Raw genomic sequence first — 54,059 nt, forward strand, 5'->3', positions numbered from 1 at the left:
TTTTCACATGGGCGGGCGTGGTAGAGGCCGAAGGACCTCCTGGCTTGGCGTAAGGCGGCGAAATGATCGCCCGGTTGGTCCGCATCTACGCAGATCGCGGGATATGCGGCTTCAGGCACAGCTGACAGCGCTGTTGCTTGCGCTGGAGGGTGGCCTGGTGGTGGTGCCGGTTGCGGCGTCTGCTGAGGGCGGAATGCGCGCTGCTACGAACTGTGAGGTGCGGCTGCTCGCCGGTCTGGGTGGCCGGGGCAGCAACGCGATCGCGGCGAGCAGCAACGGCCTGGTGATCGGCATCGCCGACACTGCCACAGGCGGATCCGCGCCGCTGCTCTGGAGGGACAGCCGGCCGACGCCGCTGACGATCCCGCTCCAGGCCGCGGCCCCCACCTCGGTGAACCGGGCCGGAGTCGTCGTCGGCACGGGGTATGACGCCACCCATGAGGTGCTCGTGGGCTGGTGGTGGCAGAACGGGCGGTATCACCGGCTCCCCGTTGGCCCAGGCGACATTGCGCTCCCGTCGATGGTGTCGGACAGCGGCGTCGTTGTCGGTGCCCTGATCGCCGACGAGGAGCACTCCGACGGGCCGGGCGCCGACGAGGACGAACGACCCGCTGTCTGGTCCACCGTGACCGCGGCACCCCGCGAACTCAGGCTGCCCCCCGGTGCGCGGAGCGGCCATGCGTTCGCGATCGGTCCGGACGGCACGATCGGCGGGGTGGCCCTCGCCGACGGCGGTACGCCTGTCCTGTGGGCGCCAACCGGCACACCGAGGACCCTGCCGACCCTCGGCGGGCGAGGCGGCGTGGTGCTGGCGATCGGCTCCGACGGGCAAGCACTCGGCCAGAGTGCCGTGCCCGGTGGAACCCACGCGGTCCACTGGGACGCCTCCGGCCTCATCGCAGACCTGGGCACAGCGGCCGCCGGCCCCACCTCGAGCGCGCAGGCAGGCATCGCGGGGATCGCCGTCGGAACCGGCAGCACGCCGGGGTTCCGCGCCTCGCGACCACAGGCTGTGATGTGGGTCGGCAACAGCGCCCGGATCCTGCCACCGGGTTCGGAAGGCCAGTTCGCCGGAGTGTCCGGGACGGCGAGCTCTGTGTCACAGCAGGGCGGGACCACCATTGTCGTCGGGTTCTCCGCGGCAGCCAACGGGCTGCGCCGCGCGACCGAATGGAGCTGTCGATGAACGGCCGCCGGCGCGCGCGCCACCCACTGCGCCCGGTGCTGGCCCTTCTGTTCGGGGGAGCACTCGTTCTCGCGAATGTCTACTTTCTCGCCACCTCGCGGGAGAACCAGGCCACCGCCGCATTTTCGGTGAGCCTGGGGTTCGCCGGCGACACCGGCGGCAACACGGTCACCGGCAAGGTGATCGACGCAGCAAGAAACGCGGGGACTGCGGCGATGTTCAACCTCGGCGACATGTCCTACTCCCAGATCACCCCGGAGGCGTCCTGGTGCTCGTTTGTCTCGCAGCACGCCGGGACCATGCCCTATGGGCTTGTGTCCGGGAACCATGAGGACAACGGACCTGACGGGGTGTGGTCGAACTTCGCCGCGTGCCTGCCGGACAAGTTCGGCTCCACAGGAGACTACGGCCAGCAGTTCTACACGGACTTCCCCGCCAGCAGCCCGCTGGTCCGGGTGATCATGGTGTCCCCGAAGCTGACCTTCAGCGGTACGACCAAGGACTGGTCCTACAAGGCCGGCACACAGGGCTACACGTTCGTGTCGTCGGCGATCGACGCGGCCCGGGCTGCCGGCATCCCGTTCGTCGTCGTCGGGATGCACATGTACTGCCTGTCGATGGTCAACTACCCCTGCGCCGCCAGCCCTGACCTGATGAATCTGCTGGTGGCCAAGAAGGTGGACCTCTACCTGCAGGCACACGACCACGCGTACGCGCGCAGCTACCCGCTCACGCTCCAAGGCACTTGCACGGCCATCTCCGTCAGCAGCTTTAACCCCGACTGTGTCGCCGACACGAACCCCACCGGCGAATTCACCGCCGGCACCGGGACGATCCTGGCCACCGTGGGTTCGGGCGGCAGGTCGCTCAACAGCGAGAGCAACACGACGACGGCGCCGTACTTCCAGCGGTTCATGGGCAGCAACAACAACCCGACGTACGGCTTCTTGAAGGTGTCGGTGACCGACACGACGCTGACCGGTCAGTTCGTCGGCGCCTCGGGCGGGACCTTCACCGACAGTTTCACGCTCACCCGGACGGCACCTTCACCGACGCCGACACCAACGCCGACGCCGACACCAACGCCGACGCCGACGGCGACGCCGACACCGACGCCGACACCAACGCCCACGCCGACGCCGACGGCGACGCCGACGCCGATACCGACCTCTGTCAGGTCGTCGGCAGCCGGATCTGGCGAGCTGACCTCTTCGGGCTCGTACACGCCGACCTTGCCAGCAGGCTGGCAGCCCGGCGACGTAGTCTTCCTGTTCTCACAGGTGACCGTGGCTGGGTCTGCGAACGCCACGGCTCCCACGGGATGGACGCGGGCAATCGCCGACTTCACCAGCGCCGGATCCACCTCGGCGCACCAGGCGGTCTGGTATCGGGTGATGCAGTCCGGCGACACCGCGCCTAGTGTGCCCGAACCCGCGTCCCGGTATGCCTGGGTGACGGTTGCCGTGCAGGGCGCCAGCGCCACCACACCGCTGGACGTTGCGCCCGCCAATGACCCCAACGCCGGGGTGTCCTACCCGGATGTCCGGGCCCCCTCGATCACGCCAGTGACGTCGGGGGCGTTATTGTTGACCGCACACGGCGTGAGGAACGGCACCAACTCGGCGACCACGACATTCACGCCCCCGCCGGGGACGGCGGAGGCCGGCGACGTAACGTCGAGCGTTGCGTCCAAGTCGAACGCGGCCATCGAAGTCGGCTTCCTCTCGCTGGCCGATACGTCCGCCACCGGCACGAAGACCGCGACCGCAGCCTCGAGCTCCGGCACGAGCATCAATCAGTGCGGCTCGGCGATCATCGTGCGCCCTGCCTCGCCCTGACCGGTACGGCGCAAGCCGGCGGCAGCACCGCCGTCGGAAGCAGGGTAGTCTGCAGGCGTAGAAATGGTGTGGTACCCACGCCTGTGAGGACGGTGGCCACAGGGTTGCTTGGCACGGTCCCGTGATGCGCGTGCGGTCTCCCGGCTTCGATAGTGCCCCAGGGCGTGGGGCGGCTTATCGGTGGCTCTAACTACGGTGGGGGACGCGTACCTGCGTCCGTGCCCGACCCCGACGTTGGAACGAAGTTCCAGTCGAAAGACCCGTTGTCCCGGAGTGTCAAACGAAGGTACCCGTGAGTGTCGCTGAACCGCTTCTCGATGTACGGGGGATTGCTGGTGAAGGAGCGGAGGCCGATACCTCCCGTCGAAACCTGGAACGCTGTCATCCCGTCGCTGACGCACTGGTCAGCGTTGTTCACCGGACATGACCGTTCGTAGTTGTGTTGCGATCCTGACAGGGTCAGACGGACCCGGTGCTTCCACATCACATCGATCCACGGCTTGTGGTCAGCGGCCCGCATATGTCCTTTCGTGTTCGACGTGAAGTACGGTTCGTGGTACACGACTGCCAGGTGCTTACCCGCAGCCTCTGCAGCAGCGAGGTCGTTGTCCAGCCACGTCGTCAACACCCGGGCCTGGGTGGGATTGTACCGCCAGAGCGCGGACGACAGGAACGCGAAGTGCCAGTTCCCGAAGTCCTTCGAGTACGGTTCCCCGTTCTCGATGAACCCACGCTCCTGGTTGATCGCAGCCTTCGCCGGGGACCCCGGGCATTGGCCATCCATGAAGTTGTCGAGGTCTTCGTTGCGGCCGGGTTTCCAGTCGTGGTTGGGGGCTGACACCCAGTACAACTTGGGCATCGTGCCACCCCACAGCGGCGTCCAGTAGTTCACGTAGTCAGCGCAGTATGCGGTGTCGTACTGGAAGTCCCCGAGCCCTAAGAACGCGTCGATCTCGTTGTTCTGCACGAGCCGGGTGATGGCCGCAGCGTTCCGACCGGACGGGCTATCAGGGGCATAGTTCTTGACGCCGTTCATGTCACCGACAGCGACGATCCGAACATCATTCCCACGGCCGATAACGAGGGACGCGGCAAAAAGGGCAGTGGCGCCCAAAATGAGAGCGGACGCTCCAGCGATAACACGACTGCGGCGCATGGAGGGCGCCTCCCTTCGTGGGAGAGCGGGGTGTGCTACTTCCAGGCAAATCGGGGGCCACCCGGTATGTCTGCTTTCGAGTGTAGGACAACCCCGGGACGATCACAGGGCATCATGGTTCTCGTCGTCCCTGCCACGAAGGCCCGGAGTGCCGGCACGGCGTGCCGGGAAGCCAAGTAAGAGAACGTCCGCTGCGGACGCGGCACTTCTGAACGGAAGTCAGCCACCCGGGGCCGAGAGCGGAGCGCCCCCGCAGAGCAGGCCGGTGGCGCGTGGGCCATGGGGCGGGCAGTATGGGGGAATGAACGTCCCCGACGCGGACGGTCCGGCGCACGATGGCCCCAATAGGGCCCGCCTGCACCCGTGGGGCCGTTATGTGGCTTTGGGTGATTCGTTCACGGAGGGGGTCGGAGACCCGGAACCCCGCAGACCGGGGGGCCTGCGGGGTTGGGCGGACCGGGTCGCGGAAGAGCTGAGCGCCGGTCACCAAGGTTTCGCCTACGCGAACCTGGCGGTCCGTGGACGGCTGCTCCCGCAGATCCTGGATGAACAGGTCGGGCCGGCACTGGACCTGCGGCCGGACCTGATCACTCTCAATGCCGGGGGCAATGACCTGATTTTCCGCCGAAGCGATCCCGACAAACTCGCCGAGCGGATGGACGCCGGCGTGGAATTGCTGGCCTCTACCGGCGCAACGGTTGTGTTGTTCGCCGGCCCGGACTGGGGCGCAACCCCGCTGCTGGGCCGGGTCCGCGGGAAGGTAGCGATCTTCAATGAGAACCTGCGCGCCATCGCGGCACGCCACGATGCAGTGATCGCCGATCTCTGGGCGCTGCGGGAACTCACCCACCCGCTCATGTGGGATCCGGACCGTTTGCATTTCTCTCCGTTGGGCCAGCACACCATCGCGATCATGGTGCTGGAAACCCTGAATGTCCCCCACACCCTGGAACCCTTGGCGCCCAAAGAGTTGCCCGAACTCAGCTGGCGCGAGGCGAGAGCCGATGACATCACCTGGGCGCGTGACTACCTGGTCCCTTGGGTCCTTCAACATCTCAGACGGATCTCCGACGATGAGCGGCACGCCAAACGGCCGAAGCCGGGCCCGGTGTTCGGGGCCCCGATGCCACCCGGAACCTTCGTTGGACAGGACCCCCGGAACTAGTGGTCAGACCGCAACAGACCCGGCATATCAGCTGTCTGTATTGCTGGTGAGGCTTGCGGGGCCGGGCTGCTGATTTCCTGCGCTGTCGAACGGCGACGACGAAGCAGGCAGCCCAGTCGATCATCGCCTCGCGGCTCGCCTCGCTGTGCGGCGAGGCGGGAAGCTCACGGCGTCGCCGGCCTCCTGGACCTCGATGACGTTGTGGTGGCCCACGCGTTGCCTGCGATTGAGAAGAAACATCCAGGAGACGGCGGCAAGGCCGCAGGCGGCAATGAGTGCGACGCCGGCAGGGCCAAGCCCCACAGCGTAGGCAGAGAGGCCGCCAACCCCGGCGGCTGCGGGAAGGGTCAGGACCCAGCCAAGAGCGATGCGTGCGGCGGTGCCCCAGCGGATCGAGGTGCCGTGGCGTCCGAGCCCTGAGCCGATGACCGAGCCGCTGGTAACCTGCGTTGTCGAGAGCGCGAAGCCGAGGTGCGAAGAGGCGAGGATGGCCGCTGCGGTGCTTGATTCGGATGAGAAGCCCTGCGCGGGGCGCACCTCAGTCAGGCCGGTGCCAAGAGTGCGGATGATGCGCCAGCCGCCCGCGTAGGTGCCGAGCCCGATCGCGGCTGCGCACGCGACGATGACCCACATCTGGGGTCCGGTCCCGACGGCCTGCTGGCCGCCTGCGATCAGTACCAAGGTGATGATGCCCATGGTCTTTTGCGCGTCGTTCGTGCCGTGCGAGAGTGCGACAAGGCTCGATGTGAAGATCTGGCCGATCCGGAAGCCAGCGCGGCTATGGTGGAGCTTTTCCCTCGCCTCCGCATCGCGCCTCGTCGTCACGGCGTAAGCGATGCGCGTACAGATCCAAGCGGAGGTGCCGGCGATGAGCGGGGCGGCGACGGCGGGAACGATGACTTTGGAGAAGACCGTTGTGAAGTCCACCGAGTACAGGCCGATGCCTACGACGGCGGCGCCGATCAGGCCGCCGAAAAGCGCATGTGACGAACTCGAGGGGAGACCGCGGAGCCAGGTGAACATGTTCCAGACGACGGCGCCGACGAGGCCCGCGAAAATGAGCTCGGGGGTGATGTGCACGCCTGCCGTTCCTTCGCGGATAATTCCGCCGGAGACGGTCTTGGCGACCTCGTTTGACAAGAAGGCGCCTACGAGATTCAGCACCGCCGCGAGGGCAACAGCCCTCCGGGGTTTGATCGCGCCGGTCGCGATAGGGGTAGCCATGGCATTTGCCGTGTCGTGGAAGCCGTTGGTGAAGTCAAAGAAGAGCGCGAGCGCGATCACCAATGTGATCATGAGGGTGATGCCCACCGGGTCCTCCACAGTCCGATTTGAATCAAAATAGGGCTACGTCGGGGTTGGGCATAGGGCTGAAAGTCCCGGAGGAAGCGCTGAGAAGAGGCCGTTTGGCCCCTATGTTCTGTCGGCTTGGGCAAGGCGCTGGATCTGAGGATCGTCGAGGCGATTCATGTTGTGAGGTTGTTGATCATGGTTTCCAAAGTTCGGATGGTCCGCTCGTACTCACCGTTCTCAAGCCCTTGAGTGCTGATGTCGCGCACTCCGTTCACGTCATTGAGCGCCTTACGGTACTCAGTGCGCCCTGCGTCCGTGAGCCGGTAGACGCCGCCCTTCTCTGCGACGAGCCCGCCGCTTAGAAGCTGCTCGAGCGACGCCTCCGAAGGCTCGCGGGAGGATGTTTCCTGGTTTGGAGCGGTAGCTACGTCCAGCTGGTTGATCGTGCTCTGGGTCTCGGCGAGCACGTTGAGCAGTTGCCATTGCCTGCGGCTGAGCCGATGGTTCGCAAGGGCGTCTGTGAACCGCTCCTCAAGCAGCCGGTCGAGAGTCCTGAGCAGATAGGCAATCGGCTGGGTGGTGTCGGGCATGGTGACCTCCTGTCGCGCGGGCACCCCGTCCGTTCCGTCGACGGGGCACGGTGGCTGCGCAGATTGTTGGTGATTCCAAGGATGCGCCGAGATTACGGCCGGGGCGGGCGGAGCGTAAGGGTCTAAGGGCCCCGACCTTGTCATGGTTGTCGCTGCTGCCGCGGAACCCCTTCGGGCCGTTGCCCGACGTGTCCCGGCAGGGGAGGGATGGGTGACCTTTGGCCCTTCCCGCCCCGTTTCGCGCCAGGCAGGCTTTAAGCAGGACGACAGACAAGACGGACGGCATGCTCCGCCAGTGGACAAAGCTCTCACCTAGTGGGCGTTGATTGTTCGGAGGGACCATGAAGCGAATAGGAACGCCTGGGATCCTTGACACTCAGGGAACCGGTGGTCACCGCATCGAAGCGACGGCGGCATTGCGTCGGCAATCCACGCTGGATGACGCGGGAGACCCTGGCGCACGGGTGCAAGGAGTAGCCAGCGCATCCTTGGCTTTGTCAGCCGCGATCGGGCCCACTGATTCCACGGATGATTCATGTTCGACATGCGTTCAGGATCTATGGCCTGATTGCATCGACTGAGGGCCTCTAGGGGCTCCGGAACGATTCGGTGCTGAATACTTCGGCTAGAAACCTGTCGGTTCGGTCTCGAGTTCGGGCTCCCCGGGCAGGTATTCGGGATGGAGGGGGTGCAGGGCGACCGTCCGGGGAAACCAAAGCAGCGCATCGTAGCGCTGCCTGAGTTCCGTGGGAACGTAGTTTCCGCCTTCCCGCTCCGGGTTGTAGACCACGCCGATTGCCCGGTGTCCGAGCCAAACGTCAGGCCATTCGCCCGGCCGGGATGCCCCGAACAGCAAGGACGAGGGGGCGTCCAGCGCCTGGTTGAGCAAGTATTCATGGCTGCCGGCCTGGGCAGGTGGAAGCAGCATGGTCTTTCCGGGCCGCCCCCAGGCCTCGGCCGCCATAACCGTCCCGGCGAACGTGGCGAAACCCACCAGGAATACGGTCCCGGGATGGCGTTGGCGCATCAGCTGCCCGATGTTGACCATTCCGGCGTGTTCCATGTCGGTGGCCCGTGCGTCGCCGACATGCGTATTGTGCGCCCAGATCAATCCCTTGGAATGGTGACCATGGCGGTCCGCGATGCGATCGATGGTGTCGCTCATGTGCTGGTCGCGGATGTTCCATGACTGCCGGTCGCCCCGGACCATGATGCGGTAATAGCGTTCGGCGTTGGCTGCGATGATGGCGTTCTGTGCGACGTCGAAGGCTGCCGGATCGTCCTGCATCTTCGCGAAGGTCTGCCTTCGCACCTCGGCAAGGAGCGCGAGCACGTCCGCTTCGCATGACTGAGGTACCAGGCGGGTGTTCCATGCGTACCTTTGCGGGTCTTCGCCGAAAGGCGCGAAGCATTGCCACGCGCGCAACGCCGCCGGAACGGCTTCCCTGGCGTTGGCGTGGAGCCAGGCAAAGATCACGCGCAGCGAGTCCCACAGAGAGTAGACATCAAGGCCGTAGAAGCCCGTCCGTTGGCCTTCGGGCAGGGCCAGGTTCCATTGGCGCAGCCACTCCAGGAATCCGGCAACTTCGACGTTGGCCCACATCCAGGTCGGCCAGCGGGAGAAGCCTGCAAGCAATTCCCTCGCATCGAGTTCCTGATCCGCTTGGCCCCGCACCCAACGGTTGATCCGCCAACAGTCGGGCCAGTCGCCTTCGACCCCGATCCAGGTGAATCCGTGTTCCTCGATGAGCCGGCGACTGAGCAGCGCCCGCCAGCGGTAGAACTCATGGCTGCCGTGCGACGCTTCACCCAGGCACACGAATCGCGCGGCAGCGGCTGAACGGACAACGTCGTCGAGGTCGTACGGGCCGAGGAGCGGCCGGGCCATGTCCCGGATCCTGACGGGCTCCGCCCCGGTCACTGTGCGGCCCTGTCTTCCCCGGAAGCGAGCAGGTAATGCCTGAACCAGGCCGCGGCCAGCCGGGCGGCCTGGGCAAGGGTCCCGGGCTCAACAAACAGGTGGCTCGCACCCGCCACCGTTTCGAGCTTGACCGGTGCGTGCATGAGCGCCATTGCTTGGCGGTTGAGCGCAAGAACCTCGGTATCGGCGCTGCCGACAATCAGCAGGGTCGGGGCACGAACCGCACCCAACCGCGCCGCTGCGAGATCCGGACGGCCTCCGCGTGAAACGACGGCGGCTATTTCGTCCCCAAGACCAGCGGCCGCCCAGAGTGCTGCGCCCGCGCCCGTACTCGCACCGAAAAAGCCGATCCGGCATGATGATGTGTCGTCTCTTCCGCCCAGCCACCGGGTTGCCGCTGTCAAACGGGCGGCGAGCAGCTCGATGTCAAAGACGTTCTTCCGATCGAATTCTTCACGGGGCGTCAGCAGGTCGAGAAGGACCGTGCCAAGGCCGGCATCCTGGAGGATCGAGGCAACAAAGCGGTTTCGGGGACTGTGGCGGCCGCTTCCGCTGCCGTGGGCGAAGATGACAATGCCGCGGCACTGGGCCGGCAGGTGCAGTGTGCCCTGGAGCCGCACCGGCCCGTCCGGGATCTCGATCTCCTCCTCGATGCTGCCACCGTTTCCTGCGGTGTCTCCCACACCCGGGCGGAGCAGCCAGCGGTCGGCGGCGTCAAGCAGGTGTTCGACTTCTTCGTCCTCGGTAGGGGTGAAATCGCGGTAGTAGTAGCCGACGGCCTGGAAATCCCGGGGCGATTGCAGGCAAACAACCTCATCCGGTCCATCAAGCCCGGCCAACACTCCAGCCGCCGCGACGGGTACGGCCAGGACCACTTCCGCGGCCCCCAGTTTCCTGGCCACCTGGCATGCGACGCGGGCCGTCGATCCGGTTGCTATGCCGTCGTCCACGATCACCGCCGTCCGCCCGCGCAGGTCCTTGCGCGGCCGACCGCGGCGGTATCGGAGTACACGCGCTTCAAGGACGCGCCGTTCCCTCTTTTCCACGGCTTCCAGTTCCTCATCGCCCACCCCGGACAATGCGAGGACGGGGGAATCGAGTACCCGCGAATTACCTTCGCCGATGGCACCCATGGCAACTTCCGGTTGGAAAGGCACCCCGAGCTTCCGCACCACTATCACGTCCAGCGGAGCCCTGAGGGCCCGCGCGACCTCGAAGGCCACCGGGACGCCGCCCCTGGGGAGGCCCAGCACGATGACGTTGCGTCCGTGCAAGCCTGCCAATTTCCGCGCCAGGCGCCGTCCCGCGTCTGCGCGGTCCTGGAATTCAAACATAACAACCACCTGACCCTGTTGTGGGAACGGGGCCCGGGAACTTCCCTGAAACCCTGCGTCCTGCCCGGTCATGGAAAACCACGGCCTCTGCTTCAGTCATGTCCGCTGCCCTCCGCGTGTTCAAGCTGTCGGCCTTTTACCGGCCAACAAGGGCGTCGAGAGTAGTGAAGCCGTAACCCGCGGCACGGATGAGGTCGATGACCCTGGGAAGGGCGTCGGCGTCAAGGGTGCTGCCGTCGTCGGGGTTGGAACCGATATGCATCAGGACGATCTCCCCGGGCTGGAGGGCTGCCATGACACGGTCGGCGACAACCCGGGTGCTGATGCCCCCGCTCGTGCCCTTCCAACCCAAGGTGTCCACGGACCAGCGCACGGCGACGTAGCCGAGGTCGTTGACGGCGGCGATGGTGCGGGCGTCGTGTTCCCCATAGGGAAAACGGAACAGCGGCCGCGGGTCGGCGCCGGCAGCGCGGAGGACTTGTTCGGCGCCCAGCACCTGCTGGGCGATCAGTCCTGCGGAGAGCCCGGTGAAGCCTGGATGGGTCATGGAGTGGTTGGCCACCCGATGGCCGGCGGCGGTGATCTGCCGGACGCCGCCCGGGTTGTTCACGGCCCAGTTCCCGGTGAGGAAGAACGTTCCCCTGACGCCTTTGGTGGAGAGGGCGGACAGGATCTTCGGCAGTCCTGCTGAGTTTGCGCCGGCGTCGAAGGTGAGGGCGACGACGCGTCCGGCGCCCGGGATCGAAGTGACGTCCTCGCCACGGAGTGCCGACGGAAAAGGCGGGGGAGTGACTGGAGGCGTGCGCACCGGCGTGGGCGGCACGGTCACCGGCGGCACGACCGGTGTTTGTCCGTCTTCCGGCGTTTCCGTCCCGGCCGGCGACGGCGGCATGGTGGGCGGGGACGACGAAGACGGCGGAGCGGTGGGCGGGAGCGACGAAGGCGCCGGCGTGGTGGCCGGGGTGGTCGCGGGTGTCGTTGTCATGCTGGATGCGGCGCCCGCGCTGGTCGCCGGCGAGGGACTTGACGACGGCGGAGTGTCGCCTTGCAGTGACAGGACCACTGCCACGGGGACGGCGAGCGCCAGCAGGGCGAGTACGAGGACGACGGGGAGTACCCGCCGTCGTGCGCCGCGGACGGGCAGGGACATTGCGGCCTCCCTTCCTTGTCCTCCGCTTTCGTGCCGGGTCTCCGTCATTCCCCGGGACCGGAGCCCCGGCTCCGGTCCGGAGTCATGTACTTCTCCGTCTTGAGGTGATCGTAGGAGCCGGGAACAGGAACCGACAGGGCATAAAGGCCCAAGGGCTGGCCCGGCACCCGGGCATAATGGCACTGGCTCCGCCGGGCGGCTCTTGATAGGACGGAGTCATGCCCGGTTCGCCAACAGCTGCCGCAGCAAGGCCGCGCTTCGACGCCGTGATCTTCGACCTGGACGGCGTAGTAACGAACACCTCGGTCGTCCACGAGGCCGCGTGGAAGGACACCTTCGACCGTGTCCTTGCGGATGAACGGGTTCCTGGCTCTGCCGATACGAGCCCGTTCAAGGAAGAAGACTACCTGGATTACGTGGACGGGCGCCCGCGGACGGCTGGTGTTTCGGCGTTCCTGGCGGCCCGGGGAATCGAACTTCCGCCCGGCGATGAGCGGGACCCTTCCGGGGCATGGACAATCTGTGGGATCGCCGCTCTGAAGAACGAGCTCTTCATGATGCGGCTGCAGCGTGACGGTGTCCAGGCCTTCGCTGGGACGGTGGAATTCCTGCGTCGCATGCGTGCTTCCCGGGTGGCGGTCGCGCTGGCCACGTCGAGCCGGAACGCCCCCGCAGTGTTGGCAGCAGCCGGGCTCTCTGCGGAATTCGATGCCATCGTGGACGGTTCTGCGGCGGCGGACCTCCATTTGGCCGGCAAACCGGCCCCTGACCTGTTCCTTGAGGTGGCCCGTTGGCTGGGTGTCAGCCCGGTTCGCACCGTCATCGTCGAAGATGCCGTAAGCGGAATCCAGGCCGGCCGCAGGGGAGGCTTCGGACTCGTGGTGGGTATCGATCGCGTGGGCCGCAGGACTGAACTGGAAGCCGCGGGGGCGGACATCGTCCTGAAGGACGTCAGCGAGCTCGATCTTGGCCTCATCGAAACAGACCCCTGGATGCTCGTCTACGAAGGACAGGACCGTGCCCATGAGGGCCACCGGGAAGCTCTGACCACTCTGGGCAACGGCTACATGGGGGTGCGGGGAGCGGCGGTGGAATGCCCGGCCGGCTGGCGGGGATACGGCAACGGATACCCGGGCATGTACCTGGCCGGTGTCTTCAACCGGGTTCCGGCCGTCATTGAAGGCCGGAAATTTCAGGAAGAGCACATGGTTAATGCCCCGAACTGCCTCCCTGTGGACTTCCGGCTGCGCGGGAAGCGATGGTGGTCGGACGGCGGCTTCACCGTGCGCAAGGAGCGGCGGACCCTGGACCTCCGGCGCGCAGTACTGCGTCGGGAGGTCCTTCTGGAAGCAGACGGGAAGCTGCTGGAAGTAGACGAGGTCCGCTTCGTTTCCGCGGACTCCCCGCACCTCATGGCGATGCAGTTCACGCTGACGGCGCGCGGCTGGAACGGCGAGCTCCTCTGCCGGGGCGGCATTGATGCCGGGGTCGCGAACGCGAACACCGCTGAGCCGGCCCCGGGAGGCCGGTATCATCTGCGCGACCTGACGGAACCGGAGCAAGGGAGCGTTCTTGTTGTTGAAGCCGAGACCCTTCAGAGCAAGGTGCGCATCGCAGCCGCGTGCACCATGCGCGTTGAGGGGCAGGAAGTCAGGCTGAAGCACGGGCGGATCGGCGCTTTCCATTACCGTACGTTCCGCATCGTGCTGGCCGCCGGAGAAAGCGTCCGCATCGCCAAGACCGTGGCCGTGGCAACATCGCGTGATCGCGCCATCGCTTCGCCCCGGACCGCGGTGCTGGACCTCCTCGGATCTCCGGCGATCGGATTTGCCGGTCTCCTCGCCGCGCACGAGGCCGCATGGGGGCGGGCACTTGCTCCGTTCAGGATCCGCACGGACGCCTCGGCCCAGGTCCGGCTTGTCCTGAACCTGCACATCTTCCATCTCTTGCAGACACTTACCCGTCACACAGCCGAGCTGGATGCCGGGGTTCCCGCACGTGGCTTGCACGGCGAGGGCTACCGGGGCCATGTGTTCTGGGACGAACTGTTTGTCCTCCCGCTGCTCACAAGCCGGGTGCCGGACGTTGCACGGGGATTGCTCGACTACCGATGGCGGCGCCTGCCGGCCGCCCGCCGGGCCGCCGCGGAAAGGGGGCTCATGGGAGCGATGTTTCCCTGGCAGAGCGGAAGCGACGGCCGGGAGGAAACACCCGACTGGTTGTACAGCATCAGCTCGGGGCACTGGATTCCCGACTACTCCCACCTGCAACGGCACGTGGGTTTGGCCGTGGCGTTCAATGCATGGCAGTACTACGAGGCAACCCAGGATGCCGACTGGTTATTGACGAAGGGCGCCGACCTGATCATCGAAGTCGCCCGGTTCTTCGCTTCCAAGGCAGAGCATGATCAGGCGCAGGACCGTTTCCACCTGCGCGGCGTCGTCGGACCGGACGAATACCATACGGGCAGCCCGGACGATCCCTCGTCCGGGCTCGACGACAATGCGTACACCAACATCATGACCGCCTGGGTCTGCGATCGTGCAGCCCGGATGGTATCGGTCATCGGAAAGCACGACGCCGAAGAGCTGTCCCGGCGCCTGCAGCTTACGGACGCCGAGCTGGGGAGGTGGGAACACATTGCCCGCCGTATTTTCGTGCCGTTTCATGCGGACGGCGTCATCAGCCAGTTCGAAGGCTACGAGCGGCTCAAGGAACTGGATTGGCAACGTTACCGCCAACGGTACGGGAACATCGAGAGGCTCGATCTGATCCTCGAAGCGGAAGGTGACGGCGCCAATTCCTACCGCCTCGCCAAGCAGGCCGACGTGCTCATGCTGCCCTACCTGCTGGGGCAGGAGGATCTGCTGTCCATCCTCGAACGCCTCGGATACACGGTCAGCCAAGAGCAACTGGCACGGACCGCTGAGTTCTACCTCGCCCGCACGTCCCACGGATCCACCTTGAGCAGGGTGGTGCACGCATCCGCATTGGCAGCCGTGGACCCTGAGAGAGCATGGGGCACCTTCCGCGACGTCCTCGACGCCGACCTGGACGATACGCAGCACGGAACAACCCGCGCGGGAATCCACCTTGGCGCCATGGCCGGTTCCATCGATCTGCTCCAGCGCAGCTTCGCAGGCCTTCGGATGGGCGAGGGGGTCCTCAGCTTCAATCCCCGGTTCCCCTCGGGGCTGCGCGCCTTGGGTTTCCAACTCCGCTACCGCGGCCATGCGCTGCAGGTGGATTTCGACAGTGGGCGCCTGCGGATCGAGTCCGCTCCCGGAAGGGCCGCCCCGGTACAGGTCCGTGTCGGTGGCCGGGAGGTCCCCCTGGCTGCCGGGGAAAGACTCGAGTTCAGTTTGCGGCACCTCGACGAAACGCCGGCAGCCGCTGGCTGAAACGGCCGGGGGCCGGGACAGCTTATGAGGGCGTGTGCGTCATGAGGGCATGCGCGCGAAGACCCGGCAGACTGCGAGGCTGAACCACAGCCGAAGGTCGTGGAACCTGTCCCTGAGCAGATGGCCGGCAAAGAGCCCGCTGGGTTCCTGGTGTCCGGAAAGCCAGTCCCGCGCGAGGTCGGTTTTCTCTGTGTTGACGTCGGGCCGGACGATGCTGATGGCGTCGAGGGCGGAGACGAGGTCGGTCATCCAGAAAGGGAAGCTGAATTCGGTCCAGTCGGCGATCCGCCCTTTGTCCGGGTAGACGTCCGGTTCGAAGAACCTGTCGGCCAGCAGTGCCGCTGCCTTCCTTGCGGAAGGGTCCGCGCGATGGCCGGGGTGGGCTGCATAGGCCCTGAGCACAACCCCCGTGATGAGGTGGGAAAAAGGACGTGCCGGATCAGCGGGTATCGTGTGCATCTCGTCGAGGGCGTCGAGGTTCCGCCCCTGTGTGCGCAGAGGGAGGGCCCAGCCGCCGTCGTGCTGGCGGGAGGCTTCGAACCAACTGAACGCGAGGTCCACGCGCGGGTCGTGCGTGAACCCGGCCTTGGCCAGAAGCCCGATAAGGCCCGCAGTGTAGTTGGGGGAGTACTGGTTACCGTAGATCCCCCGAAGGTCTCCTTCCGGCGATTGATGGGAAAAGACGTATTCGGCGGCCGCGGCGAGTGCCGGGTGCCCGCTGGTAAGCCCGAACATCTCCACCAGGAACCCCAGCTGCCGGTACGTCTCGAGTAAGTCATAGTCGGTCCGGGCCCGGGGCCGCCTGCCCGGGTAGGCCCAGGACCCGTCCGCTGCCTGACGCCGCAGGATCCGGCGCGGGACCGCAAGGTCCCAGAGGGCTTCCCCGGGTGGAGCGACGGAGCCCGGGACCAGCTCCCGGGCCACCCAGTAACGCACGGCCGGATGCCCGCTCGCCAGCAGCGGGGCAAGCGGGTCGAAGCGGAGGAGGTCAATCCATGCCATGAATACCTCGATCTCCGTCCGGCTGACCTGATCTCCGTCCAGCGGTGCCCAAATCAGCCGGGAAAGGCAGGCAGCCCGGAGGAAGCGCCGTGCGATGGCTGAGCGCTGGGACTACGGCCCTTCGCCGAGCACGGTGAGCCGTTCCCGGTATTCCTCCGCAGTAAGCTCACCCCTGGCGAAGCGTTCATCGAGGATCTGCCGGGCCCGGCTTCTTCGCTCCGCCTGGACATCCGGCCCCCGGCGCCGCTCTGTTCCGTAGCCGCCATCGCCGAGCATACGGATCATGAAGAAGACCAGAAACGAGATTCCGACGAGGGTGAGGGCTCCCCAAAGCCACATCCAGCCCATGTCCATTCCGTAGCCCCACATCATGGCCGGCACCTTCCATCTCTCTGCTGGCTGTGCTTCGAGCCTTCCTCGGGGACAGCAGGCCCGCCAGAGTCCAAGGGCCCGGGCCGGTGCCGGCTAGGCACGGTCCTGCCAAAGCCCGATCACATTGCCTTCGCTGTCCCTGAAGTACGCGTTCCAGCCAGTGCCCGGGACCTCCATCTTGGCCCGGACCGTTTCACCACCCAGGAGACTGATTTGCTCCAAGGCACGGTCGATGTCTTCGACGTCGATGGTGACTACGGGCGCTTTGAGCATTTCTCCGCGGCGGAAGATTCCGCCGTTGATGGAGTGCCCGCCCGCCCCCTCACCGGCGTTGCCCGGTTCGGACGTGTCGGCGAGGCTGTACTCCATCCCGGGCAACACCTGGAACCTCCAGCCGAAGGCTGCGCCGTAGAAGTTGCGCGCACGCTCTTCGTCGTCCGCGGGAATCTCGAAATGGACCACTCCACCCATCGTTGTTACCTCCGGTTTCTTGCGTCCGGCGCCGCAACCCGGCGCCGGGATGGTTGCGCATTCATGATGGCTCTGACAAGGGAATGACTTCCAGGCGGGTTTCCGGGCCGGTGCCGGGGCCGACAACCAGGAGCACATGTCGCGCCGTGACGCCGGACAGGGCCCGGGCTACCCGTTCGGCCAGCTCGGCGGCCGGCCCTGTTTCGGACGGTGCCTCCGAACCGCCGTCTGCCCTCTTCCATACAGTCACCTTGGCACCGGATGCCTTGGCGATGATGCGGGGCAACCCACCCGGTTCACCGGTGACAAGGGTTATATGGCTGATCCGCGGAATGTCGGGCGTCAGGGCGCGTTCGCGCCGCCAGAGCGCAAAGTGGTATCCGGCAACAAGGCCGGCTGCGGCCAGGAGCCCGATCGGTGCGCGCACACGGTCCACCAGGCTTCCTCCGGACGCATCGCCCAGAAGGAATTCGAAAAGCCTGTATCCAATGACCAGGAGCGCGGCAATCGAAACGGCGGCACTGATGCCGAAAAACACGATGAGGTATGCACGCCGGGCGGAACCGGCGGCGTCAACGGACCGCGGGCGGTCCAGGGGACGCCAGCTTTGCCACCAGACCGGAAACCCGACCAGCAGGGAGCTGAGCCCGCCAAGGAGCAGAGTGCGCGTACCATCCCCGGCCAACGGCGAGACCAAGCCGGCCAGCAGCGCATTGACGATCACACCGAGGCCGGATGCCGCAGCCGCCAGCGCGATTCCCGATGTCACCAACGCGGCGGCCCGCCTGCCCGCAAGGGAACGGCGCCTCCCGGCGACACGGTGATACCGCCAGACCAAGGCACCCGCCAAGGCAGCACCCATCGCCGGGGCGAGCGGCGCCAGTAACTCCGCCTGGGGATCGTTCCGGTCGAATGCCAGCCTCAAGAGGACAAAAGCCGAAATACCCGCCCCGCCCAAGGCGGCGATCCCCGGGATGAAGATCCCGCTTCCGAGGAGGACAACGTCCGCCAAGGTTGTCCGCAGCCTGCGGGTGCCGCCGCGGTACCAATGGAGCCACCAGACGAGGCCTCCTCCGGCGCTCCATGCCAGGGACCGAAGCACTGACTGCCACCAGGGATCCACATCCGGGACCAGGCTGGTGAAGCCCCGGATGGCAACGTCGAACAGCCCGCCCAAGGCAGCGGCCGCTGCAAACATTCCGAGCAGCAGGCCGTATGCCGAGCCTAATATCCCCGGAACGTCCGCCAGCCGGAGCGGACCCTTGAGCGGATGCTTCCACATCAAACGGTGGCAGAACCAGATGGCAGCCCAGACAAGTCCTACGGACAGCGGCGATTGCCATTGCGGTTCAGGGCGCCCGATGAAGGAAGTGGCCGCTGCGAGCAACGCCGAGGTGGAGACAAGCAGTGAGACCACATAGACAACCGTCACGTACAGGCCCCACGCAACGGAGGCGCGTTCCGCGCCGACGTCGAGCTTCCGCCAGACAATGCTCCACAAAAGGACCGTGAGAGGGGCCCCGAACAAGGTGAACGCAAGCGCCCTGGCAAGTCCGGCGACGTCGTCGGAAACAAGCGCGGTGCCCAGGCCGAACAGCCGCTCCAGGAGGGCCGTGAGACCGCTTGCGCTCACCAGCAACAGCGAGAAGAGCAGTACGAAGAGGATCAGCCGACGCAGTACCGGATGGGCGGGCTGTATCCGGGCAACGTTTGCCGTGGCGGGGGTGCTCATGGCCGGACTCTCGTTCCGGCGCAATCCATGAGCTGCGCGGGCACCGTGTCCAGCAGCCAGCGGCCGTTGACTTTGACCAAGGAAAAGGTGCCTTCGACCGAATACTCCGACGGTCCGAATGGTCCGCTGTCCCCGGCCGAACTGACGATTGACACGGTGACTGTCGCCGAGCCGGAGCGTTCCGTGTCGGAGACAAGGACAATCCGGCTCACCGTTGGTACTCCGACGTATTCCGTGCAGCGCTGGCGGGCCGCATCGGTGAGGAAGGAGTTGGCAAGGGCGGTGTCGCGGTCGATGACAGCGCTGCTGTACCGTTGGACGACTCCCGTGGGTGTCGATTCATCCAACAGTTCCGGTTGTCCGCGGAAGAGTACGACCGCAAGCGCGGCCACGACCAGCAGGCCAATGGCCGTCGCGATGGCGATAAGGAGCCGGTCCGGTCTGGAGGCCGCAGCATTCATGCCGCAAGTATGAACCCGTCCCGGCCTGTTGTATGGGGTCTTCCGGCCCTGTTCCGTCCGGCAATCCCGTTCCGTCCGGCAATCTCAGGAGGCGGCGTTGTACGCGTCGCGAAGCCATCCGGCCACCTCGGGGTCAACCATGGACGGATGGTGAAGCTCAAGGTGGTGCATCCATACTCCTGGGGCTGGCTGTACGGTCTCCTTGAACCGCGGTGAATCGAGTTGGCGGGGGAGCGCCAGCGACAGAACCGCCGGGACGTCCGATTTCACGTACTGACCAGGCCGCCAAAGGTAGGCAAAACCGCGGCGCCTGCGGAAGGCGATCTGGCTCTTGGAGACGCGGACTTCTGCGGGCCCGAGCCCGGACATCGCGGACACAACAGCCCCAAGAATGGCCAGCCCTGCGGGAGAACCTTCGAAAAACTTCTGTGCGGCGCCGGATGCGGACTTGTCGTCGGCTTCCTCATGCAACGGGCCAGACAACCCGGGTAAGCCATTTCGTGGGGTCGGGTTCCGTTCCCGGATCGCTCAGGTAGAACTCCCACATCGTGTCCGACGGGGTGAGGCCCTCGGCCTCCATGCGCTGTTGGATGGCCCCGTAGGTGGTTGAAAGGCTGTCGTATGATCCCTGGTGCATTGCCTCGAAGGCATCGGTTTCAGGAAGCGCACTTGCCACGACGTCGCTTGTGCCGTGGAAGTCGCCGGCGATGGGGAAGCCGGCCTCGACGTCGACGGTCTGCGTGGGCATTCCGTGGTAGAGGGCGAACGGCGGCCCGGCCAGTTGCACGTTCTGCTCACGGGCCGCAGTCATGACCGTCTCGAAGGTGCGGCCGAAGAAGGCCGTGAGCTCGTTCATTGGCACTTCATCGCGGATCACAGCCGTTGGCTGGGTTCGGGCATGGATCTTCCTGGGCTCTGCCGCATTCATGGAAACCAGAATCCGCCCCGGAGGCCACGGCGAACAGGGTCCAACGGCACTGGCGTTTGCGGCGCCCTGGCCCCGGACGCTCGGAGTCCGCGCCGCAGACGGGCCCCACATCACCGCAGCCCGCCCGCGGGACTTTCGACTCTGGGCAGCCATGCGGGGCCGCAGTCCGATGGAACCATGACGGCAGGAAGCGCTCCACCGACTCGCTGGCCCACGATTGCCAAAGACATCTCAAGCTTCCCTGTCCGGCCGAATCTGGTGGATTACGAGGCAACGTGTGCCGCGTTCTCCTGGGACGAAGCCCGCCGGGGTCTCTCGGGGCTGCCCGGCGGCCGGGGCGTCAACATCGCCCATGAAGCCGTGGACCGGCATGCCGCCGGGGAACACGCCGGCCGCGAGGCACTTCGGTTCATCCGGGCGGACGGCACCACCCGCTCCCTGAGTTTCGCCGAGCTTGCCGGGCAGAGCAACCGTTTTGCCGGTGTGCTGCGCCGTTTGGGAATCGGACGTGGCGAGCGTGTCTTTTCCCTGATCGGCCGCAGCCCGGCCTTGTATGTTGCTGTACTCGGCACGCTGAAGAATGCCAGTGTGTTCTGTCCGCTGTTCTCCGCGTTCGGTCCCGAACCGGTCCGTCAGCGACTGCAGTTGGGAACCGGCCGGGCGCTGGTCACAACGCGGGCCCTTTACCGGAAGAAGATCGCGCAGTCCCGCGGGTTACTTCCGGAGTTGCAGTATGTCCTGCTGAGCGATGCCGACGGTGACCCGGAACCGGGTTGCCTGGACCTCGCCGCGCTGATGCGGGAAGCCTCCCCGGACCAGGAGATTGCCGCGACCCGGGCCGAGGACATGGCCCTGCTGCACTTCACCAGCGGAACGACGGGCACACCGAAGGGAGCCATCCACGTGCACGACGCCGTCACGGCCCATTATGCGACCGGGAGCTTCGCACTGGACCTGCACCCGGAGGACGTCTACTGGTGCACGGCCGACCCGGGCTGGGTCACCGGAACGTCCTACGGCGTGATCGCGCCCCTTGCGCACGGCGTGACGACGATCGTTGACGAGGAGGAAATGGATGCGGACCGCTGGTACCGGATCCTCGACGAGCAACGCGTGACGGTCTGGTACACCGCGCCCACGGCCCTGCGGATGCTCATGAAGGCCGGGACGGAACGCGCCGAAGGGCACGATTTGTCTGCCCTGCGCTTTGTCGCCAGCGTCGGCGAACCGCTCAACCCGGAGGTGGTGGTCTGGGGCCGGGAAGCCTTCGGCCAGCCCGTGCACGACAACTGGTGGCAGACCGAAACAGGCGGCATCATGATCTCCAACTACGCCTCCACAGAGATCAGGCCAGGCTCCATGGGCCGGCCGCTGCCCGGCGTTGAGGCTGCACTGGTGGCCCGCGACGAGCATGGCGCGCCGCTTGTCCGCGATGGCAACGCTGAATTGGTGACCGAGCCTGACGCCGTGGGAGAACTGGCGCTCCGGCCCGGCTGGCCTTCGATGTTCCGCGGCTACCTGAACGAAGAAGAGCGTTACCGCCGATGCTTCGTGGGCGGCTGGTACCTCACCGGGGACCTCGCGAAACGCGACGCCGATGGATACTACTGGTTTGTTGGCCGGGGCGACGACGTGATCAAGTCCTCGGGGCACTTGATCGGTCCGTTCGAAGTGGAAAGTTCACTGATGGAGCACGAGGCCGTGGCAGAAGCCGGAGTAATAGGCATTCCGGATCCGGTGGCCGGCGAGGTGGTCAAGGCCTTCGTGGAGCTCCGCCCCGGCTGGGAACCTTCGGAGGCCATGCGGCTGGAGATCATCGGGTTCGCCCGCAAGCGGCTGGGCCCGGCCGTAGCCCCACGATTGCTGGACTTCACTGCCGCGCTGCCCAAGACCCGCAGCGGCAAGATCCTCCGGCGCCTGCTTAAAGCCCGCGAACTCGGCTTGCCGGAGGGAGACACTTCAACTATCGAAGCTGCTCCCGCAACCCCTCTTTCGAAGGAACAGTGATGTCGGACCCCATGTCCCCGGGACCTGGCCGGGTGGATCAGGAGCACGGCCGGCACCTGCTGCTGCAGATGCTGCGCGTGCGCCAGCTCGAAGAAAAGTGCATTGAGCTCTACAGCGCCTCAAAGATCCGCGGCTTTCTGCACGTCTACATCGGTGAGGAAGCAGTAGCCGCCGGCATCCTGGAGACGCTGTCCCCGGACGACGCCGTCGTTGCGACCTATCGCGAACACGGCCACGCGCTGCTCCGCGGAGTCCCTGCCGCCACGATCCTTGCCGAGATGTACGGCTACCTTGAGGGCTGTTGCCGCGGACGCGGAGGGTCGATGCACCTCTTCGACGCGGCCACGCGCCTTTACGGAGGCAACGCGATTGTCGCCGGCGGGTTGCCGCTCGCCGTCGGATTGGCCCTCGCGGACAAGATGTCCGGACGCTCCAACATCACTGCCTGTTTCTTCGGCGACGGCGCAGTCGCCGAAGGTGAATTCCACGAAAGCCTGAATCTTGCCGCACTCTGGCAACTGCCCGTCCTGTTTTGCTGCGAAAACAACCTGTACGCGATGGGCACCGCGCTCGGCCGCTCTGAATCGCAGACGGACATGGCGCTCAAGGCCGCAGGCTATGAAATCCCGGCGTGGGGAGTCGACGGCATGGATGTCCTCGCCGTGGAGGAAGCCGCGCGCCGGGCAGCGGACTCCGTCCGCGCCGGGGGCGGCCCGCATTTCCTCGAACTGCGCACCTACCGGTTCCGGGCGCACTCGATGTTCGATCCCGAGCGGTACCGGGACAAGGCCGAGGTCCTGAAGTGGCAGGAACGGGACCCGATCGGCCTCCTCCGCAGCACCCTCGAGGCGGCCGGACAGTTGGGCCCCGGGGAATGGGCGCAATTGCAGACGGAGGCAGAGTCCGAGATTGCCCGCGCCGTGGAGATCGCCGAGACCGGCACGTTGGAGCCGCTGGAGGACCTCACCCGTTTTGTCTACAGCGAGCGGAGCGCGCCATGAAGTCCAGCTACCGCGAGGCGCTCCGGGCCGGCATCCGTGAGGCCATGCAGCGTGATCCGAGGGTGTTCCTGATGGGCGAGGACGTCGGTGCCTACGGCGGATCCTTCGCTGTAAGCCTGGGCCTGTTGGAGGAGTTCGGCCCCGAACGGATCAGGGACACGCCACTGTCCGAGTCCGGGTTCGTCGGCGCCGGCATCGGGGCAGCGCTCGGTGGCATGCGGCCCATCGTGGAGATCATGACCGTCAACTTCAGCCTCCTGGCCCTGGACCAGATCGTGAACAACGCCGCATCGCTCCTGCACATGTCCGGCGGCCAATTCCATGTGCCGCTGGTCATCCGGATGACTACCGGCGCCGGGCGCCAATTGGGCGCCCAACATTCACACAGCCTGGAAGGCTGGTTTGCGCACATTCCCGGCCTGCGCATCCTGGTCCCGGCCACCCTGGAGGACGCCCGCGGGATGTTGTGGACGGCACTTGAGGATCCGGATCCTGTGCTGATCTTCGAGCACGGTTCGCTGTACAACGTCACGGGCGAGCTTGACGACGACGCCGGCCCGGTTGACATAGAAGCCGCCGCGGTCCGGAGGGCCGGCGGTGATGTTTCCCTGATCACCTACGGCGGGACACTTCCGGCCGTTCTCGACGCGGCAGGGCAGCTCGCGGCCGACGGGATCGAGGCAGAAGTGCTGGACCTGCGAACGCTCAGGCCTTTGGATGAGCCCGCCATCCTGGCCTCGGTCGCCCGGACCCACCGGGCGGTAGTCGTGGACGAAGGGTGGCGCAGCGGGAGCATTTCCGCGGAGATCAGCGCGAGGATCACCGAGCATGCCTTCTTCGATTTGGATGCCCCCGTCGGACGGGTCTGCAGTGCCGAAGTGCCGATCCCTTATTCCAAGCATCTGGAACTTGCGGCCCTTCCCTCGGTGGAACGGATCATGGCGGCGGCAAGGGAGGTGACGGCGGTCCGTGGGTGACTTCCTCATGCCTTCGCTCGGGGCGGACATGGAGCACGGCAAGCTCGTCGAATGGCTGGTCAAGCCCGGCGATTACGTGCGCCGCGGGGACCTGGTCGCCGTCGTGGATACGGACAAGACGGTCATGGACATCGAGTCCTTCCAGGAAGGCGTGGTTGCGGACCTCCTCGTTGACATCGGGGAGACGGTACCGGTGGGGACACCACTGGCCAGGATCACACAGACTCCGGCCGAGACCGGACCTCCGCCGCACGGGGAGTCCGGCGTGCACGGGGCCCCGGCAAAGCCGGCGCCTTCGCCCCGGCCTGTCGCCAGGCCAAGTGCCCCGATTGCGCCACCCGTCCGGCACCTCGCCCACCAGCTGGGAGTGGACGCGGCGACGATCCACGGAACGGGCAAGGGCGGAAGCGTGACCCGGGCAGATGTGGAGCATGCTGTTGCCGCGCATGCCGGCAGCAGGGTACGTTCCTCTCCGCTCGCCCGCCGGCTCGCGGGCGAGCATGGCATCGACCTGGCGGCCGTCCCCGGCACAGGTCCCCAAGGCGCCGTGACCGGGGCCGATGTACATCGCTACCTCGGCAGCCACGAGGATGCGGGGATTCAGGTGGAACCCGTTCCGCTTCCACGTGAGCTCCCGCCCGAAGCCCGGGAAGAACCGCCCGCAGGGCCGCCGGCGGAAGCGCGCGAGAGAGTGGCCAGCCTGCGCCGCGCCATCGGGACCTTGATGTCCCGTTCGAAGCAGACCATTCCGCACTATTACCTGAGCACTACCGTGGACCTCAGGGCCGCGACTGAATGGATGCGATCCGTCAACGCACAACGGCCCGTTGCCGCCAGGCTCGTACCCTCGGCGCTCCTGCTCAAAGCTGCGGCGCTCGCAGCCAAGGAGGTACCCGAGGTCAACGGATTCTTCGACGACGGCGGGTTCCGGCCCAGCCCGGCTGTCCATCTCGGTGTCGCCGTGGCATTGCGGCAGGGCGGCCTGGTTGCGCCCGCGATCCACGACGCCGACACCTTGCCTTTGGATGCGCTGATGGAGCAGTTACGGGACCTCGTCAGCCGTGCGCGTGCGGGCCGTTTACAGCGCGCGGAAATGGCGGACCCGACCATCACGGTGACCAATCTGGGGGACTTGGGCGTCGAGAGCGTCTACGGTGTGATCTACCCTCCACAGGTCGCCATGGTCGGATTTGGCCGCGTCATGGAACAGCCGTGGGCGCAGAACGGAATGCTGGGGGTCAGGCACGCCGTGATCGCCACCCTTTCGGCCGATCACCGGGTCAGCGACGGGCTTCGGGGTGGCCGCTACCTCGCAAGGATCGAGGAACTGATGCAGAAGCCGGAGGAGCTATGAACGAACAAGACGCCCGCGCCGTGGTCCATGCCGCCATCGGAAAGGTCGCGCCGGACGTGGACCTGGCCGACGTCGACGAGGGGTCCCGGCTGCGGCAAGACCTTGAACTGGATTCCTTGGACTTTCTGCGGCTCGTGGAAATCATCGATACCGATACCGGCGTCAATATCCCCGAACGCGACTACCCCGCCGTTGTTACGGTTGCGGGCCTGATCGGATACCTGGCCAGCCACGGCTGAGCGTCGGGACCGGCACAGCCATGACAAAGCATCCGGAAAGCACGGTCGTTGAGGTCGGCGGGCTGCACTGGGCCACCTCCAAAGCTGTCGTGGAGAAGGTTTTGCTCCGGCAGCCGGGAATCACCGCTGTCGAGGCCAACCCGGTAGCGCAGACCGCCACGGTCAGTTTCGACCCTTCTGTGACGTCCGTGGGGCAGATCTCCGGCTGGGTCCGGGAGTGCGGATACCACTGCAGGGGCGTATCGGTCCCGGACCATGTCTGCTATCCAATGGCGGAAAGCGCACCCCCGTCCCGAATGGCCCGCCCGCATGCCGGCCACGTCGAAGCAGGCCACGCTCACGGTCCGGCCGCCGGCACCCCGCAGGACATGATGGGCCACGGCGGACACCATGCCGGAGTGTCCATGGACAGAATGGTCGCCGACATGCGGAACCGGTTCCTGCTTGCGGCTGTCCTGTCCGTCGGGGTGACTCTGTGGTCGCCGATGGGCCGGGACATGTTCGGCTTCACGGCGCCGGCGCCTTTTGGCCTGCGCGACGACGTCATGGCCCTGATCTTGTCGCTACCGGTGATCTTCTACTCGGCGTGGATCTTCTTCGACGGCGCCTACCGGGCCTTGAAGGCGGGCACGCTGGACATGATGGTCCTGGTTGCGATCGCCGTCGGCGCGGGCTGGCTCTACAGCGCCTGGGTCACGCTGACCGGTGGCGGGGACGTCTTCTATGAAGCGGCCACCGTCCTGGCATCCTTCGTTCTCCTGGGCCATTGGTTTGAAATGCGTGCCCGCGGCGGGGCCAACGAGGCCATCCGGACCTTGCTGGAGCTCGCCCCGCCGCTCGCGGTCGTCATCCGGAACGGCGAAGAGATCGACGTTCCCACCTCTGAAGTCCAGGCGGGGGACCTCCTGCTGGTCAGGCCAGGATCGAAAATACCCGTCGACGGTGAGGTCGAAGAGGGCCGGTCCGACGTCGACGAGTCGATGGTGACCGGCGAGAGCCTCCCGGTCACCAAGACGCCCGGCTCCGAGGTGATCGGCGCTTCCATCAACACCACCGGCACCATGCGCGTCCGGGCCACCAAAGTCGGCGCGGACACCGCGTTGGCCCGGATCGTCGCCCTCGTCCAGGAGGCCCAGAACTCCAAGGCACCCGGCCAGCGCCTGGCTGACCGGGCAGCCTTCTGGCTCGTCCTTGTCGCCCTCGTCGGCGGGACCGTGACATTTGCCGCCTGGCTGGCAAGCGGTGCCGGGGTGCAGGCCGCGCTGCTGTTTGCCATCACCGTGGTCGTGATCACCTGTCCGGACGCGCTGGGCCTGGCCACCCCGACGGCCATCATGGTGGGGGCCGGGCTGGGAGCCAAGCGGGGAATCCTGTTCAAGAACGCCACCGCCCTGGAAACGTCCGCCCGGATCGACACCGTGGTGATGGATAAGACAGGAACCTTGACCAAAGGCGAACCGGCCGTCACCGACGTGGTCACCGACGGCATTCCGGAGAGCGAGTTGCTCAGCCTCGTCGCCGCCGTCGAGCGGGAGTCTGAACACCCGCTGGCGGCCGCCGTCGTGCGTCATGCCTTGGGGCGGCAGGCATCCGCCATGGCGGCAACGGACTTCCGCAACGTCCCCGGCCACGGAGCCGTTGCCACGGTGCACGGCCGCAGAGTGGTGGTCGGCAACCGCAAGCTCATGGCTGATGAGGGCATTGTCCCCGGCCCTCTGGGCTCCGTACGCGACAAGTTGGCTGCCACTGGCCGCACCGCCATCCTCGCTGCCGTCGATGGCAAGCCGGCCGCCGTCATCGCCCTGGCCGACGCCGCCCGCGAAACAGCGGCCCCCGCAGTCGCAGCCCTGCACGATGCCGGCATCGAGGTCATCATGCTGACCGGGGACAACGAAGCAACCGCCCAAAGGATCGCCGCCCAGCTTGGCATCGATACCGTCATCGCCGAAGTTCTCCCGGGGGACAAATCGGCGAAGATCAGCCAGCTGCAACGGGCGGGCAGGAAGGTCGCCATGGTCGGCGACGGCGTCAACGACGCCCCCGCCCTGGCCCAGGCAGACCTGGGGATCGCGATAGGCGCCGGCACCGATGTCGCCATCGAAACAGCTGACGTCGTCCTCATGCGCTCGGACCCGCTCGACGTTCCCACCGCCCTGCGGATAGGGAAAGGAACCTTACGGAAAATGCGGCAGAACCTGGGCTGGGCCGTGGGTTACAACACGATCGCCCTCCCGATTGCCGCAGGGGCCTTCTCGTTCGCGGGGATCGTGCTCAGCCCTGAGATTGCCGCTTTGTCGATGTCCGGATCCAGCTTCCTCGTCGCCGTCAACGCCCTGCTGCTCAAGAGGCTTCGCCTCCCCGGGCCGGGGACACCCGGTTCCGCGGCCGAGCGCGCCTTCCGGCCCCTGGCGCCGGCCGGACAAGGCTAGGCCATGGATATCCGCCTCGTCGCACACGTGTTGTTCCTGCGGGCCGCGTGGCGGCGCAGGGACCGCTGGAACGCCGCGCGCATCGCAGCGCACCAGGAGAAGGCCCTTCGGGAGCTGCGCCGGGCGGCGTACGCCGGGTCTGCCTTCTACCGCCGCCATCATGATGGCTTGTTCGATGCACCTCTGAACGATCTCCCGCCGGTGACCAAAGCCGAGCTGATGGATAACTTCGATGACGCCATCACCACTCCGGACCTGGCCCTGAGGGACCTGGAGGACCATCTGCGCGCCCTCGCAGATTCAGACGGGGATCCGGGAATACCGTGGAAGGGCCGCTGGTGGGCGGCTGCGACTGCAGGCACAACCGGCCGGCGCGGAACATTCGCCTGGAACCGCGCCGAATGGGCCACCGTCCTGGCCTCCTACGCCCGCGCCAATGACTGGGCCGGAATACCTGCCGGCTTGACCCGGCCCCTCAAGATGGCGTTGGTGAGCTCCCGTGTTCCCACGCACCAGTCCGCCGTGGTTGGCGCATCCCTCCGTTCCGGGCTCGTCCCCACCCTCCGGCTCGACGTCACAGCCCCGCTGGAGGAGACTGTCGCCGCCCTCAACCGCTTCCAGCCCAGGGTCCTTGTCGGCTACGCCTCGGCGCTGAAGCCCCTGGCTGCAGAACAGCGCTCGGGCCGGCTGCGCATCTCACCAGAGGGCGTGATGTCCGCGTCGGAAGTGCTCAGCCCCCAGGCGGCCGCGGAACTCGAGGCAGCGTGGGGAACCGCGCCCTTCGACGTGTACGCCTCCACGGAAACCGCAGGGATCGCTTCCCCGTGCCTGCAGCGGAACAGCCACGTCTACGAGGACCTGCTGATCGTTGAGCCGGTGGACGCCTCGGGGAAGCCAGTGCCCCGGGGGACGACCGGCTCCAAGCTCCTGGTCACGGTCCTGTTTTCGCGGACCCTGCCGCTCATCCGCTACGAAATGTCCGATACCGTGCGGCTGGGCGGACGGGGATGCCCTTGCGGGCGCTCCTTTACCCTGCTGGAGGACATTGAAGGTCGGATCGAAGACGTCCTGGAGCTGCCCGGACACGACGGTACGGTCAGCATCCACCCGATTGTGTTCCACCACCTCCTGGACCAGGCAGGCATTGCGGGCTGGCAGGTGATTCAGGAATCCGCCGGGCTGCGGGTCCTGCTGGCAGGCCTGGCAAGCGGCTTCTCCACGGACGGTGTCCGCGCCGCAGTTTCCGGGGCGCTCGCCGCCGCCGGGGTTGCGCGGACGCAGGTTGAGGTGCAGGTGGTGGAGCACGTGGAACGGACGGCACTGGGAAAAGCGCCTTTCGTGCGACGGCTTCCCCGTGCGAGCTAAGGCCCTCTGCCCCTCAAGGCCCGGTGCCTGTTGGCGAGAGGGCCTGCAACTGTCCGCCACCCTGCGGGGGACAGCGGCGCCTTCCCTACAATTCCTTGCGGTGGAAGACCGAGGCGGCGAGCCAAACCAGCGCCACCGACGCCGCGAGCGACGTCGCCACCGCCCACACCGGTGACGGAATCCCGATCCCCGCGGCCAGCGACGCCGCCTGACCGGCGAGGCCCGCCGGCGAGTTGATGCGGACCGGTTCCCAGATAGCAGCGATTGACAGCAGGGCGTAGCAGCCGAGTCCTGCGCCGGCTGCACCCGGCGCGGAAGGGATCAGGACGGACAAAAGGGTCATCACGGCGATGAAGAAAACGCCCAGCACCAGCCACAGCAGCGCGGCCTCCCACAATGTCCGGGCCGGCGCCGCCCCGAAAACGGCTGCGGTCACTCCCCAGGTGATGAGTGTTCCCACCACCAGTATCACCGTGAGGAATGCCGAATGGATGGCAGCCTTGTCAACAACGAACGCAGTGCGGGACACCGGCTTGGTCAGGACGAAAGCCGCCGTGCCGCTCTTGGTCTCTGATGAGACAAGCCCGCCGTACATGACAATCAGTGAAAACAACACGATCTGCGCGAGGTTCTTGATCCATTGACCGTAGGCGTCGACGTAGGTGGGCGGCGGGAGCTGGAACTGTCCGAGCTGCCCGCCGGCCAGCGCGTTGATCAGCTCAGGGGTGAAACGGGCCAGAGGCGGCCCGGTGAGTGCGAAGAAGAGCACAATCGAGGGGAGCACCCAAATGCGCCAGGTCCGGACGATTTCGGCGGCTTCCTTCCGGGCGAAAACGAGGTACCCGTTCATGACCGGGCGCCTCCGACGAGTTGGACGAAGACCTCTTCGAGGTCCAGTTCCTCGACCGTGAGACGCTCTATTCCCGCGCCGTGGCTGCTGAGCAGCACAGGAATCGCGTGTTGTGCGGCGGCAAGATCGTTGACGGTTATTTCGATGACTCCACCGGTTCCCAGGCTGATGGAGCTCGCCCACGCGGAAGCTGCGATCGCCGCGGCGAGTGCCTCGGCGCCCCCGGTGACCTCGACAAGGATCTTCTGCTTCGAGTAGCGCTGCTTCAGCTCCTCCATGGGTGCCTGTACCACCACGTGGCCCCGGTTGAGGATGGCCACGGTATCGCAGACGCGCTCGGCATCGGCGAGGATGTGGGTGGAGAAGAACACGGTGGTCCGGCCCCGCAGCGATGCGATGAGATCCAGAACGTCTTTCCGCCCCATGGGATCAAGCGCGCTGGTCGGTTCATCCAGCAGCAGGAGCCGCGGAGCGCTGATGAGGGCTTGGGCAACACCCAGGCGCTGCCTCATGCCGCGCGAGTACTCCCCGATCCTGGCGCCAACTCCGCCTAGCCCCGCCAGATCCAGCAGCAACTCCGCCCTTTGCTCCAGTTGCACACCGGTCATCCCGTACAGGCTTCCCACGAACCGCATGGTTTCCCGGGCAGTCATCCAGTTGTAGAAGGCGGGGACGTCGGCGAGGTAGCCGATGCTGGCCCGCACGGCATTGTCGGCGGACGCCACGGCCCGGCCCAGTACCCGCAGGGAGCCTGCGCTAGGCCGGGCGAGCCCCGTCAGCAGGCGGATCATGGTGGTCTTTCCTGCGCCGTTCGGACCGAGGAAAGCGAAGATGGAGCCTTCTTCCACGGAAAGGTCGATGGCGTCGAGGGCACGTTTCCGGCCGAAATCCTTCGTGAGCCCCACGGCCTCGATGGCCGCGTTCATTGCTGCTCTGAGTTATCGGGCGGGCCGTAGAGTTTGTCGACGACGTCGGTGACGCGGGCCGGACCCGCCGGGCCGGACTGGCCAGTTGCCTCGGCCCGGGGAGCGGGCTTGCGGCCGAGCAAGAGATAGAGGATCGGGCCGAGCAGATTCAGGAAGAGGATCAGCACCAGCCAGATCCACTTGTTGCCGAAGGCGAGCAGCGCGGCAGGACGCCGGTAAAGGTCAACGAGGGCAACGATGTCAAGCGCCAGGGCGGCGGCAGCCAGGACCACCAGGGCCACCAGGACGCCGGCGGGGATGGCCGAAAGGTCGGTGGTCATTGCGGGCCCTCCGGCATTCGGGGCAGTCCCGGATCCATGGCGGGGCGGTCCCCGGGGTCAGCGGGCCCCATGTCGAGCCGGAACGGCGGATACTCGTCGCGCATCAGGGCCGTGTAGGCGACCACCCGGTAGATCCAGCGGTTGATCCCCAACAGAAGGTCAAAGAGGCTTTTCGGATACACGCCGGTGAAGAGCAGGATGACTCCCGCGACCAGGACGAGGAGGCCGAGGAGCGAGATCCCGCCCGTATCCTGATAGCCCACCCACACGCCGTTGCGGAGGCCCCAGGTGCGGGCCGAGCCGGTGAATGCGGCGATGACCAGCAGGTGGGGTATGGCCAGCAGCCACGACTTGACCAGCACAAGCCCGCGGGAGAGCCGAAGAGGATAATCGACGTCGAAATCTGCCGGGTAGCCGGTTCTGGCGAGGGTGAATGGCGGATACTGGTCTGTGCCGATCGCCGAATAGGCGTAGAAGCATACGCGCCAGGTCCAACGGAGCACTCCGACATTGAAGCTGAAGAGGGAACGCGGATACTTCCCCGTGAACAGTATCGCGAAGCCCGCGACGATCGTTGTGACGACGAAGGCGAACCACAGGAAGAACAGGACGATCAAATGGGGGATGGCCAGGAACCACTTGATGAGCCATAGCCCACGGGAAAGCTTCGGGTCCAGGTAGCCGCTGAGCCGTGCAGGGTAGGCCGCGGCCGGGCCCTCCGGCGGTACTGGCGCCGGCGGTACTGGCGCGCGGACTCCGGGTAGCGGGGCAGCGCCGCCCTCCTGGTGCGGCGGACCATGCCGGCCCAGGCCGGCGGCACCGGCGACGATCATGGGAACCCCTGCGGCCAGCAGGATGATTCCCGCGACGAGCAGGCCGAGGAACACCGGCCACAGAAGATCCGAGCGAACCCCTGCTTGCAGATCGAAGGTGATGCGGCTGCCCGCGTCGGCGTTCATGATCACTACGACCCAGTTGCCTGACTGCAGGTCCCATTCAATCTGGCGGGTGCCTTGCCCCTGGTCCGAAACGGTCCAGAACTTCTGGTCTCCGGGCCGGGCGGGTGTCCTGTTGCCGGGGATGTCGCGGTACCTGGGCTGGAAGGGCCTGAACTCCACCCGGATGACCTCCGAATGGCGCACGCCGGCAAGGTAGTCTGCCACATCCTGCTGCCGGGCGATGCCGATGAATACTTCCTGCCCCGGAACGGCCGCCGAAGCACGGAACATCACCCGTCCCACGCTGCGGCCCGGAAGAATCGCCGGCAGCTCCCCATCCAGCACGATATTCGCTTCGGGTGTTGTCAGGGCGTAGGAAGGACTTTCGTAGCGTTCAACGGGCGTCGTGAGATAGCCATTTTCCCCTTGTTGGTAATTCGCCCACCCCACGCCCAGGGAACCCGCCAGCAGTCCGAAGCCCAGGAGGGCTGCGAGGGTGCCGGCGACCAGCATGATTACCCGGCCTGGCTTCATTGACATGTTTCCTTAGTGGTTTTCGGACGTGGGGTCACCGTTGAACGCCGCGAGCAGCTGCCTGGCCCAGGTGGCCGCCCTGCCGGTTTCGCCGTTGAGCAACGGCCCTTCCGCCCCCTTCACGTAGAAGGCCATCGGCTTTGAGATGATGTCCGCGCCGGCTTGCCTGAGGGCGGTTGTCATTTTCCTGGCTGCGTCGCCATGGACGAAGAGCTTGACGCGGGTATCGAACGCCGCCGCCTTGACTCCCTTGAGGCCGTCACCGGCGAGGCCGGAAAGAAGCTCGGTGATCTTCGGCGTCGGACGCCATCCTTGAATGGGACTGCCGACGACGAGGAGGTCGTAGGCCGAAAGGTCTCCGGGCCTGAAATCCTTGACGGAGATTGCCGCAGCGTCCAGCGGTTGCAGGCTGCTTGCCAGGGACTCGGCAATCGATTTGGTGTTGCCGTACGCGGAATCGTAGAGGATGAGGGCTTTCACCGGTCTTCTCCTTGGACGGGTAATCAGGACGCCTCGATGACGACCTTCAGCACCTTGGGTTCGGCCGCGCGGGAAAAGGCTTCGGACGCGGTGGCCGGATTTTCCATGTGCCGAGCCTAGGTTCCGGGCGCACGGGCCGGTAGGGCAGAAAGTCCCGCGGAAAACGAGCTCCGCAAAGCGTTGGCGGGATGGCCGTCGTCGTGACTTTTGGCCCTGTTTCCGCTGCCCGTTCCGGTGAAGACTAGGCCCCACGACCCGGTGCGCTACCCTGCCGGACCACTGCCGAACAGCCAGGAGGAACATCATGGAGAACGATGAACGGCCCGGAACGGTCCTGGACGAAGAGCAGTCGTGGACCGTTCTGCGTCGCTGCGGGCACGGACGGCTTGCCGTCTCGGTCCTGGGCAAGCCCGATATCTACCCCATCAATTACATCGCGGACGGCGGCGTCCTGCTCATGAGGACGAATCCCGGAACGAAGCTCGCAGAACTCACGGTCAACGCGAATGTCGCGTTCGAGGTCGACGAAGTGTTGGACAGCGAGGCCTGGAGCGTTGTGGTGACGGGAAAAGCGCGCGTAGTCGAGTCGCAGTCAGAAGTCGACAGACTGGATAAGCTCCCGCTCAAACCGTGGATCCCAACGCGTAAGTACACCTACGTGGAGATCACCCCGGAGCGAATCAATGGCAGGCATTTCGAGCTGGGCGAGGAACCCGAGAGGTACTAGGCGGAAACTGCCGGACGGGCGTGGACGAGGTGAAGGGCCGGATTCTTCTTGGCACCAACGGGTCCGCGGCGGCGCGGGCCGCCGCGGACTGGGCGGCGCGGCGCGCCGCGGATGCGGGCGACGAGCTGGTCCTGGTGCACGTGGTCCCCGCCCGTACGGTGTTCCGCCTCGGGGACTCGTACGAAGCTGCCCGGAAACTGGGGCAGGACTTGCTTGACGGCGAAGTGGCGCGGCTGTCCGGCCCCGACGCGCGGTTGAAGGTGACGGGCATCCTGGCCGACGGTGAACCCGCACAGGCCCTGCGGGCCCTTTCGGAAGAGGCTGAGCTCGTGGTCGTGGGGACGGACCGTGGCCCCGACGCCCATGGTGAAGGGTTCGGCTCGGTGAGTTTTCAGACATCGATCATCAGCCACAGCCCCGTTACAGTCGTGCCGGTGCAGGGGCAGCGGCCGGCCGCGGGCGTCGTCGTGGGGGTCGACGGTTCCCTCGAGTCCCGAATCGCGGCGGAACACGCCGCGGCGGAGGCAATCCGGTTGGGGGAGGAGCTGACGATGGTGCACGCAGCAACTGACACGTCCGCTGGGCGGGAAATATTGGGGGCGGCCCGGGACGGCGTTGCGGCCGCGAACCCGGGCTTGCCTGTCCATGAACTGCTGGATCTGGACCACGGCCCCGCCGACGCGCTCCTGAAAGCCAGCACCAGTGCCAGGCTGCTGGTGCTTGGCTGTCGCGGCAAAGGCGGACTTCGCGTGCTGATCGGATCGGTTGCCAAGGATGTCCTGTTCAGGATTCATTGCCCGACCCTCGTCACCCGGCCGGCCCGGACCATGGCTGGCCTTCCTACCGTTTCAGGCCGGGGCGAAGCGCCCTCAGAGCGTTGAGTATCGTCGCCAGATCCACCAGTTCCTGGAGCAAGGCTCCACCTACGGCGGGTATGAAGCCGAAGCCCGCAGCGGACATCAACCCGATGCTCAGCAGGATCCCGGTCCAGATACTCGCCCGTGCGACGTTCATGGTGCGCCGGCCGATCTCCACCGCCAAAGCGGCCCGCGACAGGTCATCGAGCATGATCACGACGTCGGCCGATTCGCTCGCGGCCGTGGCGCCCCGGGCGCCCATGGCTACCCCGACGTCGGCGGCAGCGAGGACGGGAGCGTCATTGACGCCGTCGCCGACCATCATGACTGCCCGGTCCGGAAGCTCAGCGACAGCCGCAACCTTGCCGCCCGGCAAACACTCCGCCAGGACATGAGTGATGCCGGCATCGGCAGCGATCTTCCGGGCCGTCGAATATGCGTCTCCCGTGAGGAGCATGGTTTCGCCTACCCCGAGCTGCCTGAGGGCGGCAAGCGTGGCCGGGGCATTCGCCCGCAAGGGATCTTCCATGACCAAGGTCCCGGCGAAACCGCCGTCCACGCCAACATAGACACCCAGTTCGCCGCCCTCCAGGGTGGCCGGGACGAATCCGGTGGCTGACGATCGCACGAAATCGGCTTTGCCGACTGTGACAGTGTGTCCACCGCAGAGCGCGGTGACGCCCTGTGTTGCCTGTTCGTGGGCGTCCGTTGCCTTCAACAGCGCAAGCCCGCGGGCACGGGCGGCCGCCAGGACCGAGGACGCCAGCACATGGGACGAATACTGTTCCGCGGAGGCGGCCAGCTGAAGCAGCCGGTCCTGGGAAAGCCAGGCGGACGCTTCGGGAGAGAGCCTGATCCCGTGCAGCGCGGGGCGGCCGTGGGTCAGCGTGCCCGTCTTGTCGAAGACGGCGGTCCGTACCCTGGACAGCCGTTCCAGCGTGCCGGAGTCCTTGATGATGATGCCGGCGTGCGCCGCCCTGCTGGTTCCCGAGAGGAACGCCACCGGCGCCGCGATCAGCAGCGGGCACGGGGTGGCGACGACCAGGACCTCGGCAAAGCGGCCGGGATCCTGGCTGCCGAGCCATGCAGCCCCCGCCAGCAGGAATGCAAGCAGAGTGAACGGGGCGGCGTACCTGTCGGCGAGCCTGACAATCGGCGCGCGGCTTGCCGCCGCTTCCTGGACCAGCGCCACGATCTGGCTGTACTGGGATTCTGCCGCTGTGGCGCTTGCCGAAACCCGCACCGCGCTCTCGCCGTTGACGGAACCGCTGAGCAACAGGTCGCCCTGGCGGTGTTCGACCGGCAGGCTCTCGCCTGTCAACGTCGATTCGTCGAAGACCGCCGTCGGGGAGAGCAGTATTCCATCGACGGGGAGGACCTCGGAGGGCCTGACCACCAGGACGGTTCCCGGCAGGACACTGCCCGCGGGGACATCCTCCACTTCCCCGTCCTCGCGCTCCAGGTGGGCCACCTGCGGAGCACGCTCCAGCAGCGCACTCAGTTCGCGGCTGGCACGCCGGTGGGCAAATTCCTCCAGGGCCTCGCCGCCCGTCAGCATGAGGGCGACGATGATGGCGGCAACGAACTCGCCGACGGCGACCGTACTTGCGATCGCGGTAATGGCAAGTAGGTCGATGCCCCAGCGCCCATGCGCCAGGTCCTTGACCATCGAGACGGCCCGGTACGCCGCCAGCATCAGGACATAGGCGCTGGTGGCCACCTGGGCCGTCGTCCCCTGCCCGATGGCCAGCAGGATTCCCATGACGACGGCGACGAGCGCGGTTCCGGAAAGCAGCGGGAACTGCAGGAGCCAGCGGGCCGGGCTAGCGGAACTCTTGGGTCCGGGCATCGGTGGCGCTCGGTGCCCGGTCCGCCGCCGGCCCGGCGGCCGTGGCCCGACCGGGCAACTTCCGGTATTCGGCCGGGCCGGGCTGTTGGACCTGGTTTTCAGCCTTCGGGTTCATTCCAGGCCTGCCCGTGTCGCATCGTCGAGCGGACTCCACCAGGTCAGCGGCGAGGTGACCTTGAAGCGGCGGCCGCTGATCGACGTCGGGACGATCCGCACGAAGGCATCCTTCCGGCCGGCCTGCCAGGGAAACAGCCGGAGTCCCACCGTGTCCAGGAGCTCCTGGGTCAGCTTCACGCCGGCGGCTTCGCCCTTGACCACCACGCTCCAGGCGATTCCCGCATCCTGGTCGACGCCGTCGGCTTCAAGCGCCACCGGCGTCTCACCCAGTGCCGCATGGAGCTTGGTGCCCTCTCCCGTGCGGAAGACCAGGGTTCCATGGTCAACCTTGTAGTTGATGGGGAAGATATCCGGGTGGTCGTTGACCCAGATCGCCAGCCGTCCGACGGACACTCCCCGCAGGAGGGCCCAGCATTGCTCGGGAGACAGGACTTCGACCTCGGAAACGGGTGATGGTTTGCTCGTCATGGCCCCGACGGTACGCCCGGGTCCGGGGCGGGAACAGGGCACAAAGGCCCGTGCCCGGTCTTGATGTCTGGAACACCGCGAAACCGCCGGGTAGGCTGGCATCGGAACGACGGAAGGGGCCATGAACATGTCCAGCCCGGACCGGGAACAGACCGAGAATCCTCCGGCGGCGGGAATCCGGATCGAGGAGCTGCTCACTGATTTCCTCGCCAAGGCCGGCGAGTTGCTTCATGCCCAGCAGCACATGCGCGGACTCCTCGAAGCGGTGGTGGCGGTCGCTGAAGACCTCAGCCTGGAAGCAGTCCTGGACCGCGTGGTCACTTCGGCCTGCCGGCTGCTGAAGGCCCGCTACGGCGCTCTCGGAGTGATCGGCGAGGGCAAGGCCTTGAGCCATTTCATTACCGTGGGCATCGATGATGCGCTCGCCCGCAGGATCGGTCCGCGCCCCACCGGTCACGGCGTGCTGGGCCTGCTGATCAGTGAACCCGTTCCGTTGCGCCTGCATGACCTGCGGGAGCATTCGATGTCGTACGGCTTTCCGGCGAATCATCCGCCCATGAAATCCTTCCTGGGGGTTCCGATCCGTGTCCGCGATGTCGTCTTCGGCAATCTCTACCTCACGGAAAAGGAAGACGGGGAAGACTTCACCCAGGAGGACGAAGACCTCGCCGTTGCCCTTGCGGCAGCGGCTGGTGTGGCGATCGAAAACGCCCGGCTCTACGAGGACGCGCGGCGCAGGGCTTCCTGGCTGGAAGCCTGCATGGATGTGACGGGCAAGATGCTCGGCGGAGACCATGTCCTGGAGCAGGAATCCCTGGAAGAAAGCAACTGGGGGCTGAACCTGATCGCGGACCGGGCGCTGCGCGAATCCGGCGCCTATCTGTCATTGATCCTGATTCCTGCGGAGAGCAGCGGGGCGTACCGCGTCCTGGGGGCTTCCGGGGAACAGGCGGGGCAATTCGCAGGTCAAGTGCTGGCACTGGATTCGGAGACGGTCCGCGGCGTCGCGGGCGGCGGCCCCCCGGTCCTGATCGACGAGGCAGGCCCAATTCTCGGGTCGGCGGACGGTAAGAGCCTAGGGCAGCTCCTGGCCATCGACCTCAGTGCCCACGGGGCCCATCATGGTCTCCTGTTGCTGGTGAGGGCACCCGGCGCCGGCCGCTTTCCGACGACCGACATCGAGATGGGGGCTGTCTTCGGTTCACATGTCGTGCTGGCCCTCGAACTCGACCGGGTTCACCGTTTGAGGGAACAGCTGGTCCTCTTCACCGACCGGGACCGGATCGCCAAGGACCTGCATGACGTGGTCATCCAACGGTTGTTCGCCGCCGGACTGAGCATCCAAAGCCTTCGGCGTTTCACCAGCAACGGGGCTGCGTTGGAGAGGATCGATTCCGTGACGGCCGAACTCGACAAAACCATCCGCGATCTGCGCGACACCATCTATTCGCTTCGGGCAGGCGCGGGGGAGCGGGAACTCCTGAGCAGCCGCATCCTGCAAGCCGTTCGCGCCGCGACCCGCTCCTTGCCGTTCGCGCCGCACCTTGCGCTGACCGGCGCCGTGGATTCCGTGCTCGACGACGACGCTGTCCTGAATCTTCTGGCAGTCATTTCCGAGGCGCTCAGCAACGCCGTCCGGCATTCCGGGGCGGGGTCAATCAGCGTGTCCGTCTCTGCGGAAAACGGCCGGCTGCAGTTGGCCGTGGAGGATGACGGCTGCGGATTCGCCGACCCCGTGCCCGGCAACGGCCTGGCCAACATGGAACGGCGGGCACGTGAACTCAACGGCAGTTTCTCGGTGGACAGCGCCCCGCAATCAGGGACCCGCCTCGAATGGGCCGTTCCCGTCCGTTGAGGCGGGGAAGGGACATCAGCGCCGGAGGGAAGAACCGGGCTCCGGCCCATGGGCCATGAACACCGCCGCCTGGGTACGCCGTTCGAAGCCCAGTTTTGCAAGCATGGACGAAACGTAGTTCTTGACGGTCTTTTCGGCCAGCAGCATTTCTTCGCCGATCTGACGGTTCGTGAGCCCCTGCCCCACAAGGTCGAGCACCCTGCGCTCCTGGGGCGTCAGGCCGGCCACTCGCGGGTCCACCCGCTCGGGCTCAGTGAGGCCCTGGACAATCTTGGCTTTCAAACCGGCGTCGAACAGCGATTCACCGTGCGCGGCCCGGCGGAGTGCTCCCAGAAGGTCGGTGCCACCGATTTCCTTCAGGACGTACCCCGCAGCACCGGCCAGGACGGCACTGCGGAGTGCCTGTTCGTCGTCGTAGCTGGTCAGGATGAGGCACACCAGGGAAGGGTCCACTGACCGGACGTCCCGGCACACCTCAATGCCGGTGCCGTCAGGTAGCCGGGCATCAAGGACGGACACGTCGGGGCGCAGGGCAGGGATGCGGCGGGCTGCTTCCTCCGCGGACCCGGACATCCCGACGACGACGAACCCTTCGCCCTCGAGGAGTTCCTGAAGGCCCCTGCGGACCAATTCGTGGTCATCGAGAATGAACACGCGGATCGGTTCGCCGGAGACAGGCTGTGGCGCTGATTGACGATCCATGGTTCTCCTGCCCCAGCAACGAAAATTGCGGCTTGAACCGGCACTCTCATGTCCCGGCTCTGCCGTCATTCTTCCTTGCCGGGTCAAGAACCGACAAGGGTCGAAGGGCCCGGGTTGAGTCCGTGACTTTTGGCACTGTTTTGCCGCTTTGCTTCTGTCCACGCTGGGAGAAAGCAAGGAGACAGCCATGGTAAGACGCCCAAAACGCGAAAAGATCATCGTAGGGGTCGACGGCTCGGAGGAATCCGTCGAAGCCGTGCGACAGGCGTATCGCCTGGCCACTGCTACCGGAAGCGATGTCGAGGCGTGGACCTGCTGGGAGTTCCCGGCCGGGTACGAAGCATACCTGGCCATGGGCATTGACGGCTTCGCCCACGACGCAGTCACGGCGCTGGAGCAGACCGTCGCAAAAGCCTTCGACGGTGAGCCTCCGCCCGGCTTCCGGACGAGGCTCGTCCACGGCGCTCCCCGCACGGAACTTATCGAAGCGAGCCGGAATGCTTCCCTGCTGGTCGTCGGCCGGCGAGGGCGCGGCGGGTTCCGCAGCCTTCCCCTCGGCTCGGTCAGCGCATCCTGCGTGGCCCATGCCCACTGCCCTGTCCTTGTTGTCCACCGAAAGGACGTCTCAAGGAACACCAACCCCGCCCCGGAACAACCGTGACGGGTACCCCCCCACAGAGAACACAGAAGGAGTCTGAATCAGATGAAGAAATGGACACGCTGGCAGGACTGGACAGTCGTTGCTGCCGGCGCCTACGCGGCGCTGTCCGTGCTGTGGACCACGCAGTCCGGATCGTCGATGGCGTTCCTGGTCACCTTGGGTGCGCTGCTGGTCATTGCCGGCGCCACCAACCTGGCCTTGCCTGGAATGCCCGCGGCCGAGTGGGCGCAGGCCCTGATCGCGATCGTGCTGCTGTTTGCGCCATGGTTGGGAGGCTTCGCCTCTGCAACCGGCGTGGCGTGGAGCGCCTGGGTCCCGGGTGCCATCGCTTTGGTAGTCACCGCGCTTGCGATCAGGCCGAGCACCGAAGAGTACCGTCACCACCACATGGCAGCCCACTAGATTGTGCCGGGGTGTCCCGCAACGCCGGGACACTCCGGCCATCCATGACCTGGAGGAAAGCATGACCAGCAAGAACCAAGCCACGTTGCGCTTTCTGGGAGCAACGGACACGGTCACAGGGTCGAGGTACCTCGTTGAAGCTGGCGGACGCCGGATCCTTGTGGACTGCGGTCTGTTCCAGGGTTTCAAAGTCATCCGCAGCCGTAACCGGGGCGGTTTTCCGGTTCCGCCGGCTTCCATTGATGCGGTTCTCCTGACCCATGCCCACCTTGATCACACCGGTTATGTTCCGGCGTTGGTGCGAGACGGATTCAGTGGTCCGGTCTATGCCACGCACGGGACCATGGAACTGTGCGGCCTGCTTCTACCGGACAGCGGACACCTGCAGGAGGAGGAAGCCAGGTATGCCGAGCAGCGGGGCTCCTCGGTCCACTCGCCGGTGCGGCCCGTATACACGGCCGCCGATGCAGCGAAATCCCTCGGCAGCTTCAAGGCGCAGGACTTCGACCGGACACTCGAACTTGGCGGTGGAATCTCGGCAACTTTCGTGCCCGCCGGCCACATCCTGGGGGCAGCCCAGATACACCTCGCCGTGGGTGGGCGCTCGCTGCACTTCACGGGGGACCTGGGACGGGACGACGATCCGTTCATGTTCCCTCCCCGCGACCTTGAAGCGGCGGATGTCCTGGTGACCGAATCCACCTACGGCAACCGGACCCATCCCGCCGCCGGATCCCGGCAGGAACTGGCCGACGTCGTCAACCGGGTGGCCAAGCGCGGGGGAGTGGTGATGATCGCCGCTTTCGCCGTGGGCAGGGCCGAGACGTTGCTGCTGCATCTGTCCAAGCTACGCCGGGACGGACTGATTCCGGACATTCCCATCTACCTGAACAGCCCCATGGCCGTGGACGCGTCCCAGCTCTACAAACAGCACCGGGAAGAGCACCGTCTCCGCGACGAGGAATTCAAAAAGATGTACGAAGTGGCGCGGATGGCCAGGAGTGTTGACGACTCCAAGCTCCTGAATCTCAGGGGCGGACCCATGATCATCATCTCCGCCAGTGGAATGCTCACTGGCGGCCGCATCCTGCACCACATCGAGGCCTACGGCCCGGATCCCCGGAACGCCCTGATCCTCAGCGGATACCAGGCGGGCGGGACACGTGGGGCCACCCTCGCCTCGGGGGTCCGTGAGCTGAGGATTTACGGTCAGGACGTCAAAGTAAGGGCCGAGGTGGTGCAACTCGAAGGGTTCTCCGCCCACGCGGACGCCAATGGAATCATCAGGTGGATGCACACCGCTCCGCGGGCCCCGCGCATGACCTATGTCACCCACGGTGAACCCGAGGCTTCGGACGCATTGCGCATCCGCATCAAACGCGAACTCGGCTGGAATGTCCGCGTGCCGGAATACCTTGAAACCGTTTCCCTGGACCGGCCCCGTTAACAGCCGCTACGGCAGCCACCAGCAGGACTTCCGGCCCTAACCACCGATGGCCCGCAAGGGAAAACTTGCCTTACGGGCCCGCACGGCGCCCCCGAACGCCCTTGACGAGGAGCAGGAAACACCATGAAAAATCCAATTGTCGTCGGCGTCGACGATACCGAAACCGGCCAGGCAGCCGTTTCCTGGGCGATGCACAGGGCGGCGGCGTTGAAGCTGCCCGTCGTGCTGGTCCATGCGCTGGACGACCGCTGGTCCTACGAGAACTACGCAACCAGCGAACAGCTCAGGAAGTTCGGGCTGGAGCTCCTCGAAAAGGTGAAGGCCCAGGCGATCGAGACAGAACCGGACGTCGAGCTGAACGCCAAACAGGTGTCTGGAAGCATCGGCTACGTACTGCGGAAACAGTCGCGGAAGGCCTCGATGGTGGTCATCGGCTCCGGGGAGTCCTGGTTCGGCGGCGCGGTGACGGACCGCGCCCTGCAGGTTGCCGCCGTCGCACACTGTCCGGTGGCTGTCATCGGAACGAACGCCGGCGACGGCGGCCGGCAAGGCATCCTGGTCGGTGCGGACGGGTCCGAGGAGGCCACCCAGGCCGTCGCGTTCGCGGCGGCGGAGGCGGACCGTGAAGGACAGGCGCTGACGATCCTGCACGCGTTCGGAAGTCCCCGCTTCCGCGTTCCCGAGGGGATGCCCGGCAGAGACCTCGCCGTACGTGCCGCGGAAGAAGAGCGGGTCATCCTCTCCGAGACGGCGGCCGGGCTTGCAGAAAGCTACCCTGACCTCACAGTGCACCAGGTTCTTGCGGTCGATACAGCTCCCGCGAAAGCCCTCGTCGAAGCGGCTCAGAACGCCCGGTTGCTGGTCCTGGGAAGCCGGGGCAGGGGGGCGTTCAAGCGGTTGCTGATGGGTTCCACGGCCCACGCTGTGCTTACGCAGCTACCGTGCCCCACCATCATCACGAGGATCAGTCCGGTCAAGCGCGGCCAATGACGGGCATGAACGATCGCGGGCATGGATGAGGTGACAGCGCACCCTCGGGGCGGCAGCCGGCAGGTCCAGCGACTGACGCTCCGCTGAGCAACTGCGTGCGGACGGCGTGCGTGGCGGCTGCCTGCCCCCGGGCCTGTACCGGAGATGGACGGAACGCCGCGCACGTGACCTTCGACTCTGGTCCGGCGCGTGCCGGACCAGCACGGTGGAAACATGGAAATCCAAGGAAATCCGCCCCGGATTATCGTGGGCATCGACGGCTCTGAATTCTCATCCAATGCCTTGAGGCTCGCGCGTCACATTGCGGACAGCTTCGATGCACCCCTCGAAGTCATTACCTGCATCGGGATGCCCGATTTCTATATGGCCTCGCATCTGGACCCCGGAAACGACACGGTGACCCATCAGCTTGAACAGGCTGCGGCGCGGTTGGCGGAGGAAGCGGTGGAAAGGGCTTTCGGTGACGACCGGCCGGCGCGGCTGACCGTGAGTGTCAGGTTCGGGGCACCGGCCAAGGTGCTTGTCGAGGAGAGCAAGGATGCCGGAATGCTGGTGGTCGGCAGGCACGGCGGTGGTGGTTTCCTGTCACAGGTCATCGGTTCGGTCAGCAGTGCGTGCGCGGCCCACGCGCACTGCCCTGTGCTGCTGGTTGACCAAGGCGACACCGGAGTGCTTCAGCCGTCAGAGGGAGGGGGCCCGGGCGCATGAACGGGGTCAACGTGCTCTGGTTCGATGAAATCGGCAGCGCGGATGTACCGCACGTGGGCGGGAAGAACGCCTCCCTTGGAGAACTGACCCGGGCCTTGACTGCTCAGGGAGTACGGGTTCCCGGGGGATTCGCTACCACCGCGGACGCGTTCCGGCGCTTCATCGCGGGGAACCGGATCGGCGGGCAGCTTGACGGAGCCATGGAGGGCTATCACAGCGGGCGGACGAGCCTGCGTGAGGCCGGGGCCGCCATGCGCTCCGCGGTCCTGTCCGCCGGGCTGCCGAACGATCTCGCGCTGGATATCACTGAGGCGTACCGGGAATTGGCGCACCGGGCGGATCAGAGCGAACCGGCCGTGGCCGTGCGCAGCAGCGCGACTGCCGAAGACCTCCCCGATGCCAGTTTCGCCGGACAGCAGGAGACCTTTCTCAATGTCCGTGGAGAAGCGGCTGTCCTGGAGGCCTGCCTGCGGTGCTATGCGTCCCTCTTCACCGACCGGGCCATCAGCTACCGCGACCTTATGGGGTTTTCGCAGCAGGACGTCGCCCTGTCGGTGGGTATCCAACTGATGGTGCGTTCGGACCGCGGTTCGGCCGGCGTCATGTTCTCCCTGGACCCATCCACCGGATTCCCGCGGGCCGCAGTGATCAGTGCCAACTGGGGACTCGGGGAGACCGTGGTCCAGGGCTCGGTCAATCCTGACAAATACATGGTCTTCACGCCGCTTCTGGGTCCGGGAAAGCATCCGGTGATCGAAAGGACCAAGGGGTCCAAGATCCGGAAACTGGTGCACGGTCCAGGTGGCGCCGGGACCGCCCTGGTGGATACGAGTGATGCTGAAAGGGGCGCGTTCGTCCTTGACGAGGAAGACATCCTGATCCTCGCGGGATGGGCGGTGAAGATTGAGAACCACTACGGCAAGGCCATGGACATCGAGTGGGCCAAAGACGGAGTCTCGGGAGAGCTGTTCATCGTCCAGGCGCGGCCGGAAACCGTCCAGTCGCGGCGGACAGCCGCTTCCTTCACCACGTACCGGCTCAAGAAGGCGGGGGTGGTGCTTGCGTCCGGAGCCGCGGTGGGCAACGGCATGGCTTCTTCCGTCGCCTGCCTGATCACCGATCCTTCCCGGATCGATCAGTTCGTGGATGGCTCGGTGCTCGTCACTGCACAAACTGACCCTGACTGGGTTCCCGTGATGAAGCGGGCTGCGGCCATTGTCACCGACCGTGGCGGCGTGACCAGCCATGCCGCCATCGTCAGCCGCGAGCTTGGCATCAATGCGGTGGTCGGGACCGGTGAGGCGACCATGCGGATAGCCGATGGGCAGCCCGTCACCGTTGATTGTGCCGACGGCGACCGGGGTGTGGTCTATGAAGGGAGCCTTCCGTTCGAAGCCATCGAGCATGGTGTTGGCGATGTACCCGCGACCAGGACCAAGCTCATGGTCAACCTCGCCGACCCGGGCGGCGCTTTCAGGTGGTGGAAGCTTCCGGCACAGGGCGTCGGCCTCGCCCGCATGGAGTTCGTCATCAATGAGATGGTGCGGGTCCATCCGATGGCCTTGATCCATCCGGACAGGGTGCCGGATCCGGCGGAGCGGGAGACGATCGCCGCCCTGACCGGGGATTTTCCCAGCCCCGCAGACTACTTCGTCGAAACCTTGGCGACCGGGCTGGCGAAGCTTGCCGCTGTCTTCTACCCGCACCCGGCAATAGTTCGGCTCAGCGACTTCAAATCCAACGAATACCGCCGGCTGATTGGTGGTTCCGCCTTCGAAGGGGTCGAGGAAAACCCGATGCTTGGCCTGCGTGGCGCTTCACGCTACTACCATCCGCGTTACCAGGCGGGTTTTGAGCTGGAATGCCGGGCCATCAAGCGGCTTCGGGACTATCACGGTTTCGACAACGTCGTGGTGATGGTGCCCTTCTGCCGGACGCCTGGCGAGGCCGCGCAGGTGCTCGAAGTGATGGCATCGAACGGCCTGGTCCGGGGACAGAACGGTCTCAAGGTCTACATGATGTGCGAAGTGCCTTCCAACGTGATTCTCGCAGAGCGGTTCGCCGCCGCCTTTGACGGGTTTTCCATCGGCTCGAACGACCTCACCCAGTTGGTCCTTGGTGCGGACCGGGACTCCGCCGAACTTGCTGCACTTTTCGACGAACGGGACGAAGCTGTGGAAGTGATGATCGGGGATGCCATCCGGAAGGCCCACAACGCGGGCATCCCGGTCGGATTGTGCGGTCAGGCACCGAGCAACCATCCGGACTTCGCGGAATTCCTGGTTGGTCACGGGATCGACTCGATTTCCCTGAACCCGGACACCTTTGTCCGGACGGCCGCGGTCGTGGCCGGCGCGGAGACAGCCGGGGGGCCGGAGGCAAGGTGATGGCGATGGCGTGGTGGCGATGCCGCTCTCCTCCGGCCCGGCAGCCGTGCTGCAGCGGCCCGGCCGCTGCCCGGAGCACACAGGCTCACAGAACCCAGAATCCTGTCCCGCAGGGCGCGGGGCAGAAACCCACGGACGATGGAAGGTCAAGCCATGAACGAGCTATTGAGGTGGTCGCCATTTGACCGCCGCACCCCCTTTGATCTGATGGAACCGTTTCGCCGGCTCTTTGAAGGCGAGTCCGAACGGTCCATGATCCGGGTGGAAGAAGAAATCAAGGACAACGTCCTGACAGTACGTGCGGAACTGCCGGGTGTGGACCCGGACAAGGACATCGAAATCGATCTCTCCGATGGCCAGTTGCGGATCCGCGCCGAACGCAAAGAGTCGAGCGAACAGAAAGACGACGGCAGTTACCGCTCGGAATTCCGTTACGGCTCGATGTTCCGCAGCATCCCGCTGCCGAAGGATGTGAAGGAAGAAGACGTTGTTGCCAGCTACAAGGACGGCGTTCTCGAAGTAAGAGTGCCCGTGCGGGAAAGCAGCGGCGAAACCGCAAAGCAGAAGATCCCGATCTCCAGGGAGTAGGACGCAACGACGGAACTGCCCGTGACGGGTCCGGAAAAGCCCGGGCGAAAAGGCCCCGGGCACAAGGAAGTGGCGGTGCCGGAAACGGCACGCCACTTTCACGGTCCGGCACTTTCACACCCCGGCACTTCACGGCCGGGGCTCCAGGATGGTGGCAGCATGGCACAGGGACGGACAACAGGGCTGTCGGGCGAGCAGGTGCGGGCGCGCGCCGACGCCGGCCTCCGCAATGCCGTTCCGAACGGTTCCAGCCGCAGCCTGTGGAACATCCTGCGGGCAAACGTCTTCACGTTGTTCAACGCGATCGTCGGAAGCAGCTTCCTCCTCCTGCTGGCACTTGGCCAATGGCGCGACGCCCTCTTCGGGTTTGCGGCCCTCGGCAATGCCGTGATCGGAATAGTGCAGGAGTACCGGGCGAAACGGACCCTGGACAGGCTGGCAGTACTGCAGCTGCCCGGCTGCCGGGTGCTCAGGGCCGGTGAAGTCCGGGAGATCGCCGTCGACGACGTCGTACAGGATGACATCCTGGTTCTTCGCGCGGGCGACCAGCTCGTGGTGGATGCCCTCCTGCTTGACGGACACGGCCTGGAACTGGATGAATCGCTGCTCAGCGGCGAATCCGTCCCGGTCGCCAAATTCCCCGGCATGGAACTGCTTTCAGGCTCAATCGTCGTCGCGGGGCGGGGCGCTGCGCGGGCGATCCGGGTCGGAAGCGAGTCGTATGCGAACAGGCTGGTGGCCGAAGCCAGGCGGTTCTCGCTGCTTGCTTCGGAAATCCGACGCGGTATTGACAGGGTGCTGAGATGGGTCTCTTGGGCCCTTCTGCCCGTTTCCGTACTCCTCGTCAACGCACAGATGCAGGCCCAAGGTGGTTGGGAGCATGCCTGGTCCAGCGGCTCGTGGAAGCACGCCGCGACAGGCGCGGTTGCCGGGATCATTGCGATGATTCCCCTGGGGCTGGTGCTTCTCACGAGTGTTGCCTTTGCGGTCGGGGCCCTGAGGCTTTCCCGGGACCGGGTGCTCATCCAGGAACTGGCTGCGGTAGAGGGGCTGGCCCGCGTGGACGTGCTGTGCATTGACAAGACCGGCACGTTGACCCACGGCCGGATCACGTTTGATGCGGTGCATGACATTGACGGGGCTGGACATCCAGGGTGGCAGGAGGTCCTCGGATGGTTCGGTGCCGATGCGGACGCCAACGCCACGGCCCGGTGCCTTGCAGGGACGTTCACCGCGGACGGCCTGCCCGAGGCCGGGCAGCGGGTACCGTTCTCCTCTGCCACCAAGTGGAGCGCCGTCAGCTTCTCGGAGGGCCGGGAAGCCTCCGGCACGTGGGTGCTTGGCGCGCCGGATGTGCTGTTGCCGGCAGGAAGCCCGACGGCGGTGCGAGCTTCCGCGCTCGCTGCCGAAGGCCTGCGGACCCTGGCGCTGTCCCACGCCTCCGGGCGGTTCAGTGTGGCCCGGGGTGCTGCCCGGGAGCTTCCGCACGGCTTGGAACCGGTGGTACTCCTGACGTTCCGCGAGGAAATCCGGCCCGATGCGGCACAGACTTTGGCGTTCTTCGCGCAGGAAGGGGTGTCGGTGAAGGTCATTTCGGGAGACGACCCCCGCACTGTCGGCCGCGTCGCGCAGCGGGTCGGCCTTGGTACGGGCGAAGGCTGCGATGCCCGCCTCCTGCCTGAGGACCCCCGTCTGCTCGAAGAAGCGATGGAGAAGACTGTTGTCTTTGGCCGCGTCAGTCCCTCGCAGAAGAAAGCCATGGTTCAGGCACTGGAAAGGCAAGGGCATACGGTGGCCATGATCGGCGACGGGGTGAACGACGTGTTGGCCTTGAAAGAAGCGGATCTTGGCATAGCAATGGATTCGGCAGCACCGGCCACAAAGGCCGTGGCGCGCGTGGTGCTCCTTGACGGGCGCTTTGACCGGCTTCCTTCGGTCCTTGCGGAAGGCCGGCGGGTCATTGCGAACATCGAAAGGGTTTCGGTCCTCTTCCTTAGCAAGACTGTCTATGCCCTGACGCTGTCCGTGGCGGTCGGGGTCCTGCTGCTGGATTTTCCGTTCCTGCCCCGCCAGTTGTCGGTGACGGACGGCCTCACCATTGGAATTCCAGCCTTCTTCCTCGCCCTGATGCCCAACCTGCGCCGTTACCAACCAGGGTTCCTCAAGCGTTCGCTGCGGCTGGCACTTCCGGCAGGATTCATCATCGCTGCGGCCCTCCTGGCGATCACAGGTTTCGGCTCTGCGGCTGCCGGCGACTCGACGGGCGCGGTACGGACGGCAGCAGTTGTGGCCCTGTCGCTGCTGGGCCTTTGCCTGCTCGCGGTCGTTTCCCGTCCCGTGAACGCCTGGAGCACGGCGATTGCCGCCGCGATGTCCGCGGTGCTGGTGCTTGTATTGTCCGTACCTGTTTTCCAGGATTTCCTCGACTTCGAGCAACCATCTCCGGAGTTGCTTGCCGTCACCGCCGTCGTCACGGTCCCGGCCGCGGCATGCATCTTCGCACTTGGCCGGGGAGGCTGGCTCACGCGGGGCGGGGGCTCCCGGGAGCTCCCGGAGCGGCGGTGAATCTATTCCAGCGTGGCCGGGCTGAGTATATTGACAGCAATGGATGCGCTGCCGGTGCCCGTCCAGGGGTTCCCGAACCGGCGTTCCGCACCCGTCGGTACTGGAAGCGAGGACCAAGTGTCTGACGTCATTCCGCCGGGAGTCAGCCGGCGACTCTATAACGAAGATCTCGCGCCGGCCGAACACCGCTCGTGGGGCTTCTATTCGTTGTTTGCGATGTGGATGTCGGATATTCACTCGCTTGGCGGCTACACGTTCGCTGCAGGGCTTTTCGCGTTGGGCCTGGGTGCATGGCAGGTGTTTCTGGCTCTGGTCGTGGGGATTGTCATCGTCTTCGTCCTCATGAACTTTTCTGGTTACGCAGGCCAGAAGACCGGTGTTCCTTACCCTGTGCTCGCCCGGATCTCGTTTGGCATCTTCGGCGCCAACCTGCCCGCCCTGATTCGTGCGTTGGTCGCGATTGCCTGGTACGGCATCCAGACGTGGCTTGCCTCCCGCGCGGTCATCGTCATCGCTGTGGAGCTCTGGCCCGGACTCCAAAGCCTGGCCGGGAACAACTTCCTGGGCGAATCCTGGCTCGGGTGGCTGGCGTTCCTGTTGATGTGGTCGTTGCAGCTTCTTCTGCTCCGAAACGGCATGGAAACGATCCGGAGATTCCAGGACTGGGCCGGGCCGGCCGTGTGGGCTGTGATGGGCGTGCTGGTGGTTTACATTCTGATCAAAGCGGGTTGGGACATCTCCTTTGACCTGCCCGGGGGCACGTCGGAATGGGGCGTCCTGCATGCATTCCTTGCCGCCACCGCGCTGACGGTGACCTATTTTTCCACCCTGTTGCTCAACTTCTGCGACTTCTCCCGGTTCGCGCCCACCCGCAAAGCAGTACGAACGGCCAACCTGTGGGGCCTTCCGGTCAACTTCATCGCCTTTTCCGTGGTTTCCGTTGTCGTCACGGCCGGGACCTTCAAAGTGTACGGCGAGTACATTTACGATCCGGTTGAGATTGTCGGGCGGATCGACAGCATCTTTGCCCTGTTGCTTGGTGCTGTCACGTTTGCTGTGGCGACCCTGGGGATCAACGTCGTCGCGAACTTCGTTTCGCCGGCATATGACCTCGCGAACGTTTGGCCCTCCCGGATCGATTTCAAGCGGGGCGGGCTGATCGCGGCCTTGATCGCCCTCGTCATCACACCGTGGAACCTGTTCAACAGTCCGGTCGTCATCAACTTGTTCCTCGGAGGCCTCGGAGCACTGCTCGGGCCGCTGTTCGGGATCATCATGGTTGACTACTACGTGCTCCGGAAGCAGCACGTGCTGGTGCGGGACCTGTTCAAAGAGCAGGGGTACTACACGTATACCCATGGCTGGAACCGGAAAGCGGTCATCTCGTTTGTCGTCTCGGCTGTCCCTGCCGTGGTGTTGGCGCTTGTACCTGTGTTTGGAGCTTTCTCGGCGTTCTCCTGGTTCATTGGAGCGATAGTGGCTGGGACAGTGCACTACTTCATCTCGCGCAACGATTCGAGTCTGGCGGAATCGATCACGGCCGCTGCCGCGGAGGAGCCGGAAACGGGCACCGATTGGATGCAGGTTCCCCGGTGAATTGTTCCCCGGCGATACGGAGATTCGACGAGCCAGGAGCTCTGCGATCCAGGCACATCAACTCGAGCGCAGCGCCACGCGGGTCTGGGTCTGTGCTGCACCGCATTCCTTCTTGAGCCGGCGCAGCAGCCGGTCCAGCGCCCCGGTGTCCGGGGTGTACGCCCGCAACAGGTAGTCGTACGGGCCGGTCATGTGCACCGCATCCACGATCTGCCCGATCGACCCGACCTTGCCCGCGAAAGTCTCGTAGTCCGTGTCGGCGCCGAGTCGCACATCGATGAAGACTTCCAGGCCGCCGCGGGGGCGGGTCGCTTCCTTGCCGGTCCGGACGGTGTAGCCGAGGATGATTCCATCGGCTTCCAAACGGCGGACCCGGGCGGCAGCCGCATTCGTGCTCAGGCCGACGAGCCTTCCGAGCTCACTGAATGAACGGCGTGCATTCTCCTGCAGAAGACCGAGAATCTTCTCGTCAATGACATCCACGCTGAGAATGATAGTCGCTGCACAGTGAAACTGTCAGTGCTCCTCATTGCTGCATTGCACACTGGTATGCATGGTGAATGAGATCTGGTTATCGGCCGCGGCCGGTGCGGTGGCCGGCCTTGGGGTCGCGATGCCGCTCGGGGCGATCGCCGCGCTGTTGCTGCGCGAAGGCCTGGTCAACGGTTTCCGGGTCGCGGCAGCAGCTGCCGCGGGGGTTGCGACGGCGGACCTCCTCTACTGTGCCATGGCCACCGCCACCGGTGCCCTGTTCGCACGGACAATCCAGGACCACCGGGGAGCCTTCCTGACCGCCTCAGGAGTCTTGATCGTGGCGATCGGAGCCCTGCAACTGCGCCGAGGACTGAAGGAGCGAACAGGCGGGGACCCCCAGGTCGAGCGGATCCCGGCAGGCCTTGCCTACCTCCGCTTCGTCGCCTTGACCGGGCTCAACCCGATGACGCTGATCTACTTCATCGCATTGGGCGGTGCCGTGGACTCGCGGGGCAGTTCGTGGGTCGGTCCGGTCGTCTTTGTCGCTTCGGTCGGCCTGACATCGCTCGCCTGGCAACTCCTCCTGGCCATGACGGGTTCGGTGTTCGGCAGGGCGGCGGGCCCGGGACTGATGCGCATCATCGGCGGCGTCGCTTCGTTGCTCATCATCGCGCTCGGCGGCATCGTCCTGGTAAGCGGCATGGAAGCACTTGGATCTTTTTCCTGAGAACCCCGTGCGACTGTCTGCACGTGTCGCGAGCATTTCACGACGTCGGTGTTTCCGGCGGGTGGCGGAGGGTTTCCCGGTTCCCGTCCGGGGAGCGGGGGAAACGGGGCCTTAGTCCCGGCAGTCAGGCCAGACGTCGAGTCCGCCGTCGTGAATGCGGTCCCCGGAGGCCCATGCCTTCGCAGCGGTCGACGAAGTCCATGACGCCGTGGCAGGAGAACCGATCCCGCTGGAAACCTGAAGATCGGGCCCTTCAATCAAGGGCCGGCCGGCGGGTTCGGACGCTGCGATCCGTTTCATGCTTCCTCCTGCTGCGGGACTGTTGGGATAACCATGCCACCCGTGGATCAAGAGCAGCCCCGGTTTTCCGCGGCCTCGGCACAGTTTTTGGGCAGGAATTGGGATTGCGGGCGGTGCGGCAGCACCTCGGCAGCGCGGAAGGTCTTGGGTCCGGCGGCGGTGGGATGTAAGGATCGCTTATGCCCGACCGTTTGATGCTGCTGGATACCGCGTCCCTGTACTTTCGTGCTTTCTTCGGCGTGCCCGAATCGATCCGCAGCCCGGATGGGACGCCCGTGAACGCCGTTCGCGGCTTGTTGGAGATGATCGCGCGGCTGATCACCGAGTACGGGGCGACGCATCTGGTGGCGTGTTGGGACGAGGATTGGCGTCCCGGGTGGCGGGTGGATCTCATTCCCTCGTACAAGGCGCACAGGGTCGCTCAGGCTGTGGTGGGTGCCCCGGATGTGGAGGTGGTGCCGGAGGCGCTTGTAGTGCAGGTTCCGATGATCCGCCGGGTGCTCGGCCTGGCAGGAATCGCCGTTGTCGGTGCTGCCGGGCATGAAGCCGACGACGTCATCGGCACTTATGCCAGCGACGCTGGCCTTCCGGTCGACGTCGTGACCGGGGACCGTGATCTGTTCCAAGTGGTCGATGATGCCCGCCACGTGCGGGTCATTTACACGGCGCGGGGGATGAGGAACCTTGAGGCCGTGACCGATGCGGTCGTCGTTGCCAAGTATGGTGTGATGCCGGGGCAATATGCTGACTTCGCGGCGCTGCGCGGAGACGCCTCCGACGGGCTGCCGGGCGTGGCCGGGATCGGGGAAAAGACGGCGGCGTCGTTGCTTTTGTCGTACGGCACTCTTGACGGCTTGCTCGCGGCCGCGGCGGATCCGGACAGCGGGCTGTCCGCGCCCGTGCGGGCGAGACTCGCCGCTTCCGCCAGCTACCTGACGGTGGCGCCCGCCGTCGTGAATGTCGTGCGCGACCTCCCGTTGCCCACGCTCGACGACGCCGGAGCGCGGCTGCGTCCCGTCGCCGAAGATTCGCGCACTGAACTCGAACGTCTCGCGAGTCAATGGAACCTCAGCGGCCCCATGAAGCGGTTGCTTGACGCCCTCGACCTCCGCCCATGAGGGCGGTCCCTGTTGTGGTGCACCTTGATCTGTAGGGAGCGTGAGATGGCGCCGTGTTAACCCCGGCTTCCCGGGCCGTGGTGGCCCGGGAAGCCGGGGTT

At 65.9% G+C, this 54,059-nt stretch carries 47 protein-coding genes; 25 read left to right on the forward strand and 22 right to left on the reverse strand.

All coding sequences use genetic code 11. From position 1 onward, the window contains the following. Positions 1-103 precede the first annotated feature (103 nt). Positions 104-1,186, forward strand: a complete 1,083-nt coding sequence (locus tag DWV11_RS04470) for a hypothetical protein (RefSeq protein WP_136017879.1) — start codon at positions 104-106, stop codon at positions 1,184-1,186. Beyond that, positions 1,183-3,024 (forward strand): metallophosphoesterase family protein, encoded by a 1,842-nt coding sequence (locus tag DWV11_RS20230; RefSeq protein WP_115787681.1) that lies wholly within the window; start codon positions 1,183-1,185, stop codon positions 3,022-3,024. Before DWV11_RS04470 ends, DWV11_RS20230 begins: the two co-directional genes overlap by 4 nt. A 190-nt stretch (positions 3,025-3,214) precedes the next feature. Here DWV11_RS20230 and DWV11_RS04480 read toward each other — a convergent pair whose 3' ends face one another. After that, positions 3,215-4,060, reverse strand: coding sequence for a metallophosphoesterase family protein (locus tag DWV11_RS04480; protein WP_245953432.1), 846 nt, complete (start codon positions 4,058-4,060; stop codon positions 3,215-3,217). A gap of 421 nt (positions 4,061-4,481) precedes the next feature. Between DWV11_RS04480 and DWV11_RS04485 the strand changes: the two genes are divergently transcribed. Next, positions 4,482-5,345 (forward strand): SGNH/GDSL hydrolase family protein, encoded by an 864-nt coding sequence (locus tag DWV11_RS04485; RefSeq protein WP_115787683.1) that lies wholly within the window; start codon positions 4,482-4,484, stop codon positions 5,343-5,345. Positions 5,346-5,465: 120 nt separating this feature from the next. On the opposite strand, the gene DWV11_RS04490 is transcribed toward DWV11_RS04485, so the two are convergent. The 5 genes from DWV11_RS04490 to DWV11_RS04510 all read right to left on the reverse strand — a co-directional run bounded on the left by DWV11_RS04490 (position 5,466) and on the right by DWV11_RS04510 (position 11,633). Then, the gene (locus tag DWV11_RS04490; RefSeq protein WP_115787684.1) at positions 5,466-6,656 is read right to left on the reverse strand and encodes an inorganic phosphate transporter; all 1,191 of its coding nucleotides are present in this window, start codon (positions 6,654-6,656) and stop codon (positions 5,466-5,468) included. A 155-nt stretch (positions 6,657-6,811) separates the two neighbouring features. Continuing rightward, positions 6,812-7,228, reverse strand: coding sequence for a hypothetical protein (locus tag DWV11_RS04495; protein WP_115787685.1), 417 nt, complete (start codon positions 7,226-7,228; stop codon positions 6,812-6,814). Positions 7,229-7,853: 625 nt separating this feature from the next. Then, positions 7,854-9,116 (reverse strand): erythromycin esterase family protein, encoded by a 1,263-nt coding sequence (locus DWV11_RS04500; RefSeq protein ID WP_115787686.1) that lies wholly within the window; start codon positions 9,114-9,116, stop codon positions 7,854-7,856. Between the two features lie 29 nt (positions 9,117-9,145). Further along, positions 9,146-10,483 (reverse strand): phosphoribosyltransferase family protein, encoded by a 1,338-nt coding sequence (locus tag DWV11_RS04505; protein ID WP_115787687.1) that lies wholly within the window; start codon positions 10,481-10,483, stop codon positions 9,146-9,148. Between the two features lie 136 nt (positions 10,484-10,619). Then, on the reverse strand, positions 10,620-11,633 hold the full coding sequence (locus DWV11_RS04510) for a polysaccharide deacetylase family protein (protein WP_115787688.1): 1,014 nt from the start codon (positions 11,631-11,633) through the stop codon (positions 10,620-10,622). A gap of 218 nt (positions 11,634-11,851) precedes the next feature. On the opposite strand from DWV11_RS04510, the gene DWV11_RS04515 reads away from it, so the two are divergent. After that, positions 11,852-15,034 (forward strand): HAD-IA family hydrolase, encoded by a 3,183-nt coding sequence (locus DWV11_RS04515; RefSeq protein ID WP_115787689.1) that lies wholly within the window; start codon positions 11,852-11,854, stop codon positions 15,032-15,034. 39 nt (positions 15,035-15,073) lie between these two features. On the opposite strand, the gene DWV11_RS04520 is transcribed toward DWV11_RS04515, so the two are convergent. The 7 genes from DWV11_RS04520 to DWV11_RS04550 all read right to left on the reverse strand — a co-directional run bounded on the left by DWV11_RS04520 (position 15,074) and on the right by DWV11_RS04550 (position 19,928). Continuing rightward, positions 15,074-16,036, reverse strand: coding sequence for a prenyltransferase/squalene oxidase repeat-containing protein (locus DWV11_RS04520; protein WP_245953433.1), 963 nt, complete (start codon positions 16,034-16,036; stop codon positions 15,074-15,076). A 111-nt stretch (positions 16,037-16,147) separates the two neighbouring features. Further along, positions 16,148-16,408, reverse strand: a complete 261-nt coding sequence (locus DWV11_RS04525; RefSeq protein WP_115787690.1) for an SHOCT domain-containing protein — start codon at positions 16,406-16,408, stop codon at positions 16,148-16,150. Positions 16,409-16,501: 93 nt separating this feature from the next. Next, positions 16,502-16,879: a VOC family protein gene (locus DWV11_RS04530; protein WP_115787691.1), complete on the reverse strand. Its 378-nt coding sequence runs from the start codon at positions 16,877-16,879 to the stop codon at positions 16,502-16,504. Positions 16,880-16,940: 61 nt separating this feature from the next. Then, positions 16,941-18,611: a DUF5671 domain-containing protein gene (locus tag DWV11_RS04535; protein WP_115787692.1), complete on the reverse strand. Its 1,671-nt coding sequence runs from the start codon at positions 18,609-18,611 to the stop codon at positions 16,941-16,943. After that, the gene (locus DWV11_RS04540; protein ID WP_115787693.1) at positions 18,608-19,072 is read right to left on the reverse strand and encodes an LpqB family beta-propeller domain-containing protein; all 465 of its coding nucleotides are present in this window, start codon (positions 19,070-19,072) and stop codon (positions 18,608-18,610) included. Before DWV11_RS04540 ends, DWV11_RS04535 begins: the two co-directional genes overlap by 4 nt. Positions 19,073-19,156: 84 nt before the next feature. After that, positions 19,157-19,543, reverse strand: coding sequence for a DUF5655 domain-containing protein (locus DWV11_RS04545; RefSeq protein ID WP_245953434.1), 387 nt, complete (start codon positions 19,541-19,543; stop codon positions 19,157-19,159). Continuing rightward, positions 19,536-19,928, reverse strand: coding sequence for a GyrI-like domain-containing protein (locus DWV11_RS04550; protein ID WP_245953435.1), 393 nt, complete (start codon positions 19,926-19,928; stop codon positions 19,536-19,538). Before DWV11_RS04550 ends, DWV11_RS04545 begins: the two co-directional genes overlap by 8 nt. A gap of 249 nt (positions 19,929-20,177) precedes the next feature. On the opposite strand from DWV11_RS04550, the gene acsA reads away from it, so the two are divergent. Genes acsA through DWV11_RS04585 form a run of 7 tightly spaced genes read left to right on the forward strand, consistent with a single transcriptional unit; the run spans position 20,178 to position 29,372 of the window. Next, entirely contained in the window at positions 20,178-22,007 is a 1,830-nt protein-coding gene (acsA, locus tag DWV11_RS04555) for an acetate--CoA ligase (RefSeq protein ID WP_115787695.1), read from the forward strand. Continuing rightward, on the forward strand, positions 22,007-23,008 hold the full coding sequence (gene pdhA / locus DWV11_RS04560) for a pyruvate dehydrogenase (acetyl-transferring) E1 component subunit alpha (protein ID WP_245953436.1): 1,002 nt from the start codon (positions 22,007-22,009) through the stop codon (positions 23,006-23,008). The genes acsA and pdhA overlap by 1 nt, the downstream gene beginning before the upstream one ends. Further along, complete coding sequence (locus tag DWV11_RS04565; RefSeq protein ID WP_115787696.1) at positions 23,005-23,985, forward strand: alpha-ketoacid dehydrogenase subunit beta; 981 nt, start codon at positions 23,005-23,007, stop codon at positions 23,983-23,985. The genes pdhA and DWV11_RS04565 overlap by 4 nt, the downstream gene beginning before the upstream one ends. Then, complete coding sequence (locus tag DWV11_RS04570) at positions 23,978-25,339, forward strand: dihydrolipoamide acetyltransferase family protein (RefSeq protein WP_115787697.1); 1,362 nt, start codon at positions 23,978-23,980, stop codon at positions 25,337-25,339. Before DWV11_RS04565 ends, DWV11_RS04570 begins: the two co-directional genes overlap by 8 nt. Beyond that, complete coding sequence (locus DWV11_RS04575) at positions 25,336-25,578, forward strand: acyl carrier protein (protein ID WP_115787698.1); 243 nt, start codon at positions 25,336-25,338, stop codon at positions 25,576-25,578. The genes DWV11_RS04570 and DWV11_RS04575 overlap by 4 nt, the downstream gene beginning before the upstream one ends. Before the next feature lie 20 nt (positions 25,579-25,598). Beyond that, positions 25,599-28,007, forward strand: coding sequence for a heavy metal translocating P-type ATPase (locus DWV11_RS04580; RefSeq protein ID WP_115787699.1), 2,409 nt, complete (start codon positions 25,599-25,601; stop codon positions 28,005-28,007). A 3-nt stretch (positions 28,008-28,010) separates the two neighbouring features. Continuing rightward, positions 28,011-29,372, forward strand: coding sequence for a phenylacetate--CoA ligase family protein (locus DWV11_RS04585; RefSeq protein ID WP_115787700.1), 1,362 nt, complete (start codon positions 28,011-28,013; stop codon positions 29,370-29,372). Positions 29,373-29,457: 85 nt separating this feature from the next. Here DWV11_RS04585 and DWV11_RS04590 read toward each other — a convergent pair whose 3' ends face one another. The 5 genes from DWV11_RS04590 to DWV11_RS04610 are packed head-to-tail and all read right to left on the reverse strand — an operon-like array spanning position 29,458 to position 33,420. Further along, positions 29,458-30,222, reverse strand: a complete 765-nt coding sequence (locus DWV11_RS04590) for an ABC transporter permease (protein ID WP_115787701.1) — start codon at positions 30,220-30,222, stop codon at positions 29,458-29,460. After that, on the reverse strand, positions 30,219-31,148 hold the full coding sequence (locus tag DWV11_RS04595; RefSeq protein WP_115787702.1) for an ABC transporter ATP-binding protein: 930 nt from the start codon (positions 31,146-31,148) through the stop codon (positions 30,219-30,221). Before DWV11_RS04595 ends, DWV11_RS04590 begins: the two co-directional genes overlap by 4 nt. Next, on the reverse strand, positions 31,145-31,468 hold the full coding sequence (locus DWV11_RS04600) for a PLDc N-terminal domain-containing protein (RefSeq protein WP_115787703.1): 324 nt from the start codon (positions 31,466-31,468) through the stop codon (positions 31,145-31,147). Before DWV11_RS04600 ends, DWV11_RS04595 begins: the two co-directional genes overlap by 4 nt. Beyond that, positions 31,465-32,946, reverse strand: a complete 1,482-nt coding sequence (locus DWV11_RS04605; protein ID WP_342767710.1) for a DUF4389 domain-containing protein — start codon at positions 32,944-32,946, stop codon at positions 31,465-31,467. The genes DWV11_RS04600 and DWV11_RS04605 overlap by 4 nt, the downstream gene beginning before the upstream one ends. A 6-nt stretch (positions 32,947-32,952) precedes the next feature. After that, positions 32,953-33,420 carry a flavodoxin family protein gene (locus tag DWV11_RS04610; protein WP_115787705.1) on the reverse strand — a complete coding sequence of 156 codons (468 nt, stop codon included), beginning with the start codon at positions 33,418-33,420 and terminating at the stop codon, positions 32,953-32,955. A gap of 304 nt (positions 33,421-33,724) precedes the next feature. Between DWV11_RS04610 and DWV11_RS04615 the strand changes: the two genes are divergently transcribed. Then, complete coding sequence (locus tag DWV11_RS04615) at positions 33,725-34,147, forward strand: pyridoxamine 5'-phosphate oxidase family protein (protein ID WP_115787706.1); 423 nt, start codon at positions 33,725-33,727, stop codon at positions 34,145-34,147. 20 nt (positions 34,148-34,167) lie between these two features. Further along, positions 34,168-35,028, forward strand: a complete 861-nt coding sequence (locus DWV11_RS04620; protein ID WP_115787707.1) for a universal stress protein — start codon at positions 34,168-34,170, stop codon at positions 35,026-35,028. Here DWV11_RS04620 and DWV11_RS04625 read toward each other — a convergent pair. Next, positions 34,988-36,853, reverse strand: coding sequence for a heavy metal translocating P-type ATPase (locus DWV11_RS04625; RefSeq protein ID WP_115787708.1), 1,866 nt, complete (start codon positions 36,851-36,853; stop codon positions 34,988-34,990). The two genes, DWV11_RS04620 and DWV11_RS04625, sit on opposite strands and share 41 nt — an antisense overlap. 111 nt (positions 36,854-36,964) lie before the next feature. Next, positions 36,965-37,438, reverse strand: a complete 474-nt coding sequence (locus DWV11_RS04630) for a pyridoxamine 5'-phosphate oxidase family protein (protein ID WP_115787709.1) — start codon at positions 37,436-37,438, stop codon at positions 36,965-36,967. Between the two features lie 121 nt (positions 37,439-37,559). On the opposite strand from DWV11_RS04630, the gene DWV11_RS04635 reads away from it, so the two are divergent. After that, on the forward strand, positions 37,560-39,293 hold the full coding sequence (locus DWV11_RS04635) for a GAF domain-containing sensor histidine kinase (protein ID WP_342767711.1): 1,734 nt from the start codon (positions 37,560-37,562) through the stop codon (positions 39,291-39,293). A gap of 15 nt (positions 39,294-39,308) precedes the next feature. Here the strand turns inward: DWV11_RS04635 and DWV11_RS04640 are convergent, their stop codons facing one another. Beyond that, positions 39,309-39,995: a response regulator gene (locus DWV11_RS04640; protein WP_115787710.1), complete on the reverse strand. Its 687-nt coding sequence runs from the start codon at positions 39,993-39,995 to the stop codon at positions 39,309-39,311. Between the two features lie 187 nt (positions 39,996-40,182). Here DWV11_RS04640 and DWV11_RS04645 point away from each other — a divergent pair, with 187 nt between their 5' ends. The 9 genes from DWV11_RS04645 to DWV11_RS04685 all read left to right on the forward strand — a co-directional run bounded on the left by DWV11_RS04645 (position 40,183) and on the right by DWV11_RS04685 (position 51,339). Next, the gene (locus DWV11_RS04645; RefSeq protein ID WP_115787711.1) at positions 40,183-40,656 is read left to right on the forward strand and encodes a universal stress protein; all 474 of its coding nucleotides are present in this window, start codon (positions 40,183-40,185) and stop codon (positions 40,654-40,656) included. A 42-nt stretch (positions 40,657-40,698) separates the two neighbouring features. Beyond that, a complete protein-coding gene (locus tag DWV11_RS04650) occupies positions 40,699-41,058 on the forward strand; it encodes an SPW repeat domain-containing protein (protein ID WP_115787712.1) in 360 nt (119 codons plus the stop codon). A 61-nt stretch (positions 41,059-41,119) separates the two neighbouring features. Next, complete coding sequence (locus tag DWV11_RS04655; RefSeq protein ID WP_115787713.1) at positions 41,120-42,505, forward strand: MBL fold metallo-hydrolase RNA specificity domain-containing protein; 1,386 nt, start codon at positions 41,120-41,122, stop codon at positions 42,503-42,505. Between the two features lie 123 nt (positions 42,506-42,628). Beyond that, the gene (locus DWV11_RS04660; RefSeq protein ID WP_115787714.1) at positions 42,629-43,495 is read left to right on the forward strand and encodes a universal stress protein; all 867 of its coding nucleotides are present in this window, start codon (positions 42,629-42,631) and stop codon (positions 43,493-43,495) included. Between the two features lie 213 nt (positions 43,496-43,708). Beyond that, on the forward strand, positions 43,709-44,203 hold the full coding sequence (locus DWV11_RS04665) for a universal stress protein (RefSeq protein WP_115787715.1): 495 nt from the start codon (positions 43,709-43,711) through the stop codon (positions 44,201-44,203). Continuing rightward, positions 44,200-46,590, forward strand: coding sequence for a phosphoenolpyruvate synthase (gene ppsA, locus DWV11_RS04670; RefSeq protein ID WP_115787716.1), 2,391 nt, complete (start codon positions 44,200-44,202; stop codon positions 46,588-46,590). The genes DWV11_RS04665 and ppsA overlap by 4 nt, the downstream gene beginning before the upstream one ends. Before the next feature lie 207 nt (positions 46,591-46,797). Next, the gene (locus DWV11_RS04675) at positions 46,798-47,178 is read left to right on the forward strand and encodes an Hsp20/alpha crystallin family protein (RefSeq protein ID WP_342767712.1); all 381 of its coding nucleotides are present in this window, start codon (positions 46,798-46,800) and stop codon (positions 47,176-47,178) included. Between the two features lie 159 nt (positions 47,179-47,337). Then, positions 47,338-49,743: an HAD-IC family P-type ATPase gene (locus DWV11_RS04680; RefSeq protein WP_115787718.1), complete on the forward strand. Its 2,406-nt coding sequence runs from the start codon at positions 47,338-47,340 to the stop codon at positions 49,741-49,743. A gap of 39 nt (positions 49,744-49,782) precedes the next feature. Next, positions 49,783-51,339 carry an NCS1 family nucleobase:cation symporter-1 gene (locus DWV11_RS04685; RefSeq protein ID WP_115787719.1) on the forward strand — a complete coding sequence of 519 codons (1,557 nt, stop codon included), beginning with the start codon at positions 49,783-49,785 and terminating at the stop codon, positions 51,337-51,339. 57 nt (positions 51,340-51,396) lie between these two features. Here the strand turns inward: DWV11_RS04685 and DWV11_RS04690 are convergent, their stop codons facing one another. Further along, entirely contained in the window at positions 51,397-51,822 is a 426-nt protein-coding gene (locus DWV11_RS04690; RefSeq protein WP_115787720.1) for an Lrp/AsnC family transcriptional regulator, read from the reverse strand. 70 nt (positions 51,823-51,892) lie between these two features. Here DWV11_RS04690 and DWV11_RS04695 point away from each other — a divergent pair, with 70 nt between their 5' ends. Both DWV11_RS04695 and DWV11_RS04700 read left to right on the forward strand, forming a co-directional pair. Then, entirely contained in the window at positions 51,893-52,540 is a 648-nt protein-coding gene (locus DWV11_RS04695) for a LysE family transporter (RefSeq protein ID WP_115787721.1), read from the forward strand. Between the two features lie 479 nt (positions 52,541-53,019). Continuing rightward, positions 53,020-53,958: a 5'-3' exonuclease gene (locus DWV11_RS04700; RefSeq protein WP_115787722.1), complete on the forward strand. Its 939-nt coding sequence runs from the start codon at positions 53,020-53,022 to the stop codon at positions 53,956-53,958. Positions 53,959-54,059: the final 101 nt, after the last annotated feature.

Origin of the sequence: Arthrobacter silvisoli (genome assembly GCF_003369445.1) — a bacterium.
Taxonomy (GTDB): Bacteria; Actinomycetota; Actinomycetes; order Actinomycetales; family Micrococcaceae; genus Arthrobacter; species Arthrobacter silvisoli.

Coding starts and splice junctions, on each gene's coding strand:
- ppsA (WP_115787716.1), top strand. CDS start 44,200: ATGAACGGGGTCAACGTGCTCTGGTTCGATGAAATCGGCAGCGCGGAT.
- DWV11_RS04535 (WP_115787692.1), bottom strand. CDS start 18,611: ATGAGCACCCCCGCCACGGCAAACGTTGCCCGGATACAGCCCGCCCAT.
- DWV11_RS04590 (WP_115787701.1), bottom strand. CDS start 30,222: ATGAACGGGTACCTCGTTTTCGCCCGGAAGGAAGCCGCCGAAATCGTC.
- DWV11_RS04640 (WP_115787710.1), bottom strand. CDS start 39,995: ATGGATCGTCAATCAGCGCCACAGCCTGTCTCCGGCGAACCGATCCGC.
- DWV11_RS04540 (WP_115787693.1), bottom strand. CDS start 19,072: ATGAATGCTGCGGCCTCCAGACCGGACCGGCTCCTTATCGCCATCGCG.
- DWV11_RS04565 (WP_115787696.1), top strand. CDS start 23,005: ATGAAGTCCAGCTACCGCGAGGCGCTCCGGGCCGGCATCCGTGAGGCC.
- DWV11_RS04595 (WP_115787702.1), bottom strand. CDS start 31,148: ATGAACGCGGCCATCGAGGCCGTGGGGCTCACGAAGGATTTCGGCCGG.
- DWV11_RS04645 (WP_115787711.1), top strand. CDS start 40,183: ATGGTAAGACGCCCAAAACGCGAAAAGATCATCGTAGGGGTCGACGGC.
- DWV11_RS04615 (WP_115787706.1), top strand. CDS start 33,725: ATGGAGAACGATGAACGGCCCGGAACGGTCCTGGACGAAGAGCAGTCG.
- DWV11_RS04660 (WP_115787714.1), top strand. CDS start 42,629: ATGAAAAATCCAATTGTCGTCGGCGTCGACGATACCGAAACCGGCCAG.
- DWV11_RS04685 (WP_115787719.1), top strand. CDS start 49,783: ATGGATGCGCTGCCGGTGCCCGTCCAGGGGTTCCCGAACCGGCGTTCC.
- pdhA (WP_245953436.1), top strand. CDS start 22,007: ATGTCGGACCCCATGTCCCCGGGACCTGGCCGGGTGGATCAGGAGCAC.
- DWV11_RS20230 (WP_115787681.1), top strand. CDS start 1,183: ATGAACGGCCGCCGGCGCGCGCGCCACCCACTGCGCCCGGTGCTGGCC.
- DWV11_RS04635 (WP_342767711.1), top strand. CDS start 37,560: ATGAACATGTCCAGCCCGGACCGGGAACAGACCGAGAATCCTCCGGCG.
- DWV11_RS04480 (WP_245953432.1), bottom strand. CDS start 4,060: ATGAACGGCGTCAAGAACTATGCCCCTGATAGCCCGTCCGGTCGGAAC.
- DWV11_RS04485 (WP_115787683.1), top strand. CDS start 4,482: ATGAACGTCCCCGACGCGGACGGTCCGGCGCACGATGGCCCCAATAGG.
- DWV11_RS04665 (WP_115787715.1), top strand. CDS start 43,709: ATGGAAATCCAAGGAAATCCGCCCCGGATTATCGTGGGCATCGACGGC.
- DWV11_RS04680 (WP_115787718.1), top strand. CDS start 47,338: ATGGCACAGGGACGGACAACAGGGCTGTCGGGCGAGCAGGTGCGGGCG.
- DWV11_RS04700 (WP_115787722.1), top strand. CDS start 53,020: ATGCCCGACCGTTTGATGCTGCTGGATACCGCGTCCCTGTACTTTCGT.
- DWV11_RS04695 (WP_115787721.1), top strand. CDS start 51,893: ATGGTGAATGAGATCTGGTTATCGGCCGCGGCCGGTGCGGTGGCCGGC.
- DWV11_RS04650 (WP_115787712.1), top strand. CDS start 40,699: ATGAAGAAATGGACACGCTGGCAGGACTGGACAGTCGTTGCTGCCGGC.
- DWV11_RS04575 (WP_115787698.1), top strand. CDS start 25,336: ATGAACGAACAAGACGCCCGCGCCGTGGTCCATGCCGCCATCGGAAAG.
- DWV11_RS04470 (WP_136017879.1), top strand. CDS start 104: ATGCGGCTTCAGGCACAGCTGACAGCGCTGTTGCTTGCGCTGGAGGGT.
- DWV11_RS04625 (WP_115787708.1), bottom strand. CDS start 36,853: ATGCCCGGACCCAAGAGTTCCGCTAGCCCGGCCCGCTGGCTCCTGCAG.
- DWV11_RS04510 (WP_115787688.1), bottom strand. CDS start 11,633: ATGTCCCTGCCCGTCCGCGGCGCACGACGGCGGGTACTCCCCGTCGTC.
- DWV11_RS04550 (WP_245953435.1), bottom strand. CDS start 19,928: ATGAACGAGCTCACGGCCTTCTTCGGCCGCACCTTCGAGACGGTCATG.
- DWV11_RS04600 (WP_115787703.1), bottom strand. CDS start 31,468: ATGACCACCGACCTTTCGGCCATCCCCGCCGGCGTCCTGGTGGCCCTG.
- DWV11_RS04530 (WP_115787691.1), bottom strand. CDS start 16,879: ATGGGTGGAGTGGTCCATTTCGAGATTCCCGCGGACGACGAAGAGCGT.
- DWV11_RS04525 (WP_115787690.1), bottom strand. CDS start 16,408: ATGATGTGGGGCTACGGAATGGACATGGGCTGGATGTGGCTTTGGGGA.
- DWV11_RS04675 (WP_342767712.1), top strand. CDS start 46,798: ATGGAACCGTTTCGCCGGCTCTTTGAAGGCGAGTCCGAACGGTCCATG.
- DWV11_RS04515 (WP_115787689.1), top strand. CDS start 11,852: ATGCCCGGTTCGCCAACAGCTGCCGCAGCAAGGCCGCGCTTCGACGCC.
- DWV11_RS04500 (WP_115787686.1), bottom strand. CDS start 9,116: ATGGCCCGGCCGCTCCTCGGCCCGTACGACCTCGACGACGTTGTCCGT.
- DWV11_RS04585 (WP_115787700.1), top strand. CDS start 28,011: ATGGATATCCGCCTCGTCGCACACGTGTTGTTCCTGCGGGCCGCGTGG.
- DWV11_RS04630 (WP_115787709.1), bottom strand. CDS start 37,438: ATGACGAGCAAACCATCACCCGTTTCCGAGGTCGAAGTCCTGTCTCCC.
- DWV11_RS04605 (WP_342767710.1), bottom strand. CDS start 32,946: ATGTCAATGAAGCCAGGCCGGGTAATCATGCTGGTCGCCGGCACCCTC.
- DWV11_RS04655 (WP_115787713.1), top strand. CDS start 41,120: ATGACCAGCAAGAACCAAGCCACGTTGCGCTTTCTGGGAGCAACGGAC.
- DWV11_RS04580 (WP_115787699.1), top strand. CDS start 25,599: ATGACAAAGCATCCGGAAAGCACGGTCGTTGAGGTCGGCGGGCTGCAC.
- DWV11_RS04505 (WP_115787687.1), bottom strand. CDS start 10,483: ATGTTTGAATTCCAGGACCGCGCAGACGCGGGACGGCGCCTGGCGCGG.
- acsA (WP_115787695.1), top strand. CDS start 20,178: ATGACGGCAGGAAGCGCTCCACCGACTCGCTGGCCCACGATTGCCAAA.
- DWV11_RS04520 (WP_245953433.1), bottom strand. CDS start 16,036: ATGGCATGGATTGACCTCCTCCGCTTCGACCCGCTTGCCCCGCTGCTG.
- DWV11_RS04495 (WP_115787685.1), bottom strand. CDS start 7,228: ATGCCCGACACCACCCAGCCGATTGCCTATCTGCTCAGGACTCTCGAC.